The sequence below is a fragment of the Methylobacterium sp. Leaf117 genome, from assembly GCF_001422985.1.
Lineage (GTDB): Bacteria > Pseudomonadota > Alphaproteobacteria > Rhizobiales > Beijerinckiaceae > Methylobacterium.
In genome coordinates this window covers 557411-614276 of record NZ_LMNL01000023.1, presented here as the reverse complement: position 1 = coordinate 614276, position 56866 = coordinate 557411, and the positions used below count along the sequence as shown (strand labels likewise).

General features: G+C 67.7%; 51 protein-coding genes and 1 pseudogene (2 of these 52 cut by a window edge). 21 read left to right on the top strand and 31 right to left on the bottom strand.

Translation table 11 applies throughout. The annotated features are described in order from the left end of the window. From ASF57_RS14290 to tesB, 4 genes and pseudogenes are all read right to left on the bottom strand, one after another. Positions 1–36 (bottom strand): annotated as a pseudogene (locus tag ASF57_RS14290) (FtsK/SpoIIIE domain-containing protein); its annotated part reaches 345 nt to the left of the window's first position; the annotation flags it as partial. Positions 37–2388: 2352 nt separating this feature from the next. Beyond that, positions 2389–3894, bottom strand: coding sequence for an ammonium transporter (locus ASF57_RS14280; RefSeq protein ID WP_056179840.1), 1506 nt, complete (start codon positions 3892–3894; stop codon positions 2389–2391). A gap of 103 nt (positions 3895–3997) precedes the next feature. Next, positions 3998–4336, bottom strand: a complete 339-nt coding sequence (locus ASF57_RS14275) for a P-II family nitrogen regulator (RefSeq protein ID WP_056179837.1) — start codon at positions 4334–4336, stop codon at positions 3998–4000. A 357-nt stretch (positions 4337–4693) separates the two neighbouring features. Beyond that, positions 4694–5572 (bottom strand): acyl-CoA thioesterase II, encoded by an 879-nt coding sequence (gene tesB, locus ASF57_RS14270; protein ID WP_056484391.1) that lies wholly within the window; start codon positions 5570–5572, stop codon positions 4694–4696. A 296-nt stretch (positions 5573–5868) separates the two neighbouring features. Between tesB and ASF57_RS14265 the strand changes: the two genes are divergently transcribed. Next, a complete protein-coding gene (locus ASF57_RS14265; RefSeq protein WP_056484606.1) occupies positions 5869–7140 on the top strand; it encodes an FAD-dependent monooxygenase in 1272 nt (423 codons plus the stop codon). Between the two features lie 94 nt (positions 7141–7234). On the opposite strand, the gene ppa is transcribed toward ASF57_RS14265, so the two are convergent. The 3 genes from ppa to ASF57_RS14250 form a co-directional block, all read right to left on the bottom strand. Further along, positions 7235–7783, bottom strand: a complete 549-nt coding sequence (gene ppa / locus ASF57_RS14260; RefSeq protein ID WP_056179832.1) for an inorganic diphosphatase — start codon at positions 7781–7783, stop codon at positions 7235–7237. Positions 7784–7909: 126 nt separating this feature from the next. Continuing rightward, a complete protein-coding gene (locus ASF57_RS14255; protein WP_056179828.1) occupies positions 7910–8239 on the bottom strand; it encodes a hypothetical protein in 330 nt (109 codons plus the stop codon). A gap of 92 nt (positions 8240–8331) precedes the next feature. Then, positions 8332–8838, bottom strand: coding sequence for a GNAT family N-acetyltransferase (locus ASF57_RS14250; RefSeq protein WP_056179825.1), 507 nt, complete (start codon positions 8836–8838; stop codon positions 8332–8334). A gap of 222 nt (positions 8839–9060) precedes the next feature. On the opposite strand from ASF57_RS14250, the gene ASF57_RS14245 reads away from it, so the two are divergent. Then, on the top strand, positions 9061–9786 hold the full coding sequence (locus ASF57_RS14245) for a tyrosine-protein phosphatase (protein ID WP_056484388.1): 726 nt from the start codon (positions 9061–9063) through the stop codon (positions 9784–9786). A gap of 87 nt (positions 9787–9873) precedes the next feature. On the opposite strand, the gene ASF57_RS26445 is transcribed toward ASF57_RS14245, so the two are convergent. The 5 genes from ASF57_RS26445 to ASF57_RS14225 form a co-directional block, all read right to left on the bottom strand. Continuing rightward, positions 9874–10032, bottom strand: coding sequence for a hypothetical protein (locus ASF57_RS26445; RefSeq protein WP_200935864.1), 159 nt, complete (start codon positions 10030–10032; stop codon positions 9874–9876). A 215-nt stretch (positions 10033–10247) separates the two neighbouring features. Then, entirely contained in the window at positions 10248–10448 is a 201-nt protein-coding gene (locus tag ASF57_RS14240; protein WP_056179819.1) for a hypothetical protein, read from the bottom strand. A 165-nt stretch (positions 10449–10613) separates the two neighbouring features. Next, on the bottom strand, positions 10614–11903 hold the full coding sequence (oxlT, locus tag ASF57_RS14235; protein ID WP_056484603.1) for an oxalate/formate MFS antiporter: 1290 nt from the start codon (positions 11901–11903) through the stop codon (positions 10614–10616). A gap of 283 nt (positions 11904–12186) precedes the next feature. Then, positions 12187–13044, bottom strand: coding sequence for a prephenate dehydratase (locus ASF57_RS14230; RefSeq protein ID WP_056484381.1), 858 nt, complete (start codon positions 13042–13044; stop codon positions 12187–12189). Between the two features lie 24 nt (positions 13045–13068). Further along, entirely contained in the window at positions 13069–13812 is a 744-nt protein-coding gene (locus tag ASF57_RS14225) for a 3-deoxy-manno-octulosonate cytidylyltransferase (protein WP_056484374.1), read from the bottom strand. A 364-nt stretch (positions 13813–14176) separates the two neighbouring features. Here ASF57_RS14225 and ASF57_RS24810 point away from each other — a divergent pair, with 364 nt between their 5' ends. The 6 genes from ASF57_RS24810 to ASF57_RS14195 all read left to right on the top strand — a co-directional run bounded on the left by ASF57_RS24810 (position 14177) and on the right by ASF57_RS14195 (position 21618). Beyond that, entirely contained in the window at positions 14177–15049 is an 873-nt protein-coding gene (locus ASF57_RS24810) for a cytochrome c family protein (protein ID WP_082503949.1), read from the top strand. A gap of 280 nt (positions 15050–15329) precedes the next feature. Beyond that, entirely contained in the window at positions 15330–17213 is a 1884-nt protein-coding gene (locus ASF57_RS14215; RefSeq protein WP_056484371.1) for an extracellular solute-binding protein, read from the top strand. Next, on the top strand, positions 17210–19072 hold the full coding sequence (locus tag ASF57_RS14210) for an extracellular solute-binding protein (RefSeq protein WP_056484369.1): 1863 nt from the start codon (positions 17210–17212) through the stop codon (positions 19070–19072). Before ASF57_RS14215 ends, ASF57_RS14210 begins: the two co-directional genes overlap by 4 nt. Before the next feature lie 10 nt (positions 19073–19082). After that, positions 19083–20186 carry a microcin C ABC transporter permease YejB gene (locus tag ASF57_RS14205; RefSeq protein WP_056484367.1) on the top strand — a complete coding sequence of 368 codons (1104 nt, stop codon included), beginning with the start codon at positions 19083–19085 and terminating at the stop codon, positions 20184–20186. Beyond that, positions 20183–20686, top strand: coding sequence for an N-acetyltransferase (locus ASF57_RS14200; protein WP_056484360.1), 504 nt, complete (start codon positions 20183–20185; stop codon positions 20684–20686). Before ASF57_RS14205 ends, ASF57_RS14200 begins: the two co-directional genes overlap by 4 nt. A gap of 41 nt (positions 20687–20727) precedes the next feature. Continuing rightward, a complete protein-coding gene (locus tag ASF57_RS14195) occupies positions 20728–21618 on the top strand; it encodes an alpha/beta hydrolase (protein WP_056179798.1) in 891 nt (296 codons plus the stop codon). 4 nt (positions 21619–21622) lie between these two features. Here ASF57_RS14195 and ASF57_RS14190 read toward each other — a convergent pair whose 3' ends face one another. From ASF57_RS14190 to ASF57_RS14175, 4 genes are read right to left on the bottom strand one after another with little or no spacing between them, the layout of a single operon-like run. Further along, positions 21623–23707, bottom strand: a complete 2085-nt coding sequence (locus tag ASF57_RS14190; protein ID WP_056179795.1) for a hypothetical protein — start codon at positions 23705–23707, stop codon at positions 21623–21625. Between the two features lie 28 nt (positions 23708–23735). Further along, on the bottom strand, positions 23736–26555 hold the full coding sequence (locus ASF57_RS14185; protein ID WP_056484356.1) for a DUF4159 domain-containing protein: 2820 nt from the start codon (positions 26553–26555) through the stop codon (positions 23736–23738). A gap of 10 nt (positions 26556–26565) precedes the next feature. Beyond that, complete coding sequence (locus ASF57_RS14180) at positions 26566–27501, bottom strand: DUF58 domain-containing protein (protein WP_056484352.1); 936 nt, start codon at positions 27499–27501, stop codon at positions 26566–26568. A gap of 4 nt (positions 27502–27505) precedes the next feature. Further along, positions 27506–28510, bottom strand: coding sequence for a MoxR family ATPase (locus ASF57_RS14175; protein ID WP_056484350.1), 1005 nt, complete (start codon positions 28508–28510; stop codon positions 27506–27508). 230 nt (positions 28511–28740) lie between these two features. On the opposite strand from ASF57_RS14175, the gene ASF57_RS14170 reads away from it, so the two are divergent. The 4 genes from ASF57_RS14170 to ASF57_RS14155 are packed head-to-tail and all read left to right on the top strand — an operon-like array spanning position 28741 to position 31500. Further along, on the top strand, positions 28741–29319 hold the full coding sequence (locus ASF57_RS14170; RefSeq protein WP_056484601.1) for a DUF1285 domain-containing protein: 579 nt from the start codon (positions 28741–28743) through the stop codon (positions 29317–29319). Beyond that, positions 29316–29957 (top strand): CoA pyrophosphatase, encoded by a 642-nt coding sequence (locus ASF57_RS14165; RefSeq protein ID WP_056484347.1) that lies wholly within the window; start codon positions 29316–29318, stop codon positions 29955–29957. Before ASF57_RS14170 ends, ASF57_RS14165 begins: the two co-directional genes overlap by 4 nt. 35 nt (positions 29958–29992) lie before the next feature. Further along, positions 29993–30250 carry a DUF6111 family protein gene (locus ASF57_RS14160; RefSeq protein WP_056179772.1) on the top strand — a complete coding sequence of 86 codons (258 nt, stop codon included), beginning with the start codon at positions 29993–29995 and terminating at the stop codon, positions 30248–30250. Next, complete coding sequence (locus ASF57_RS14155) at positions 30247–31500, top strand: CCA tRNA nucleotidyltransferase (protein WP_056484342.1); 1254 nt, start codon at positions 30247–30249, stop codon at positions 31498–31500. Before ASF57_RS14160 ends, ASF57_RS14155 begins: the two co-directional genes overlap by 4 nt. Before the next feature lie 3 nt (positions 31501–31503). On the opposite strand, the gene atpC is transcribed toward ASF57_RS14155, so the two are convergent. The 8 genes from atpC to ASF57_RS14115 form a co-directional block, all read right to left on the bottom strand. After that, positions 31504–31905 carry an ATP synthase F1 subunit epsilon gene (gene atpC, locus ASF57_RS14150; protein WP_056179765.1) on the bottom strand — a complete coding sequence of 134 codons (402 nt, stop codon included), beginning with the start codon at positions 31903–31905 and terminating at the stop codon, positions 31504–31506. An 82-nt stretch (positions 31906–31987) separates the two neighbouring features. Beyond that, on the bottom strand, positions 31988–32236 hold the full coding sequence (locus tag ASF57_RS14145; RefSeq protein ID WP_056179762.1) for a hypothetical protein: 249 nt from the start codon (positions 32234–32236) through the stop codon (positions 31988–31990). 4 nt (positions 32237–32240) lie between these two features. Beyond that, entirely contained in the window at positions 32241–33701 is a 1461-nt protein-coding gene (gene atpD, locus ASF57_RS14140; RefSeq protein WP_056484339.1) for a F0F1 ATP synthase subunit beta, read from the bottom strand. 45 nt (positions 33702–33746) lie between these two features. Further along, a complete protein-coding gene (locus ASF57_RS14135) occupies positions 33747–34622 on the bottom strand; it encodes a F0F1 ATP synthase subunit gamma (protein WP_056179754.1) in 876 nt (291 codons plus the stop codon). A 119-nt stretch (positions 34623–34741) separates the two neighbouring features. Next, positions 34742–36271 carry a F0F1 ATP synthase subunit alpha gene (gene atpA, locus ASF57_RS14130; protein ID WP_056179751.1) on the bottom strand — a complete coding sequence of 510 codons (1530 nt, stop codon included), beginning with the start codon at positions 36269–36271 and terminating at the stop codon, positions 34742–34744. A 70-nt stretch (positions 36272–36341) separates the two neighbouring features. Beyond that, positions 36342–36914 carry a F0F1 ATP synthase subunit delta gene (locus ASF57_RS14125; protein WP_056484336.1) on the bottom strand — a complete coding sequence of 191 codons (573 nt, stop codon included), beginning with the start codon at positions 36912–36914 and terminating at the stop codon, positions 36342–36344. A 260-nt stretch (positions 36915–37174) separates the two neighbouring features. Next, positions 37175–37885 carry a DsbA family protein gene (locus ASF57_RS14120; RefSeq protein WP_056179745.1) on the bottom strand — a complete coding sequence of 237 codons (711 nt, stop codon included), beginning with the start codon at positions 37883–37885 and terminating at the stop codon, positions 37175–37177. A 79-nt stretch (positions 37886–37964) separates the two neighbouring features. Continuing rightward, positions 37965–38591 (bottom strand): 2-hydroxychromene-2-carboxylate isomerase, encoded by a 627-nt coding sequence (locus tag ASF57_RS14115; RefSeq protein WP_056179743.1) that lies wholly within the window; start codon positions 38589–38591, stop codon positions 37965–37967. Positions 38592–38785: 194 nt separating this feature from the next. Here ASF57_RS14115 and ASF57_RS14110 point away from each other — a divergent pair, with 194 nt between their 5' ends. Next, positions 38786–40027, top strand: coding sequence for an argininosuccinate synthase (locus ASF57_RS14110; protein ID WP_056484333.1), 1242 nt, complete (start codon positions 38786–38788; stop codon positions 40025–40027). Between the two features lie 58 nt (positions 40028–40085). Here ASF57_RS14110 and ASF57_RS14105 read toward each other — a convergent pair whose 3' ends face one another. The 4 genes from ASF57_RS14105 to mtgA all read right to left on the bottom strand — a co-directional run bounded on the left by ASF57_RS14105 (position 40086) and on the right by mtgA (position 43321). Continuing rightward, on the bottom strand, positions 40086–40982 hold the full coding sequence (locus ASF57_RS14105; protein WP_056484330.1) for an NAD(P)H-hydrate dehydratase: 897 nt from the start codon (positions 40980–40982) through the stop codon (positions 40086–40088). Next, entirely contained in the window at positions 40979–41743 is a 765-nt protein-coding gene (locus ASF57_RS14100) for a histidine phosphatase family protein (protein WP_056484327.1), read from the bottom strand. The genes ASF57_RS14105 and ASF57_RS14100 overlap by 4 nt, the downstream gene beginning before the upstream one ends. A 78-nt stretch (positions 41744–41821) precedes the next feature. Then, positions 41822–42388 carry a hypothetical protein gene (locus tag ASF57_RS14095; protein ID WP_056179730.1) on the bottom strand — a complete coding sequence of 189 codons (567 nt, stop codon included), beginning with the start codon at positions 42386–42388 and terminating at the stop codon, positions 41822–41824. Between the two features lie 117 nt (positions 42389–42505). Next, positions 42506–43321 carry a monofunctional biosynthetic peptidoglycan transglycosylase gene (gene mtgA / locus ASF57_RS14090; protein ID WP_056484324.1) on the bottom strand — a complete coding sequence of 272 codons (816 nt, stop codon included), beginning with the start codon at positions 43319–43321 and terminating at the stop codon, positions 42506–42508. On the opposite strand from mtgA, the gene ASF57_RS14085 reads away from it, so the two are divergent. Both ASF57_RS14085 and leuB read left to right on the top strand, forming a co-directional pair. Beyond that, positions 43320–44282: a polyprenyl synthetase family protein gene (locus ASF57_RS14085; RefSeq protein WP_056484321.1), complete on the top strand. Its 963-nt coding sequence runs from the start codon at positions 43320–43322 to the stop codon at positions 44280–44282. The genes mtgA and ASF57_RS14085 overlap by 2 nt on opposite strands. Positions 44283–44387: 105 nt before the next feature. Continuing rightward, positions 44388–45494, top strand: coding sequence for a 3-isopropylmalate dehydrogenase (leuB, locus tag ASF57_RS14080; protein ID WP_056484311.1), 1107 nt, complete (start codon positions 44388–44390; stop codon positions 45492–45494). Positions 45495–45623: 129 nt separating this feature from the next. Here the strand turns inward: leuB and ASF57_RS14075 are convergent, their stop codons facing one another. Together ASF57_RS14075 and ASF57_RS14070 are read right to left on the bottom strand one after the other, a co-directional pair. Then, positions 45624–46031 (bottom strand): hypothetical protein, encoded by a 408-nt coding sequence (locus ASF57_RS14075; RefSeq protein ID WP_056179719.1) that lies wholly within the window; start codon positions 46029–46031, stop codon positions 45624–45626. 141 nt (positions 46032–46172) lie between these two features. Further along, positions 46173–46841, bottom strand: a complete 669-nt coding sequence (locus ASF57_RS14070; RefSeq protein WP_244476937.1) for a hypothetical protein — start codon at positions 46839–46841, stop codon at positions 46173–46175. Between the two features lie 511 nt (positions 46842–47352). Between ASF57_RS14070 and ASF57_RS14065 the strand changes: the two genes are divergently transcribed. Both ASF57_RS14065 and ASF57_RS14060 read left to right on the top strand, forming a co-directional pair. Further along, positions 47353–48366: an LLM class flavin-dependent oxidoreductase gene (locus ASF57_RS14065; protein ID WP_056484599.1), complete on the top strand. Its 1014-nt coding sequence runs from the start codon at positions 47353–47355 to the stop codon at positions 48364–48366. A gap of 265 nt (positions 48367–48631) precedes the next feature. Beyond that, positions 48632–49666, top strand: coding sequence for an aspartate-semialdehyde dehydrogenase (locus ASF57_RS14060; RefSeq protein WP_056179713.1), 1035 nt, complete (start codon positions 48632–48634; stop codon positions 49664–49666). A 247-nt stretch (positions 49667–49913) separates the two neighbouring features. Here the strand turns inward: ASF57_RS14060 and ASF57_RS14055 are convergent, their stop codons facing one another. Then, positions 49914–50561 (bottom strand): CatB-related O-acetyltransferase, encoded by a 648-nt coding sequence (locus ASF57_RS14055; protein WP_056484306.1) that lies wholly within the window; start codon positions 50559–50561, stop codon positions 49914–49916. A gap of 246 nt (positions 50562–50807) precedes the next feature. On the opposite strand from ASF57_RS14055, the gene rimP reads away from it, so the two are divergent. From rimP to infB, 4 genes are all read left to right on the top strand, one after another. Next, positions 50808–51611, top strand: coding sequence for a ribosome maturation factor RimP (gene rimP / locus ASF57_RS14050; protein ID WP_056484303.1), 804 nt, complete (start codon positions 50808–50810; stop codon positions 51609–51611). Between the two features lie 85 nt (positions 51612–51696). Next, positions 51697–53304: a transcription termination factor NusA gene (nusA, locus tag ASF57_RS14045; RefSeq protein ID WP_056484302.1), complete on the top strand. Its 1608-nt coding sequence runs from the start codon at positions 51697–51699 to the stop codon at positions 53302–53304. A gap of 75 nt (positions 53305–53379) precedes the next feature. After that, positions 53380–54126 (top strand): RNA-binding protein, encoded by a 747-nt coding sequence (locus ASF57_RS14040; protein ID WP_056484297.1) that lies wholly within the window; start codon positions 53380–53382, stop codon positions 54124–54126. A gap of 73 nt (positions 54127–54199) precedes the next feature. Next, positions 54200–56866, top strand: the 5' portion of a protein-coding gene (gene infB, locus ASF57_RS14035; protein WP_056484294.1) for a translation initiation factor IF-2. The gene runs 255 nt beyond the window's last position; only the first 2667 of its 2922 coding nucleotides appear in the window; its start codon is at positions 54200–54202; its stop codon lies beyond the right edge, outside the window.

The following is a 56866-nucleotide window of genomic DNA, read 5'->3' as shown; positions in this document are numbered from 1 at the left end:
CAGCGCCGACAGGTCCATCTCCTCCGTCTCGTAGACGAATTGCGTCATTCACGTAACCGACTGGGTGCGGTCCAATGCCTTCTATCGTGACGNCCCTCGATGTCCTTGCCCGCCACCATCATCAGGTCGGCCATCTCGTCGACCACGATGACGATGTAGGGCAGCGCCGACAGGTCCATCTCCTCCGTCTCGTAGACGGCCTCGCCGGTTTCGCGGTCGAAGCCGGTCTGCACCGTCCGGGTCAGGATCTCGCCGCGCCCACGCGCCTCGGCCAGTCGGGCGTTGAATCCGTCGATGTTGCGGACACCGACCTTGGACATCTTCTTGTAGCGCTCCTCCATCTCGCGCACGGCCCACTTGAGGGCGATGACCGCCTTCTTCGGGTCGGTGACCACGGGCGAGAGCAGGTGCGGGATGCCGTCATAGACCGACAATTCGAGCATCTTCGGATCGACCATGATCAGGCGGCACTCCTCCGGCTTCATCCGGTAGAGCAGCGACAGGATCATGGTGTTGATGGCGACCGACTTGCCCGAGCCCGTGGTGCCCGCCACCAGCAGGTGAGGCATCTTGGCGAGATCGGCGATGATCGGCTCGCCGCCGATGTTCTTGCCCAGGCACAGGGCGAGGCTCTGCTTGGTCTCGGCGAAATCGGCAGAGGCCAGCAATTCGCGCAGGTACACCGTCTCGCGCCGGGCATTCGGCAGCTCGATGCCGATGGCGTTGCGACCGGGGACCACGGCGACGCGGGCTGAGACCGCCGACATCGACCGGGCGATGTCGTCGGCCACGCGGCTCGACTTGGTGCCGGGGGCCGGCTCCAGCTCGTAGAGGGTGACGACAGGACCGGGACGCACCGCGAGAATGTCGCCGCGCACGCCGAAATCGCTGAGGGTCGCTTCCAGCAGGGTGGCGTTCTGCTCCAGGGCCTCGGACGAAATCTGGCTCGAGGCCGGCAGGCGCGGCGCCTCACCGAGCAGTTCCAGGGCCGGATGGCGATAGTTCTCGGATGGCTGCTGGGGCGGAGTACGGCGCGCGGCGGCGGGCACCGGCGGGGGAGCGGCGGGCGCGACACGCGAGCGCGCCGGGGCCGGCTCCTCGACAGGGGCCGGACCATCGGCGTCCTCCGCGTCGTCGAAATCCTCGTCGTGATGGACCGGGGCCGGCCGCCGCTGCGAGACCGCCGCCGGCGGGGCGGATGAGACGGTCGGCGATGGGCCGGGCGAGGCCGGATCGAAGGGCTCAAACACGGGTTCCCGCCGTCCGTCGGACGGTCCGAGGCGGGCCTCCGGGGCATGCGTGGCCCAGGGCGCATCCTCCGGTGCCGCGAAGGCGCGCTGCGCCGCGAGGGCCGGCGAGGCCCCCGCATAGGCGAGCGATGTGGCGGCGGCGGCGCGGTCGGCACGCCACTCCCCGATCCGAGCCGCCAGGGCCGCGCGACCGCCCATCAGGGCCTGCGCCATCGCCCCGAGGGAGACGATGCCGAGACTCGGCTCGTCATCCTCGTAGCGCCCGTCCTGGGTGTTATCGACGCGACCGCGCTGGGGCTGGCGCACAGAGGCCGGAGGCGCATCGTAGGCATCCGCATCTTCCTCCTCGACCTCGCCGACGCGGCAGGCACCCGTGAGGCACAGAATCGCCACGCCGGCGAACAGGAAGCCCGCGAAGGCCAGGAGCGGTGAGGCCAGGATGCCCAGCATCGTGCGGGCGGCATGCATCAGCGCGTCGCCGGCAACTCCGCCGAGGCCGGTGGGCAGAGGCCAGCGCGCCGTCGACGGCAAGGCGCTGGCCACCGCGCTCGCGGCGAAGAAGCCAATGATCCAGAGCGTCAGGCGCAGACCGCCGCGCGGCAGCGTCCGCGTGCGCATCAGTTGGATGCCCCACAGGGCCGGCGGCAAGACGAAGGCCAGGGAGCCGAGCCCGAGAAGCTGCATCGCCAGATCGGACACCACGGCACCGCCGGTTCCGAGCACGTTGTGGGCGGGATGATCCGTGGCGTGGTTGAGACTCGGATCGTCGATCGACCACGTCGCCAGGGCAACCGTCAGCGCGGTGGCACCGGCAAACAGCACGAAACCGCCCAACTCCGTCATCCGCTTGGCCAGGAACGGGCGAAAGCTGTCGACGAAAGTATCGTAGGGCGATGCGGAACGGCGAAGCGAGCGCATGCGGTACCAGACACGATGGGGAACTGTCCGGTCACGCTACCGTCTTCGGAGTTAACGGTTGGCTAAGGTTGAGATTTCCCTTCGCCCGGCTCGGACAGCAATTCTGTGTCGGATCGGCCCCGTGGCCTGCCCGTCCGTCCTGCCGCGCCGGCCAAGACAAAAAAGGCCCCGGTCGCGAGGACCGGGGCCTTCCGAACCGTGGGCTGAAGCGCCCGCGATCCTAGTAGTTGTAGGCGCGCTCGCCGTGATCGGCGATGTCGAGGCCTTCACGCTCCTCGTCCTGCGTGACGCGCAGGCCGATGGTGAGATCGACGAGCTTGTACAGGATGGCGGAGCCGATACCGGACCACAGGATGGTGAAGCCGACGGCCTTGACCTGGCTCATCACGGCGGCGCCGGTCTCGTAGGCGCCGACGGCGAGTTCACCGGGCTTGGAGGTGTAGTCCGGCAGACCGACGCCGCCGAACTCGGTGTTCACCAGGATACCGGTCGCGATGGCGCCGAGGATGCCACCGATGCAGTGGACGCCAAAGACGTCGAGCGAGTCGTCGTAGCCGAGCGCGTTCTTCACCGTGGAGCACATGATGAAGCAGACCGCGCCGGCGACGAGGCCGAGGACGATCGAGCCCATCGGGCCGGCGAAACCGGCGGCCGGCGTGACGGCGACGAGACCCGCGATGGCGCCCGAGAGCATGCCGAGGAGCGACGGCTTGCCCTTCAGCATCCACTCGACGAACAGCCAGGACAGGGCGGCGGCGGCCGTGGCCACGAAGGTGTTCAGCATCGCCATGGCGGCGGTGCCGTTGGACTCGAGGTTGGAGCCGGCATTGAAGCCGAACCAGCCGACCCAGAGCAGCGAGGCGCCGATCGAGGTCATGGTCAGGGAGTGCGGGGCGAGCAGGTCACGGCCGTAGCCAATGCGCTTGCCGAGCATGAGGCAGCCGACGAAGCCAGCGATACCGGCGTTGATGTGCACCACGGTGCCGCCGGCGAAGTCGAGGGCGCCCCACTTGAACAGCAGGCCGGCATCGGCGTTCACGGCGTCGAGGGCGGCCTGAGCCGTGGCCTTCGAGGCGTCATCGGTGGCGGCGGCCAGTGCCTTGGCGGCGTTGCCGACCGCATCCGGGCCGCCCCAGTACCAGACCATATGGGCCATCGGGAAGTAGATCAGCGTGGTCCAGAGGATCATGAACACGACCAGCGCGGAGAACTTCATCCGCTCGGCGAAGGCGCCGACGATGAGGGCCGGGGTGATCATCGCGAACGTCATCTGGAAGCAGATGTAGACGTATTCGGGGATCACGACGCCGTTCGAGAAGGTGGCGACGGTGGAGTTCGCGTCGATGCCCTTCAGGAAGGCCTTGGACAGACCGCCGACGAAATCGTTCAGGCCGCCGCCGTTGGTGAAGGCGAGGCTGTAGCCGAAGATCACGAAGAGGAGGCTGGAGATGCAGGCGATGGCGAAGACCTGCGTCAGCACCGAGAGCATGTTCTTGGTGCGCACGAGACCGCCGTAGAACAGGGCCAGACCGGGCACGACCATCAGCAGCACCAGGGCGCTGGAGATGAGCATCCAGGCCGTGTCGCCCTTGTTCGGGACGGGCGCAGCGGTGGCGGCAGCGGTCATCGCCTCCGTCGTCGGGGTCTGCGCGAGGGATGGCTCGATGAACAGGAGGGCCAGCGCGGCGCCTCCCAGCCCGAGCGCCAGGGCATTGCGAAGCTTCATGGAAACGAGACTCCCGATCGCGGTGCGATGCTGATGTGAAGGGTTGTGTCAGGGGCTGGCGGACGGAACCGTCCGGGTATGGCGTCGCCTCGGCGAGCGTCGCTCAGAGAGCGTCGACGTCGGTCTCGCCGGTGCGGATGCGGACCGCCTTCTCCAAGGGGACGACGAAGATCTTGCCGTCGCCGATCTGGCCCGTGCGGGCGGCCGCCGCGATCGCATCGATGACGCTGCCGGTCAGGTCGGAGGCGACCGCGACCTCGATCTTCAGCTTGGGCAGGAAGCTCACCGCATACTCGGCCCCGCGATAGATCTCGGTGTGGCCTTTCTGACGGCCGTAGCCCTTCACCTCGGTCACGGTCAGGCCGTGAACGCCGATGCCGGTCAGAGCGTCGCGCACCTCCTCCAGCTTGAACGGCTTGATGATGGCCATCACGATTTTCATGGGCGACGCCCCTTTGGCTACGAGTGGATTTCGCGGATGGGAACTTGCGCGAGTGCGACCTTGCGCGAGTGCAAACCTGCATGACTGGAGGCCACGAGCCGGCGCACGCACGCGTCGCGACACGATCGACCCCGCCGGTACGCAGGGGCCGTTCCCGACCCATGCGCTCGCCCACCCATATTCAAGGACTATGCCAGAGGAACTTTTTCGCTGAGCCTCGATCTGCCCAAGAAGTGTCCGCCGGCTGATTTAGGACGCGGCGTTTTTACGGCCAAGTTTGCCCGCAAATTAGGCATAGCGTTCACAGAATGGGCATAGCCAGCAGAACAGAGGCAAAGAACCAGGTCTAAAGGTGCCTCAACCCTCGGCGCGGCGCGGCCGGATCATACCTTCCTGGGCCACCGAGGCGATCAGCGTGCCGTCTCGGGTGAAGATCTGACCGCGGGCGAAACCACGGGCCCCCTCGGCGCTGGGGCTGTCCTGGGCGTAGAGAAGCCAGTCGTCAGCCCGGAACGGCCGATGAAACCACAGGGCGTGGTCGAGGCTTGCCGACTGAATCTCAGGATCGAACACCGTCTGCCCGTGCGGGATCAGGGTTGCGTCGAGAAGCGTCATGTCTGACGCATAGGCGAGGACGGTGCGATGGATCGCCGGATCATCGGGCAGGCGGTCGACCGCGCGCATCCAGACATGGAAGCGCGGCTCGCGGGGTGACCGGCGCAGGTAGCGCTCGATCTCGACGGGTCGCAATTCGATCGGCCGCCGGCGTCCGAAATACGAGAGGATGGGGGCCGGGATGGTCAGGCCCTCGCGCGTGGCCTCGGCCGTGACGGCCGGCGCCTCGGGGACATCCTCCGGGGGCGGAACATCGGGCATGGTGGCCTGGTGGGCGGCACCCTCCTCGGCGTCGTGATAGGACACCGACATGGCGAAGATCGCGCACCCGTGCTGGTGCGCCACGACCCGCCGCGTGGCGAAGCTGCGGCCGTCACGGATGCGCTCGACCGCGTAGTCGATGGGCGCCTTCGGGTCACCGCCCAGGAGGAAATAGGCGTGCAGCGAGTGCGGCGGCCGGGTCTCCGGCACCGTGCGCGAGGCCGCGACGAGGGCCTGGGCCACGACCTGCCCACCGAAGACCCGGAACCAGCCGGTCTGCAGGCTCTCGCCCCGATAGAGATCGGGCTCCAGGCGCTTCAGGTCGAGGATGTCGAGGAGTTCGGTGACGATGCCTGCCATGCCGCTTCCCTGGTCGCCCGCGTGATCCTGTTGGGGAGATCGCCCCCGAGGATCATGGCCGACCCTTCACATGTGAACGATCGCGCTGGCAAGGTGCCCCGATGCATCCTGGACGCGACGCGGTGGGCTGAACCGACCACCGGGCGAGGCCCGCCGCAGCGGCGATAAGGTCCGGGCTGAAGGTCGGCCTCGTGCGTTGCCCCCGGCACCGAGGAGTGGCACTCCGGGCAGCGAGGATGTCGGGAGTTGCCATGGGCGGCGCGGGCGAATTCGAGGCGGGCATGATCCAGGCAGGCATGATCCAGGCAGGCACGGTCGAAACGAGGAAGCGTGCGGACCAGCGCAGCGTGGTGATCGCCGGAGCCGGCATTCCCGGCCTGACGCTCGCCCTGGCGCTTGCGCGCGCCAACGGCCCCGCCGTGTCGGTCACCGTATACGATCCCGGCCTCGGCGCCGGCGCCGCCCGACATGCCGGTCGGGCCTATGCGGTCGCCGCTGGCGGGCGGCGCATGTTCGAGCGCCTGGGAATCTGGGACATCGCCAGCCGGTCCGCGCAGCCGATCCACGATATGGTGGTGAGCGACAGCCGCCTGTCCGACCCGGTCCGCCCGGTGTTCCTGACCTTCGCGCAGGATGCTGAGGCCGGCGCGCCCTTCGCCCACATGGTAGAGGCCGAGCCGTTGGTGGCGGCCCTGCTGGAGGCAGCCGCGGCCGCGGGCGTGGTCCTCGAACCCGTCGGCATCGTCGAGGCCGTCCCGGACGGCGCTCGCATCCGCCTGTCGCTCAGCGACGGCCGTTCGCGCGACGCCTCGCTCCTGGTGGCTGCCGACGGTGCGCGCTCGCGCCTGCGCGAGGCAGCCAAGATCGGCTGGGTGGGCTGGTCCTATCCACAGATGGGGCTCGTCGCCACCATCGGCCATGAGCGCGCTCACGAGGGTCGGGCCTACGAGCATTTCCTGCCGAGCGGTCCCTTCGCGATCCTGCCGCTGGTGGATGGCGGCACGCTCGGGCATCGCTCCTCCATCGTCTGGACCGAGCGCGCGGCCGATGTGCCGGCCCTGACCGGAGGCGGCCCGGAAGAGACCCTGGCCGAGATCGAGCGTCGCTTCGGGCTCAATCTGGGGCGGTTGGCGCTGGAGCGGGGACCGAGCGCGCATCCCCTCGCCTTCGGCCTCGCCCGCAGCTTCCGGGGCGAGCGCCTGGCGCTTCTCGGCGATGCCGCCCACGTCATCCACCCCATCGCCGGACAAGGCTTGAACCTCGGCCTCGCCGGCGCGGCTGCGCTGGCCGAGGCGATGACCGACGCCCTCCGCCTCGGCCTCGACCCCGGGAGCCCGGACGTGCTGAAGCGCTATGAGCGGGCGCGCCGCTTCGACACCCTGGCCATGGGGGCGGTGACGGACGGGCTGAACCGCCTGTTCTCGAATGACCTGCTGCCCCTGCGCCTGGCGCGCGACCTCGGCCTCGGCCTGGTCGACCGGCTGCCGGGGTTGAAGCGGCTGTTCATCGGCGAGGCCGCCGCGGCGCGGGGGACGCAGCCGCGCCTGCTGCGCGGCGAGGCCCTCTGACACAGCGAAACGGCGACCCTCCCGGTTTCGGGAAGATCGCCGCGTTGCCGACCCGTCAGCCGGGAAGACCGGCTTGGCCTCTCCGTCCTCGACTTTACTTGCCCTTGGCGGCCTTGCTGGCCTTCTCGCGCTCGATGCCTTCGAGGATCAAACGGTGAGCCTCGTCCTTGCCGCCCCAGCGCTTGATCTTCACCCACTTGCCGGGCTCGAGATCCTTGTAGTGCTCGAAGAAGTGCTGGATCTGGTGGATCGTGATGTCGGGCAGGTCGGTGTAATCTTCGATGCGGTCGTAGCGCATGGTCAGATGGCGCGACGGCACCGCGATGATTTTCTCGTCCTCGCCGGAATTGTCCTCCATCACCAGCACGCCGATCGGGCGGGCGCTGATGATCGCGCCGGGTGCGATGGCACGGGTATTGGCCACCAGCACGTCGCACGGATCGCCGTCGCCCGAGAGGGTGTGCGGGATGAAGCCGTAATTGCCCGGGTAGTGCATCGCCGTATAGAGAAAGCGGTCGACCACGAGGGCGCCGGCTTCCTTGTCCATCTCGTACTTGATCGGGTCGCCACCGATCGGCACTTCGATGATGACGTTCACGTCGTCCGGCGGGTTTTTCCCGATCGAGACCGCATCGATGATCATTTATTAGCTCCCGGAAGCGCGGGCATTCCAGCCCCGTTGCGGCGTCTCATAAAGCCCTTCCGCCGCGAAGGAAATCGCACCTCCCCGAGGCCTCACAACGTTTGCACGAAATTGTCGGGCCCGGCCTCAGGGCCGGTCCGACGATCCGAAGCGCCGCCGCCACCATGCCGCCAGCCGCGCCCAGGTGCGCTCCAGCCAGCGCGCGGCATGCTCCAGGGGCACCTTGAGGGCCGGGACGTCCTGGCTCAGAAGCGCAAGTCCCAGCGGCAACATCCACAGACCCAGGACCGGCAGGATCGAGAAGATCCCGCCGAGGATGAACAGGATGGCGGCGCCGAGACGGATCCAGAACCGAGACGGCTCACGCAGCCAATCCACCGCGCGACGCGCCCGGTCCGGCAGTTTCTCGCTCAGCGCCGTGACGCGCCTGTCCCAATCCGCCGGCGTCACGCTCATCCGCAGCCCCGCTCCCTACCCGACGGTCCGGTCCGGTCCGGTCCGGTCCGGGGAACGGATGCCGACCGGTCGCGACGGGGCATCCCGCCGGTTCAGGTGAAGCGGAAACCGATTTTGGGCAGAACCGTTCCGGCCATTCGGTCGACGGCGCGGGCGATCTCGGCACCGCCGAGCCCGCTGTAGAACGTCCGGGCGCGGTCGTTCTCCTCCAGGGCCCAGACCCCGACCCGGGCGAGGCCATGGTCGGCGAGGTCGTTGGACACGGCCCGGAACAGGCGCCGGCCGAGTCCGAGGCCCTGGTAGGACGGGCGCACGTAGAGTTCGTCGATCTCTCCGGGGGCCTGAAGGGTTCGGCCGCGGGCCGGTCCATAGACCGCGTAGGCCACCAGCGCGTTCTCCCGCTCGACCACGACCAGCGGTCGGCTGCGCTGGGTAGCTCCAAGCCACCATTGCGAGCTGCGTTGCGAGATCATCCGCTCCAGTGCGACACCCGGGATGATGCCGCGATAGGCCTCGCGCCAGGTCTCGTCGAACAGGTCCGCCAGAAGGTCGACGTCGGCCGGGCGGGCGCGGCGGATGCTAATGGTGCTCGTACGCATGACGGGTCTCCGCGCTCGAAGAGACGAAAGACGGTTTGCATCGGTGTCGATCTCGCATCGGAGCCGACGATCCGGGCGAAGACAAGGCGGGCTCGGGCCTCGCAAGGTCGATGCCGATTCGCCCCCGCGATCCACCGCTCGTTTGCCGCGGCGGTCGCGCGCTGGTAGATCAGCCGCCTCGCACCTCCCCACCCTCCCCGCCTCTTCGGTCCCGCCGCCCCCGTGTTGAACCGCTTCCTTTCGTACGAGACCCGCTACGCCCGGCGCATGGCGCGGATCGCGCGCTTCGAGCGCCCGATTGCCGGCCCGGTGTCGCGCGCCAAGGCCTGGGCGAACATGCTGCTGGTGGACCACGGCGTGTTCCGCCTCGCCTATCTGAACCGGCACCGGATCGGACAGGGCAAGCTGTGGCGCTCGGCCCAGCCGAGCCCGCACCAGTTGGCTTGGTTCAAGCGCCAGGGCGTCCGCACGGTGATTTCGCTGCGGGGCGGGCGCGAGCACGGTTCGTGGCCGCTCCAGCGCGAGGCGTGCGAGCGCCAGGGCCTGACCCTGGTCGAATTCGTCCTGCGCTCTCGGGAGGCGCCGTCGCGGGAGACCATTCTGGCCGCGAAAGCCTTCTTCGACACTGTCGAGTACCCGGCGATCATGCACTGCAAGTCCGGTGCGGACCGCGCCGGCCTCGGCGCCGCCCTCTACCTCATCCTGCACGAGAACCTGCCGGTGGCGGAGGCGATGGGCCAGCTCTCCGCACGCTACGGCCATTTCCGCTTCGCCAAGACCGGCATTCTCGATGCCTTCTTCACGCTCTACCGCCGCGAGGGCGAGACGAAGGGCCTCGACTTCCTGACCTGGGTCGAGACGGCCTACGATCCGGAGGCGCTCACGCGTTCGTTCCGGCCGGGCTTCTGGTCCGATCTCGTGGTCGACGGGGTCATCAAGCGCGAATAGCGATACGCAAAAACCCGCCGCGGCCATGCCGGGCGGGTTTCCAATCAAGGGCTTCAGAGAAACAGGGGAACGACGATCCCCCGCACGTCAGGCGGCGAGACGGATCGCAGTTGCGGCATTCTCGTTGCTGGCGATGAATCGGCCGGACTTCGACAGCGGGCCGTTCTTCGGCGTCAGAGCGTCGGCGGCGAAGAACACCAGCGAGACGTTGAGGGCGATAGCGGCAACAACCAGAAGAGCGATCATCGGGGGGCTTCCCAGAGCGAGTGCGATGGACCCTATATGGCACCGCACCATTGTCCGTGGCATACCAAATCCAACACACCAGCCATGCACAGGGCTCAGCCACTGCACCATTTCGTGATCTCAGGGTGACGAGATACGCTGCTTGTGCACGGTTCGCCCGCCACCGGCACAAGTCTCTCTATGAGGAAAGGCACGGTCTTTTCGCACTGCGGTCGTCAGTTGGCAGACAGGCTTTGAATCTCAGCCGCGAAGGACGGGGCGTCGGTCACTCGATCGCCGGTGAGAACCACCAGCGTCAGGATCAGGCCGAACACCGCAAGATAGACGACGGCGAAGAGGTCCCTGTCTTCCCGACCCGACAGCACGATGGCGGCGAATGGGACTGTCTGCAGGGTCAGTAAAGCCGGGATGTTCATGGCGTAGTTCGATTCCTGACGAAACTCGGTTCATGGCGGATCTCGAACCATCCACGGTATTCGTCCGCCTGGACGGACGGGATGACGCGTTCCGCCTACGCGGCTTTGCAGCGTCGGAGCGGGCGCCCGGGTCTCCGGAATTCGGCACCCGGGTGCCCGCGTGTCTCAGGCTGCCTGGATCGGACGGGCCGCGACCACCGGCACGGACGTCGGCTCCTCGCTCAGCAAGCGCAGACGCAGCGGCTTCAAGACGAACAGCGCCAGGATCGCCGCCACCACATTGAGACCGACGATGATCGCGAACACCGCCGACCAGCCGTAGCGGGCGGAGATCACGCTGGCGATCGGCACCAGGAACGAGGCCGTCCCCTTCGCGGTGTAGAGCAGGCCGGCATTGGTGGTGGCGAATTTCGATCCGAAGGTGTGGCCGCAGGTGGCCGGGAACAGCGAGTAGATCTCCCCGAACACCCCGAAATACACCGCCGTGGCGAACACGAAGACGAGCGGCTGGGTACCGTAGGTCAGCAGGGTCACGATCGCCAGAGCGGCGATCGAGAAGGCGATGAACATGGTGTTTTCGCGCCCGAGATGATCCGAGACGAAGCCGAAGAACGGGCGTCCGAAGCCGTCGAAGATGCGGTCGAGGGAGATCGCGAAGGTCAGCGCCGCCATCTGTAGGCCGAACAGGCTGACGGGCACGTCCGCGACCTTGAAGTCGTGGGCGATCGGAGCGATCTGCGCCGCCGCCATCAGGCCGCCCGAAGCCACCATGACGAAGATGGCGTACATCAGCCAGAAGACGGGCGTGCGCACCACCTCGCGCGGGGTCCGGTCGACCCGGGTCTGGGGCAACCGGACGGTCTTGCGCTGCACCGGCGCCGCGAGGGACGGCTTGCGCAGGAGGAACGACAGAGCAACCACGATGGCACCCTGGCCGAGGCCGAAGGTCAGGAAGGCGTCCTGGTAGCCGGAGTCGCGGATCATGTTGGCGATGGGGATCACGGTAACAGCCGCACCGGCGCCGAAACCGGCCGCCGTGGCACCGGCAGCGAGCCCGCGCCGATCGGGAAACCACTTGAGAGCGTTGCCCACGCACGTGCCATAGACAGAGCCCGCCCCGATACCGCCGATGACGGCCGCCGCGTACAGCACGACGAGTGAATCCGCATGGGCATTGAGGAACCAAGACAGCGCGATCATCACGCCGCCGAAGCAGACCACGAGGCGCGGACCATAACGGTCGACGAACCAGGCCTCCACCGGCACGAGCCACGTCTCGGTAGCGACGAAAACCGTGAAAGCGAACTGGATCGCGGTACGACCCCAGTGAAACTTGGCATCGATCGGGTCGACGAAGAGCGTCCAGCCGTACTGGAGGTTGGCGATCATCGCCATGCACAGCACGCCGAAGGCGAGTTGCCACCACTTGGCGGACGCTGGGTCCTGACGTTCCATCCCGGATTCCTTCTTGATCGGTTCTTGAAATTCCGACCGGGACAGCATGCACCAAAATTCGTTGTATGCAATATACCAGGGATTAGATCGTTAGTTTGCTCGTGCAGCGCGTTCCGGCGGGGCGCCTCACGGCTTCGTTGTGCACGATCCTGCACGACGGCAGGACATCCTGTGGTGTTTTAAGGCCTGCCAGCCCGGACGCTGCGGCGCGTCTCATGCGCCGCGGCGGTTTCCGAACGCGATGCAGGGACAGCGCTTCATCATGCTGCCGACGATGCGAACGCTACTCGGCGGCGACCCGGCTCGCCTCGCGGTAGGGATGGGCCGGATAGGTCCCGATGATGCGGACCTCGCGCGAGAAGTAGGCGAGTTCGGCCAGCGCGCGCGACAGGCCCGGCTCCTCCGGATAGCCATCGACCTCGGCATAGAACTGCGTCGCCGAGAACTGGCCCTCGACCATGTAGCTCTCGAGCTTCGACATGTTGACGCCGTTGGTGGCGAAGCCGCCGAGCGCCTTGTAGAGGGCCGCCGGGATGTTGCGGACCCGGAACACGAAGCTCGTGACGATGGGACCGGTTTCCGCCGCGACCGGCTCCGGCTCGGGCGAGAACACCACGAAGCGGGTGGTGTTGTGGCTTTCGTCCTCGACGTCGCGCTCCAGGATGTCGAGGCCGTAGACCTCGGCGGCGAGGGCCGGAGCCAGGGCGCCGCGCGTCCGATCGCCCGCCTCCGCCACCTCGCGCGCCGCCCCGGCGGTGTCGCCGGCGACGATGGCGCGGACCCCGAGGCGCCGGATGATCTTCCGGCACTGTCCGAGGGCGTGGACGTGGCTGTGCACGGTGCGGATGGTCTCGACCGGCGTCCCGGGCAGCACCATCAGCTGAAAATGGATCGGCAGGAAGTGCTCGGCCACGATGTGCAGGCCCGAGGTCGGGATGAGGTGGTGAATGTCGGCGACACGGCCCGCGATCGAATTCTCGATGGGGATCATCGCCCGGTCCGCCCGGCCCTCCTTTACCGCCGCGAAGGCGTCCTCGAAGGTCGGGCACGGCAGCGGCGTCCAGTCCGGATAGGCCTGGGCGCAGATGATATGGGAATTCGCGCCGGGCTCACCCTGGTAGGAGATGGTGCGGTGGGGCATGGCGGGCAGGTCTCTCGCGTGCGGTCAGTTCAGGCGGCGGGCCGACAGGATGGCGCGCGCCCGCTCCAGGTCGGCGGGGGTGTCGACACCGAGCGGCAGGTCGTCGACGATGATGGCATCGATTCGCATGCCGGCCTCGAGGGCGCGGAGCTGCTCCAGCTTTTCGCGGGTCTCGAGCTCGCCGGGCGGCAGCGCCATGAAGCGCGCGAGGGCCTTCCGGCGATACGCGTAGAGACCGATGTGGTGATAGAGCGGCCCCTCCCCCCACGGCGCCGTGGCGCGGCTGAAATAGAGCGCCCGCAAGCGGCGCGTGCCGACGGTGTGGCCGATCAGCTTGACCACGTTGGGGTCGTGCCGCTCGGCCTCGTCGGTAATCACCGCGCAGAGGGTGGCGATGTCTACCGTACGGTCCATCAGCGGCAGGATCGCGGCCCCGATGATCCCGGGATCGATGGTCGGCAGGTCGCCCTGCACGTTCACCACGACATCGTGGTTGCCCTGCGGATCGATGATGTCCAGGGCCTCCGCCAGGCGGTCGGAGCCGGAGGGATGATCGGCCCGAGTCAGCACCGCGAGGCCGCCAACGGCCTCGATGGTCTCGACGATGGTCGGCGCATCGGTGGCGACCACGACCGGGCCGATGCCGGATTCGACGGCCCGGCGCCAGACATGCACGATCATCGGCTCGCCGGCGATGTCGGCCATCGGCTTGTTGGGCAGGCGGGTCGCGGCCATGCGCGCGGGAATGAGGACGATGGGATCGGACATCAGTGCAAGGTCCTGTTCCGGATGAGCCCGGTGCTTAACAGTGGCGGTACGCGATGTCATGCCGTGGCGCGCAGCGATGCCGTGGCGCGAAGCGATGCCGTGGCGCGAAGCGCATCATCTCGCCACGAACCCCGGATGCGGGAAACGGGCTTCGGGAACCCGTTGCGCACGACCGAGTCTCAACAAGTGAGGGATGGAGGCGACACCCAGGTCTCTGCGACTCCGCGAAGCGCGACTCCACCATTGTCAAGGTCGGGCCTCAGCAGTTAAGCACCCTCGAGCGTTTCCAAAGTCCGCCGCATCCACGCGCTGGACTTCGCCCTGAATTCTCCCCCTCAGGCCGGCCGCACCGGAGTTGTCGAGAATGGACTCTTTCGAGCTGAACAAGGTCGCGGGTGCCGCGCTGGGCGCGCTGCTGTTCGCCGTGGGGTCGGGCTTCGTTGCCGAACTGATCTATCACCCGAAGCCTGCCGGCAACGCTGGCTACGCGCTCCCCGAACCGCAGCCGAAGGCCGCCGGCGGTGGGGCACCCGAGGCGAAGGTCGAGCCTCTGCCGATCCGGCTCGCCAGCGCCACCGTCGACAAGGGCCAGGCCGCGGCCAAGAAATGCGCCTCATGCCACAGCTTCGAGAAGGGTGGCCCCAACAAGGTCGGCCCCCATCTCTGGGGCGTGGTCGATCGCCAGCGGGCGCATGAGCCGGGCTTCGAATATTCGGCCGCGCTGAAGGAGAAGGGCGGCACCTGGACCTACGACGAACTCGACCATTTCCTGGCCAACCCGAAGGGTTACGTACCCGGCACCAAGATGGCCTTCGCGGGCATCACCTCGCCGACCGAACGGGCCGACGTGATCGTCTATCTGCGCAGCCTTGCCGACACCCCGGCCCCATTGCCGGCTGCCGAGGCGAAGGCAGAGGGCGACAAGCCGGCAGAAGCCAAGCCAGCGGATAAGCCGGCCGATAAGCCGGCCGAGGCCAAGCCGGCGCCGGATTCGAAGCCCGCCGCCGAGGTTCGTCGCGAGCAGACGCCGAAGCCCGCCGATGGCGCGAAGCCGACCGAAGATCAGAAGCCCGAGGTCAACAACCCGGCGACCGCCGCCCAGCCCACTGTCGCAGGCGAGAAGGCGAACCCGCCCGCCTCCGTGAAGCCGGCCGACGACACGCCGGTCGGGGCTGCCCCAGCCGCGCCGCCGGCACCGGCCGCGACCGTTCCGGCCGAGAAGCCCGCGCAGCAGTAATCCCCGCAGATTGCGAAACGGGAGAAGGCCGGGCATCGCCCGGCCTTTTTTGTTTGCCGCCGTGCTCGCATCGATCCGAGAGGGTCACCGCTCGTCCTGCCGCACGCCCCCGCTGGGTGCTTCGCGCACGCGCCGGCTTCTCCTGCGCGCACGCGCCAACTTCTCCTGCGCGCACGCGCCGGCTTGGCGTTCGCCGCCCGTCCGTCCTAGAACACCCGCCTGCCGTCGCCGGTGAGGCGATGGGACCGCGCCCCCGGAATCCGGAGACCGCCTGCCCGTGATGCGAACAGCCCTGATCGGACGCCTTCTCGCCGCCCTCGCCTTCCTGGCCTTGGGCCTGCCTGCCAGGGCCGAGCCCGATCCGCCGGCCGCCACGCCAAAGGGCGAGTGGCTCCCCGCGATCACCCTGATGGGCGCGCCGAAATACGGCCCCGATTTCAAGCATTTCGAGTATGCCGACCCGAACGCCCCGAAGGGCGGTCTCGTGCGCCTTGGCGCCCAGGGCGGCTTCGACAATTTCAACTACGTCGTCTCGGGCCTGAAGGGCGATCTGGAAGGCGGCGTCCTTCAGATCTACGATACCCTGATGACGGAATCGGCCGACGAGCCGTTCACCTCCTATGGCCTCCTGGCCGACGGTGTGCGCCTCGCCGACGATCTCTCCTCGGTGTCGTATCGCCTTCGCGACGGGGCGAAGTGGCATGACGGCCAGCCGATCACGCCGGATGACGTGGTCTGGTCCTTCGACATCCTGAAGGCCAACAGCCCGTTCTATTCGGCCTATTATCAGACCGTGACCAAGGCGGCTGTCACCGGCCCGCGGGAGGTCACCTTCACCTTCTCGGAGGCGGGCAACCGCGAACTGCCGCAGGTGCTCGGCCAGCTCCGTGTGCTGCCCAAGCATTGGTGGACCGGCACGGATGCGCAGGGGAAACCGCGCGATCCGACTCAGACCACCCTGGAGATCCCCCTCGGCTCCGGCCCCTATCGCTTGGCAAAATTCGAGGCCGGGCGCAGCGCCACCTACGAACGGGTGGCGGATTACTGGGGCAAGGACCTGCCGGTGAACGTCGGCCGCAACAACTTCGGCACGATGCGCAACGAGTATTTTCGCGATGCCACCGTGCTGATCGAGGCTCTGAAGGGCGACCTGTTCGATTTCCGGGCCGAGAACATCGCCCGGAATTGGGCCACCGCCTACGACACCTTCCCGGCCGTGAAGGAGGGCCGCCTGATCAAGGAAGAATTCCCCGATCGCGGCAACGGCACCATGCAGGCCTTCGTGTTGAACACCCGCCGGGCGAAGTTCAGCGATCCGCGGGTGCGCCGGGCCTTCAACCTCGCGATGAACTTCGAGGAAATGAACCGGTCGCTGTTCTTCGGCCTCTACAAGCGCATCGACTCCTATTATTTCGGATCGGAGCTGGCGTCCTCGGGGCTCCCCCAGGGCGATGAGCTGGGGATTCTGGAGAGCGTCAAGGACAAGGTCCCGGCCTCGGTCTTCACCACCCCTTACACCAACCCGGTGAACGGCAGCCCGGAAGCCGTGCGGGCCAACCTGCGCGAGGCCGTCGGTCTGCTGAAGCAGGCGGGATACGAGCTGCGCAACGGCCACATGACCGACGTGAAGAGCGGCGAACCGCTTACCGTCGAGTTTCTGGAATTCCAGAGCGTGTTCGAACGGGTCGTGCTGCCGTTCGCGGCGCAGCTGAAGCTGATCGGCATCAACAGCAGCCTGCGGGTGATCGACCAGGCTCAGTACCAGAACCGCCTGCGCGCCTTCGACTTCGACATCACCACGAGTTCCTGGCCGCAATCGCTGTCGCCGGGCAACGAGCAGCGCGAGTTCTGGGGCTCGGCCGCCGCCGACAAGCCCGGTTCGCGCAACCTCATCGGCATCAAGGACGCGGCCATCGACGCTCTGGTGGAAAAGGTGATCTTCGCGAAGGATCGGCCGGGTGTCCTCGCGGCGACGCATGCCCTCGACCGGGTGCTGCTGGCTCACAATTACGTGGTGCCGCAATGGGGCTCCAACGTCTCGCGCACCCTGCGCTGGAACCGCTTCGGCCATCCGGCGGTGCTGCCGAAATACGGTAGCTCGGGCTTCCCGGCGACGTGGTGGTACGACGAGGCACTGGCGGCGAAGACCGGGGCACCACGGTGAGCGTCGGCTGCCCGACCCGCCGCGCCGTTGTCGCGGGGGCCGGCGCCCTCGGGGTTTCCCTGGTGCTGCCGGCACCGGTCCGCGCAGCGGTCCGCACCAGTCATGGCCTGTCGAGCTTCGGCGATCTGAAATACCCTGCCGACTTCCCGAACTTCGACTACGTCAACCCGGATGCGCCGCGTGGCGGCCGGTTCTCGGCGCAACTCGCCTCCACCCTGGGCAACCAGGCCTCCGATACCTTCAACACCCTGAACATCTACGTCCTGCGCGGTGACGGCGCCGCCGGCATGAACCTGACCTTCGATTCTCTGATGGTGCGGGCGCTGGACGAGCCGGATGCGCTCTATGGCCTCCTCGCCCGCTCGGTGGAGATCTCAGAGGACGGCCTGACCTACCGCTTCGCCTTGCGGCCGCAGGCGCGCTTCCACGACGGCTCGCGCCTCACCGCCCACGACGTGGCGGCGTCGATGCGCCTCCTCAAGGAGAAGGGCCACCCTGAAATCGCGCAGGTGATCCGCGATCTCGACGAGGCCGTCGCCGAGGACGACGCCACGATCGTGCTCCGTTTCGCGAAAGGCCGCAGCCGCGACCTGCCGCTCTTCGTCGCCACCCTGCCGGTGTTCTCGGCGGCCTACTATGCCAAGCGCGATTTCGAGGCCTCCTCCCTGGAGCCGCCTCTCGGCTCGGGTCCCTATCAGGTCGGGCGCCTGGAGGCAGGCCGCTTCATCGAGCTGGAGCGGGTCAAGGACTATTGGGGCGCCGAGCTGCCGGTGAATGTCGGCCAGAACAATTTCGACGCCATCCGGTACGAGTATTTTCGCGACCGTCAGGTGGCCTTCGAGGCCTTCAAGGGCGGTGCCTTCACCTTCCGGGAGGAGTTCACCGCACGGGTCTGGGCCACGGGTTACGACTTCCCCGCCGCGCAGGAGGGCCGCGTCCGCAAGGAGGTGGTGCCGGATGCGCGGCCCTCGGGTACGCAGGGCTGGTGGATCAACACCCGCCGGGAGGCGTTTCGCGATCCCCGCATCCGGGAGGCGATCGGCCTGTGCTTCGACTTCAACTGGTCGAATGCCAACCTGATGTACGGCGCCTACCTGCGCACCGTCTCCTACTTCGAGAACTCTGAGCTGAAGGCCACCGGCCGGCCCGCGCCCGAGGAACTGGCCCTCCTCGATCCCTTGCGCGGCGATCTGCCGGCCGAGGTGTTCGGCGAGGCCTGGAGCCCACCCGCATCCGACGGCTCGGGCCAGGATCGCGCCCTCCTCAGCCGCGCCGTGGCGCTCCTGCGCGAGGCGGGCTGCACCCGAGACGGGGGAGTGGTCCGCCTGCCCTCCGGCAAGCCCCTGGAAATCGAGTTCCTCGACAACGACCCGGTGTTCCAGCCGGTGACGCAGCCATTCATCCGCAATCTCGGTCTGATCGGCATCCGCGCCAGCATCCGGCTGGTGGATCCGTCGCAATATCAGGCCCGCGTCAAGGATTTCGACTTCGATCTCACCGCCCGCCGATTCGGCAGCGGGCTGACGCCCGGTCCCGAACTGCGCGAAGCCTACGGATCGCGCAGCGCCGGCACGCCGGGATCGAACAACCTGGCGGGCATCACCAGCCCGGCCATCGACGCGCTCATCGAGCGGGTGACGGAAGCGACCTCGCGCGCCGACATGGTCCACGCCGCGCGCGCCCTCGACCGGGTGCTGCGCTCCGGCCGCTACTGGGTGCCGATGTGGTACAAGGCCGATCACCGGCTGGCGCTGTGGGACGTCTACGGCCGGCCCGCCAAGGGGCCGACCTACGATCTCGGCGCGCCGGGCGTCTGGTGGTACGATACCGCCAAGGCGCGGCGCATCGGCCGAACCTGAGGATCATCCCTTGCTCGGCTACATCCTGCGCCGCATCGCCCTGATGGTCCCGACCATCTTCGGGATCATGCTCATCACCTTCGTCATCGTGCAGTTCGCCCCAGGCGGGCCGGTGGAACGCGTGCTGGCGCAGTTGCAGGGCCAGAACGAAGGCAGCCTGTCGCGGGTCAGCGGCGGGGCCGGAGATCTCGGAGGCGCGGCGCGAAGTGCCGGAAGCGGCGACGCGAGCGCCCGCTATCGCGGCGCGCAGGGGCTCGACCCGGCCTTCATCAAGAAGCTCGAGCAGCAATTCGGTTTCGATAAGCCGGCGCCCGAGCGCTTCGCCAAGATGATCTGGGACTACGCCCGGTTCGATTTCGGCAACAGCTACTTTCGCGATGTATCGGTGCTGCAGCTCATCCGCGAACGCCTGCCGGTGTCGATCTCGCTCGGCTTGTGGATGACGCTGATCTCCTACGCGATCTCGATTCCACTCGGGATCCGCAAGGCCGTCCACGACGGCTCGCGCTTCGACCTCTGGACTTCGACCATCGTCATCATCGGCTATGCGATTCCGAGCTTCCTGTTCGGCATCGCGCTGATCATTCTGTTCGCCGGCGGCTCGTTCGTACAGATCTTCCCGATCCGGGGCCTGACCAGCGAGAACTTCGAATCCTTGAGCCTGTGGGGCAAAGCGGTCGATTACGCTTGGCACATGACGCTGCCGCTCACCGCCCTGGTGCTCGGCGCCTTCGCGACCTCGACCCTGCTGACCAAGAACTCCTTCCTCGACGAAATCCGCAAGCAATACGTGATCACCGCCCGGATGAAGGGTCTGTCCGAGCGGCGGGTGCTGTACGGGCACGTCTTCCGCAACGCCATGCTGATCGTCATCGCGGGCTTCCCGGCGGCCTTCATCTCGGCCTTCTTCACGGGATCGCTGCTGATCGAGACGATCTTTTCCCTCGACGGGCTCGGGCTGCTGTCCTTCACCTCGATCGTCGGGCGCGACTATCCGGTGGTGTTCGCGACCCTGTACATCTTTTCCCTGCTCGGGCTGGCGGTGAACCTGCTCTCCGACCTGATCTACACCTGGATCGACCCACGCATCGACTTCTCGGCCCGGGCGACGTGACCACCCTTCCTCTCGTCATCCGACACGAGCACCCCGGGGACGCAGACGCGATCGAGCGGCTTCATGCGCGTGCCTTCGGCCCCGGCCGCTTCGCCCGCACCGCCTATCGCCTGCGCGAGGGCACGCGGCCGGTGGCCGATCTGTGCTTCACCGCCCTGGTGGGCACCTACCTCGTCGGCTCGGTCCGGGTCGGCCCGGCCGAAGCCGTCGGTCCGCTCCTGGTGCTGGGGCCCCTCACCGTCGATCCGAGCTTCGAGGGGCGGGGTATCGGCGCCTCGCTGATGACGGCCTGTCTCGACGCGGCGACGGCAGCCGGCCACGGCCTCGTGATCCTCATCGGCGACGCACCGTATTACCGGCGCTTCGGTTTCGCGCCGATCCCGCCCGGGCGCCTCCTTCCGCCCTCCCCCGTCGATCCCGCGCGCTTCCTGTGGCGCGCATTGCGTCCGGGGGCGGCCGAGGCCGTCTCGGGGAACGTCACCGCCCTCCGGACGCGTTGACCCGTCTGACGCGGCCTTCGGCGTCGCAGGGAGTCGACGCGATGGATCACACCGGAATTCGGCACGACACGATCACGGCCAACGGCATCGCGCTCCACGTCGCGCGCCTCGGCCAGGGCCGGCCGCTGGTGCTGTTGCATGGCTGGCCGGAATTCTGGCTGACCTGGGAGCCGGTGATGCGGCGCCTCGCAGACCGCTTCGAACTGATTGTACCGGATCTCCGCGGTTTCGGCGCCAGCGAGAAGCCGGATCCACTGCCATCCGACAAGGTGGGCGCGGAGGTCCATGCCGCCGATGTGGTGGCGCTGCTCGACGCCCTCGGCCTCGACCGCGTCGGCATCGTCGGCCACGATGTCGGGGCCTCCGTGGTTCAGGCGCTGGCCCGGGCGGCCCCGGATCGGTTGACCGGGCTCTTCACCTTCAACTGCCCTTACCCGGGCATCGGTCCGCGCCTTGCGGCTCCCGGGATGCTCGCCGAAATCTGGTATCAGTCCTACCACGTGAAGCCGTTCGCGGCGGCGCAGGTCGGCGCCTCGCGCGAAGGCTGTCGGCTTTATATCGGTCACTTCCTGCGCCACTGGGCCGGCGGCAACCCATCCGCCTTCGACGCTGTGCTGGAGGCCTTCACGGACAACTTTCTCGCCCCCGGCAACCTCCAGGGCGGCTTCAACTGGTACGTCAGTTCACAGGCCGGCCGCCTGGCGATGATCCGGGGCGAGACGCCCGCATTGCCCCCGATCACGGTGCCGACCTGCGTCCGCTGGGGCGAGTCCGACCCGCTCTTTCCCTATGCCTGGACGGACCGCCTCGGCGAGACCTTTTCGGATCTCGACCTCGCACCGTTGCCCGGCGTGGGGCACTTTCCCCATCGCGAGGACCCCGACCGGGCCGCTGCCGAGATCGCCGGGTTTTTCGCGGGGCTGCCAGCGTGAGGTTTCACGCCGCCCGCCCGCGCCGGCCCTCCACCAGCCACATCGCCAGGACGGCGCCGGCCAGGGCGACGAGCGCCCAGAGGCCGAGCGCCAAGGGATAGACTTCGACGCCGCGGATGTTGGCGCTGTCGCTGGGGCGGAAGCCGATCCAGTCGGCGCCGCTGAGGCGGCCGCTGCGGACGGATTGCAGGCGCGGCACCACCGTGCCGCTGGCGGCATCGGCGATGCGGCGGATCGAGCCGCCGGTGCCCTCCGCGAGGGTCTTCAGGCGATCGGTGTCGCTGAACACGTCGGCGAGTTCGCGCGGGTTCGGTGGGCCGACGCTGACGAAAGCGACGAGGCTGCCGGAGCGGAGGGTATGGAGGCCGAGTTCGGTCGCCTCGAAGGTGGTCGAGAACAGCCCGGGCTCGCCCTGCATCAGCGTCAAGGTGCGCTGGCTGCCGGTCGGACCCGTGACGGTGACGGGCTCGGCCGTGTCGGCCATGGTCTGGCGCTCGACGCGGACCTCGCGACCATGGCCCGTGGTCTGCGCCCGAAGGGCTTCTTCCTCCAGGGCCGGCTCCTTCATCAGCCAGTGGCCGAGGCGGCGCAGCAGGTCGAGATAGGGGCCACCCTCCTGATATCCGCGTGCCCAGAGCCAGGCATGGTCCGAAGTGAGCAGGGCGACGCGACCCTTATCCTCACGCGACAAGGCCAGCAGCGGCAGGGCGTTCGGCCCCTGCAGGATCGGCTGAATGCCCGGCCTCACCTGCGTCGAGACGATACGGAGCCAGTCGCCCCAGGCCGGCGGCGACGCCTCCGACCCTGGCAGGGCCCGGGTCACGGGATGGCGGTTTCCGATGTTCGTCAGCGCCGCCTTGTAGGGTTGCTCGATCACCCTCCCGTTCGGCTCGCCGGGCAGGATCGCGGCCAGCCGCGTGCGCGCAAGGCTGGCGGACGAGGCGAATTCGGGACCGGCGGCGATCAGCAGGGCCCCGCCCTCGCGGACGTAGCGGACGATGTTGTCGAAATAGGCCGAAGGCAGCACGCTCTGGTTGGCGTAGCGGTCGAAGATGATGAGATCGAAATCCTTGATCTTCTGAACGAACAGCTCGCGCGTCGGGAAAGCGATCAGGGAGAGTTCGGAGATCGGCGTGCCGTCCTGCTTCTCGGGCGGCCGCAGAATGGTGAAGTGAACGAGATCGACGTTGGCGTCGGATTTCAGCAGGTTGCGCCAGGTGCGCTCGCCCTGGTGCGGCTCTCCCGAGACGAGGAGTACGCGCAGCTTCTCGCGGATGCCCTCGATGGGCAGGACCGCGCGGTTGTTGATGGTGGTCAGTTCGCCCGGCAGGGGCTCGACCTCGATCTCCACGACGTTCGGACCGCCATGCTCGATCCGCATGGTGAGGGAGAAGGGCTGGCCGGTAGGGAAGGTTCGGCGCCCGACCTCCTCGCCGTCGCGACGCACGGTGACGGCGGCGCTGCCGGTTCCACCGCGCTCCATCACCTCGGCCCGGATGGTGAGGTCGCGCCCGACGATGCCGAAGCGGGGCGCCTCGATCAGCTTGATCTGGCGGTCGCGCTCGTCCGGGTGGCCGGTGACGAGGACATGGAGGGGACCCTTGAGGCCCAGCGCCGCCACCGAGGCCGGTATATCGTGCACGACGCCGTCCGTCAGCATCACGACGCCGGCCAGCCGTTCGGCTGGGACATCGGCCAGAGCCTGAGACAGGGCGGTGAACAGCCGGGTGCCTTCGTCGCCATCCTTGGCGTCGGGCACTTCGATGAAGCGCGGCTCGATGTTGGTGAGTGCCCCGAAACGGCGCTGCAATTCGGCCCGCACCGCATCGGTCATGGCCGGGCGATCACCGAGGGCCTGCGAACCCGAGCGGTCGACCACGATGGCGGCGATGTCCTTCACGGGCTCGCGATCCTCGCGCACCAGCGCGGGGTTGGCGATCGCCAGCAGCACCAGCGCGAGCGCCAGCGCCCGCAGGATCGCGACCCGGCCGCGGGCCAGGAACGCAAGACCGGCGAAAACCGCGACCAGGATGCCGAAACCGATCAGGACCGGCCAGGGCACGAGGGGCGTGAAGCTGAGGCTCAGCATGGGCGCGGGGCCTCCAGTTTTTGTTGTGTCACTGGCCCAGGCGCTCCAAGAGCGCCGGGACATGGACCTGATCGGCTTTGTAGTTGCCGGTCAGGGTATAGATCACGAAATTGATGCCACCCCGGAAAGCCATCTCGCGCTGGCGCTGGTCGCCACCGACGATGGGGTAGAGCGGTTCGCCCCGCTTACCCACAGCCCAGGCCGCCGCGAGGTCGTTGCTCGTGATCACGATGGGCGAGACGCCATCGCCCGCACGCGCCGGACGGCGCTCGGCGCCCTCCCCCGCCGGAGGCAGGGTCTCGACCCAGGTCTGGCCGGTCGCGTAGCGGCCGGGGAAATTGTCGACGAGATAGAACGCCTTGGTCAGGACGTGATCCGGTGGGACCGGCTCGAGTTCCGGCACCTCCAAGGTCGACAACATCTTGCGCAGGTAGGCCGCCTCCGGAGTCGGCGGACCACCGGGCCGCGCGGTGAGAGCGTCGCGGGTATCGAAGATCACGGTGCCGCCGTTGCGCATGAAGGCGTCGATACGGCGGATCGCGGCTTCGCTCGGCTGCGGACGTCCAGCCACGATGGGCCAGTAGATCAGCGGATAGAATGCAAGCTCGTCCTTGGCGGGATCGATCCCAATCGGATCGCCCGGCTCCAGGGCGGTGCGGCTCGCCAGCATCTGGGTCAGGCCCGTAAGCCCGGCGCGGCTGGCGGTGTCTGCCGCCTCGTCGCCAGTCACCACATAGGCGAGGCGGGTGGCCAGCGCCGAGTCGAAGGCGCCCGCCCGCGCCGTCTGGCCCTGCTGCGCCTGCACAGGACCGGGCAGGCCCACCAGGGCACCGAGCGCCAGAACGGCCAGAACGATCGCGGCCGGACGCGAGACGAAGCCCCGTGCGCGCCGGAGGAAGCCGCTAAGCCAGAGGCCCGCAAGGGTATCGAGAATCAGGAGCATCAGAGCCAGAGTGAAGAGGGAGGCGCGCAGATCGAGGGTTTCGGCGCCGGCCAGAGACCCGACGCGCGCGCCGGACAGGGCGGCGAAGTCGAGAGGTTTGAGCCGGTCGGCGGGGGCCAGAGCGTTGACCGCGATGCCGCCATCGGCAGGGCCGTAGAAGCCCGGCGGATGCTCCAGGGTGGCCCGCTCGCTGGAATCGGCTGAGACCGCGATCGCTCCGGCCGGCGGAGTGCCGAGCGCTCCGAATCCGTCGAGGGTGAGGCGCGGGGCCAGCACGGCGGTAGCCCGGGCCCCGGCATCGCCGGACGGCAGTGCCTTGGCGCCGGCGAGATTCACCACCCGGCGCAGCATGTCGATGAACAGGCCGGACAGAGGCAGGTTCGACCAGGTCGTGTCGGCGGTGACGTGGAACAGCACGACGAGACCCTGGCCCCGCTTCTGGGCGGTCACGATCGGTGTGCCATCCTGCAGCGAGGCCCATGTCCGGCCCGGCAGCTCGCCGTCGGGCTCGGCCAGGATCTGGCGACGCACGCCGATGTCGGCCGGCGGGGTCAGACCCGCGAAGGGACTCTCGGGAGCGAAAGGCGCCAGGGTCTTCGGGCTGTCCCAGGACAAGGTTCCGCCGAGAGTCCGGCCGCCGCGGCGAAGGCGCACCGGCACCAGGGGATCGTTGCCGGCGGCCAGGCGCGGCCCGGCGAAGCGCAGCAGGAGGCCGCCCTCGTCCACGAACTGCTCGACACGGGCGAGGGTCGGTCCGTCGAGCGCGCCGACATCGGCCAGGACGAGAACAGAAACCTGATTGTCGAGGAGCTGGGTGATCGACTCGGCGACGCTCTTGGCCCCACGCGGCTCCTGCACGTCGGCGTAGGGGCTCAGCGCCCGCGACAGGTAATAGGTCGGCGCCAGGAGTGGCTGGGCCTGATCGCTGGTACCGCCGAAGATGAGGCCGACGCGCCGGCGCTTACCGCGCTCGTCGACCAGCGTCACGGCACCGGCGGAGCGCTCCGCAGCGATCTCGATCCGGCTGATGCTGTTGCGCAGCTCCACCGGCAGGTCGAACCCGATTTCGGTGTCGAACGCCTCCGGTGCAAAGGTGAAGCTCTGCTCGGCCAGCGGCAATCCCTTCTGATCGAGGGCGCGCACCAGCCCGGTATCACGACCGTTCGGACCGGCACGCAGGACATGAGCGGTAAGCCGCCCGCTGGCCTCGGCTGCCGACAGCGCCAAGGCCGGTGGACGGTCGGCCTTCAGGATCGTCAGGGACGCGCCGCGTGCGGCGACAAGATCACCCAGGCGCTTGCCGAAGACGTCCTCGCCGGAACCGGCGACGCCGTCGCTGATCCACAGGATGGCGGCGGCGGGGCTGCGCTCCAGGAACGCGGCCAGGGCCGGCAGATGCGTCTCACGGTCGGCGAGGTGCGGCCGCGGCGCGATGGCGCGCAGGCGTTCGAGCGCAGCCGCCGGGACCTTCGCCTCGACGGGCGCCGTCGGCTCGGCCAGGGCGGTCACCGCCACCGGCCGGCCGTCGCGCGCCGCCCCCTCGACCGCGTCGGTTGCAACGCGGAGACGTTCGCGCCAGTCGTGGGCCGAGGTAAAGCCGTTGTCGAGCATGACGAGGAGCGGTGTGCGCCCCGTCGCGGCCCCCGTACCGGACGGATTCCACACCGGGCCGGACACCGCCAGGATCAGGGCGGCCGCCGCCAGAAGGCGCAGGATCAGGAGCCAGGGCGGGGTCCGGGCCGGCGTCTCACGCCGACCGAGCAGATCGGCCATGATCGCGAGCGGCGGGAAGTCGATGCGGCGCGGGCGCGGCGGCGTCACCCGCAGCAGGAACCACAGTGCCGGAAGGGCAATGAGAGCGGCGAGCGCCAGCGGCGCGGCGAAGGTCAGGGGCAATCCGAGCATGCGGCGATCCTCAGCCGGTCCCGCGCGCCGCCGCCACGAGGGTGAGGAGGCGCAGGGCCGCCTCGCTCGCCGGGCGGTCGGTGCGATGGATCGTCAGGGTCCAGCCCTGGCTGCGGGCGATCTCCGCGAGGCGATCGCGATGGGCGGCGATCCGGACCCGGTAGGCCTCGCCCCAGGCGCCGGCATCGCCGACGTTCAGGCTGAGGCTCGATTCGGGATCGTGCAGGACCGCCTGGCCAGAAAACGGAAAGGTCTCCTCGACCGGATCGACGATCATCACGAGGTGGCCCCGGGTGCCCCTTCCGGCGAGGCGGTCCACGGAGGCCTTCACGGCATCCGGCGGCGACAGGAAGTCGCTGATCAGCACGGCCTCATCGAACCGCCCGGGCGTCGCGCGCGGCGGCGCGTCGTCATCCTGCCCCTTGGCGTCGGCGACCAGTGCCTGCGCCATGGTCTCGACGATGCGGCGGGAAGCCGTTGCGCGGGTGAGCCCAAGCAGGCCGGTGCGTTCCCCGCCCTCCACCAATGCGTCGGCCAGTGCGAAGCCGAGGACCAAAGCGCGCTCGACCTTCGGGGATTGCGCCAAGTGGGAGGCGAACCCCATCGAGGCCGAGCGGTCGATCCAGAACCAGATGTTGTGGGTGGCTTCCCACTCGCGCTCGCGCACATAGAGCCGGTCGTCGCGGGCCGAGCGGCGCCAGTCGATGCGCGCGGCGGCCTCGCCGGCCACGAACGGCCTGAATTGCCAGAAGCTTTCGCCCGATCCGGCCCGACGTCGGCCGTGGATGCCATGGGCCAGTGTCGAGGACACCCGGCGCGATTCGAGGATCAGACGTGGCATCCGCTCGGCCAGCGCGAGAGCGCTTTCGGTCTCGCGGCGTCCCGGATTGCGGGCGCTCCGGTCGAGAACCTGGGTCGCGCCGCCGCCGGGCCGGAAAGTCGCCATGCCGTTAGAGCTTGCCGGCGAGCTGGGCGATGAGGCCCGAAATGGTCTCGCCGTCGGCACGCGCCGCGAAGCTGAGCGCCATGCGGTGCTTCAGGACCGGCTCGGCCAGCGCCTTCACGTCGGCGACGGAGGGCGCAACGCGTCCCTCGATCAGCGCGCGAGCGCGCACCGCCAGAGTCAGAGCCTGACTGGCGCGTGGACCCGGTCCCCACAGCAGCTTGCCCTTGAGGGAGGGATCCCCGTCCTCCGGCCGCGCGGCACGCACGAGGTCGAGGATGGCATCGACCACTGCGTCGCCCACCGGCAGGCGGCGCACCAGGCGCTGGGCCGTTAACAGCGCCTCGGTGGACATCACGGCCACCGGCTTGTGTTCGTCGCTTCCGGTGGTCTCGATCAGGATGCGGCGCTCGGCGGCACGATCGGGATAGCCGACATCGATCTCAAGGAGGAACCGATCGAGTTGGGCCTCGGGCAGCGGGTAGGTCCCTTCCTGCTCGATCGGGTTCTGGGTCGCGAGCACGTGAAAAGGTCGCGGCAGATCGTGGCGTTCGCCCGCCACCGAGACGAAATGCTCCTGCATGGCCTGAAGCAAAGCCGATTGGGTGCGGGGGCTAGCGCGGTTGATCTCGTCCGCCATGAGAAGCTGGGTGAAGACCGGCCCTTTGACGAAACGGAACGAGCGGTGCCGATCGGCATCCTCGTCGAGAATTTCAGTGCCGAGGATGTCGGAGGGCATCAGGTCCGGCGTGAACTGCACCCGCCGGGCATCGAGCCCGAGTACGGTGCCGAGGGTCTCGACGAGCTTCGTCTTCGCCAGACCCGGCAGCCCGACGAGGAGGCCGTGGCCGCCCGCCAGAATTGTGATGAGGGCGAGGTCGACCACCTGCTCCTGGCCGAAAATCACCTTGTGGATCGCCTCGCGCGCCTGCCCCACCGATCCGAGACAGGCTTCCGCCGTGGCGACGATGCCGTCATCGAGGGGAGTGGCCGGCTGGGAGCCCTGGATCATGCGTGTCGGTCCTGGCGTCTCGGCGCCGGCCGTCGAGGGCCGGGTGCCGCGGGAATACGCGAACAATGCGCGGGCCTGTCAGCGACCCTCAACGCGGGAGTGTGGCGCCCTTTCCCGCACGCTGGCAAGGTCGGCGCGACGACGCAGGGTTCAGTCCTGCGCGAGCGGCTCACGGGCGAGGCACGAGGCCGGATCGTGTTCTCACTGTCCAGATGCGCTATCTAGCGTTCATGACCGACCCCGCCGCCGCCGTCGGAGATCCGACGATCGACCGACTCCGTTTCGCCCTCGGGAACGCGACGCGGCGCGGCCCGCCGCCGGTGGAGCGCTGGAACCCACCCTATTGCGGCGCCATCGACATGCGGATTGCTGCCGATGGCACCTGGCACCACGACGGCGCTCCGATTCGCCGGCCTGCCCTGGTCAAACTCTTCGCCTCGATCCTGCGGCGCGAGCCCGACGGCAGCTTCGTGCTGGTCACCCCCGTGGAGAGCGTCGGCATCACGGTCGAAGACGCGCCGTTCGTGGCCGTCGAGATGGCCATCGAGGGCGACGGTCCCGACCGGCGTATCGCTTTCCGCACCAATGTCGACGATCTGGTCCCGGTGGGTGCCGACCACGGCTTGCGGTTCGCGCCGGATGCTGCCGGAGGCCTGCGCCCCTATGTCCATGTCCGCCGGGATCTCTGGGCCCTGCTCACCCGGGCACTGACCTACGACCTGTTGGCGCTCGCCGAGGACCGTGAAGGTTGGCTCGGCGTCGAGGCCGGCGGCCTCTTCCACCGCATCGCGCCCGCCGAGAGCGCATGACGCACGACGTCGCGCTGACGGACCTCCTCGCCCGGGCCGCCGACCACCTGTCCTTCGAACCGCCGGGCGAGGGTGACCCGACGGCGAACCCCCGCGGCGACCACGACCTCGATGGCGCCGATGACGCCGTGGTGCCGGGGCCGCCCCATCGGCGCGCCGCGGTGCTGGTACCGGTGCTGCCCCGCGCCACGGGGCCGAGCGTCCTGTTCACCGTGCGCGCCGCGCACCTGCGCGACCATTCGGGCCAGATCGCGTTTCCGGGCGGCAAGATCGACGCCGACGATCCGACTCCGGCCGATGCCGCCCTGCGCGAGGCGCGGGAAGAAGTCGGCCTGACAGCCGATGCGATCCGGGTGCTGGGTTATCTTGATCCGTATCTGTCGGCCACCGGCTTCCTGGTCGTCCCGGTCCTCGGACTGGTTGACCCGGAGGCGCGCCTGAACCTGAACGCCGACGAGGTCGCCACGACTTTCGAGGTTCCGCTGGCGCACCTCCTCGATCGGACACAGCGCCGCATCGAGAGCGCGGAATGGCGCGGACGCCGGAGGCGTTACTATGTCACCCTGTATGGGCCGTACCGGATCTGGGGGGTGACCGCCGGAATTCTGAACAACCTCCAAGAGCGGCTCTACCCCTGACCCGGCGTTCAGATCGTCCACTTCAAAAGAGTCTCATGATTCGTCGCGTCCTCGAAGAATTCCTGATTTTCCTCTCGCCGTTCCTTGTCTTCGCGTTCTTTCTCGCGATCACCGGGCGCAAGCCCTATGACCGCGCCCATTGGACCGGACAGGCCTTCCGGTTGACTCTGGCCGGCCTCGGCCTCGTCATCCTCTCCTTGGTCGCGATCGGGCTCTTCAGCGAGCGGCATCGCGGGGGCTACGTCCCACCTCACCTGGAGAACGGACAGGTCGTGCCCGGTCGGTTCCAGTGAGCGAGCAGGCGTTCCATTCAGCAGCCCACGACACCCGAGGGCTCGCGCATCTCCTCAAGCGGCCCGGTGTTAGACGGGTGCTCACAGCCCTGACGCGGGACGGAGAGGCGACCCGCCTCGTGGGCGGCTGCGTCCGCGATGCGCTGCTCGGGCGCATCGGCGACGACATCGACCTCGCCACCACGCTGCAGCCGAACGACGTGATCGCGTGCGCCGAGCGCGCTGGACTTCGGGCGATCCCGACCGGCATCGAGCACGGCACCGTGACGCTGCTCGTCGGCGACACCACCTTCGAGGTCACCACCCTGCGTGAGGATGTGGAGACCGATGGGCGCCACGCCGTGGTCCGGTTCGGCCGGGATTTCGCTCTGGATGCCCAGCGCCGGGACTTCACCATCAACGCGCTTTCCCTCGATGCCGAGGGCTGGCTGCATGATACGACAGGCGGGGTGGATGACCTTCGAGCCGGGCGCGTCCGATTCATCGGTGAGGCTCGGACGCGCATCCGCGAAGACGCCCTGCGCATCCTGCGCTTCTTCCGGTTTCATGCCCGCTACGGGGCAGGTCGCCCCGACCCGGAGGGGCTCGCGGCCTGCATCGAAGCGCGGGATGCCCTGGATGGCCTGTCGCGCGAGCGGGTCCGCGCGGAGTTCTTGAATCTGCTGCGGGCGCCGGGAGCAACGGCTGCCATCGAAACCCTGAGCGAGACCGGCTTGTTGATGCGCCTGATCGGGGGCCTCGGCGATCTCGGCCGGTTCAACCGCGTCGTCAAGGACGGGGCCGACAACGCGGAGATCGACAGGCTGGCGGCCCTGGCGGTGTTCTCCGCCGCCGATGCCGAACGCCTCGGACTGGCGCTGCGGCTCTCAAAGGCAGAACAGGCTGCCCTCACGGACTATGCCAGTGCGGTGGCCGCCCTGCATGGTCGTGTCGTCGTCGATTCCCGTGAGATCCGCCGGCTTGCCGCGTGCCACACCACGGCGGCACTGGCCCTGGCCCAACGGGCGACCCACGGCGAAGGCCCTTCGGTGTGGTCGCCGGACGCCACAACGTATCTCGACGATGTGGAGGCTGGGCGAGTGGCGGCGCCGAGGCTTCCGCTCACGGGTGCCGATCTGGTGGCGCGTGGGGTACCGCCGGGGCCGGAGATCGGCCGTCGCCTCGCGAAAGCGCGCGACCTTTGGCTCGAACGCGGATGCCCCGAGGACGAAGCCGCGCGCAACGATCTGCTCGCGCGCGCGACCGTGTAGGCGCTAGAAGTTGAGGGCGACCTTGGCGTCGCGAAGCTGGACGATCTGACCGGTCAACTCGTCCTTGCGGGCGAAGTCCTCGGTGGCATCACGCAGCATTTCGATCGCCTCGATGTCACGGTCGAGGGATTCCTGCGTGATTTCCTCGAATGGGTTCGCCCGCTCCGCGATGACCGTCACCGAGGTCGGGCCGATATCGGCGAAACCGCCGCGGACGAGAACGCGCTTACCGGTGTGACCAACCTCGTTGATCACGATCACGCCGACCTTGAGCGCCGTGAGCACGGGGGCGTGGCCGGGGAGAACGGTCATTTCACCCTCGACACCGGGCAGCTGAACCGCCTCGATCGGGCCGGAATACACGGTCCGCTCAGGGCCGACGAAATCGAACTGGAAGGTGGCCATGTGGTCGAGGATCCCGGTTCGGGGTGTCTGTTTGGAGTGACGGCGCGCCATGCCTCGGTGGCGCGCGCCGTCCGCTTCGTCGTCAGGCGCCGCGACGATCGGCAACGAAGCCGATCCCGAGGCCCAGCACCGCACCGATGACAGCGAAGATGCCGATATGTTGCATCTGGCCCGTGGTCAGGGAGCCGCCGCGCGTACCAGCCGGTGCATCTCCCTGAACTTCGAGGCTGAACGAGCCGATCTTGATCTCGGCAGCCTCGGGCCGGGTGAGATACCCGGCCAGACCGCCGACCACGAGACCGACCAGCAGTAGAACGATCTTGGAGTTCAAGACCTCAGGCCGCCGCAGCGATCTTCTTCGCCTTTTCCTTGGCGTCCTCGATCGTGCCGACCATGTAGAACGCCGCCTCCGGCAGGTCGTCGTAGTCGCCGTTCACGAGGCCCTTGAAGCCCTTGATCGTGTCAGCCAGCGGGACCTGGATGCCCGGCGAGCCGGTGAAGATCTCGGCCACCGAGAAGGGCTGCGAGAAGAAGCGCTCGATCTTGCGGGCGCGGGCGACGGTCAGCTTGTCCTCTTCCGAGAGCTCATCCATGCCCAGGATCGCGATGATGTCCTGAAGGGCCTTGTAACGCTGCAGGGTCTGCTGGACGCGGCGGGCGACGTCGTAATGCTCCTCGCCGAGAACGGCGGGGTTGAGCATGCGCGAGGTGGAGTCCAGCGGATCCACGGCCGGGTAGATGCCCTTCTCGGCGATCGAGCGCGACAGCACGGTGGTGGCGTCGAGGTGGGCGAACGAGGCGGCGGGCGCCGGGTCGGTCAGATCGTCGGCCGGCACGTAGATGGCCTGCACCGAGGTGATCGAGCCCTTGGTGGTGGTGGTGATGCGCTCCTGCAGGGCGCCCATGTCAGTGGCGAGCGTCGGCTGGTAGCCCACGGCCGACGGGATACGACCGAGCAGCGCCGACACTTCCGAGCCGGCCTGCGTGAAGCGGAAGATGTTGTCCACGAAGAACAGCACGTCCTGACCCTGGTCGCGGAAGTCTTCCGCGATGGTCAGGCCGGTGAGCGCGACGCGCGAGCGGGCGCCGGGGGACTCGTTCATCTGGCCATAGACCAGGGCGCACTTGGAGCCTTCCGCCGAGCCGTTGTGCTCCTTCGGGTCCATGTTCACCTTGGACTCGATCATCTCGTGGTAGAGATCGTTGCCCTCGCGGGTGCGCTCACCGACGCCGGCGAAGACCGAGTAGCCGGAGTGAACCTTGGCGATGTTGTTGATCAGCTCCATGATCAGCACGGTCTTGCCGACGCCGGCGCCGCCGAACAGGCCGATCTTTCCGCCCTTGGCGTAGGGAGCGAGCAGGTCGACCACCTTGATGCCGGTGACGAGGATCTGCGACTCGGTGGACTGCTCGGAATAGGCGGGGGCCGGCTGGTGGATGGCGCGGAGCGTGTCAGACTGGATCGGGCCGGCCTCGTCGATGGGCTCGCCGATGACGTTCATGATGCGGCCGAGGGTGTTGAAGCCGACCGGAACCTTGATGGCCTCGCCGGTGTCGGTGACCTCCTGGCCGCGGACCAGACCTTCCGAGGTGTCCATGGCGATGCAGCGCACGGTGCTCTCGCCAAGCTGCATTGCGACCTCGAGAACGAGGCGGCTGCCGTTGTTCTTGGTCTCCAGGGCGTTCAGGATCTCGGGCAGGTGGCCGTCGAAGTGAACGTCGACCACGGGGCCGATGACCTGGGTGATCTTGCCGACCTTGCTTGAGCCGGCGCCGGGGAGAGCGGTGTTCGCCATGTTACGGGTCCTTTGAAAATGGTGTGGTCAGGGCGTCGGGTGCGCTTAGAGCGCTTCGGCGCCCGAGATGATCTCGATGAGTTCCTTGGTGATCATGGCCTGACGCGTCCGGTTGTAGATCTGCGTCTGCTTCTTGATCATCTCGCCGGCGTTGCGCGTGGCGGAATCCATGGCACCCGTTCGGGCGCCCTGCTCGGAGGCGGCGTTCTCGAGGAGTGCCCGGAACACCTGAACGGTCAGGTTGCGCGGAAGCAGCGTATCGAGGATCGCCTCCTCGCTCGGCTCGAACTGGAGCGCAGCGTCGGGTGCGGTGGCACCCGTCTCAGGCAGCTCGGCCGGGATCAGCTTCTGGGCGGTCGGAATCTGCGAGATCACCGAGCGGAAGCGCGAGTAGAACAGGGTCGCAACATCGAATTCACCGGCATCGAAGCGGGCGATGATGCTGTTGGCGATCTCGGCAGCGAACTCGTAATCGACCGCCTTGTTGCCGCGCAGATCGCGGTTCTCGATGATCTCGTCACGGAACTGGCGACGGAGCAGGTCGTAGCCCTTCTTGCCGACGGTGATGATCTTCACCGTCTTGCCTTCGGCCGCCAGCCTACGGGCGTGGTCGCGGGCGAGACGTGCAATCGAGGAGTTGAAACCGCCGCACAGGCCGCGATCGGCCGTGCACACGACGAGCAGGTGCGTCTTCTCAGAACCGGTTCCAGAGAGGAGCCGGGGACCCTGGACGCCGCCCACCAGGTTGGCCGCGAGGTTTCCGAGAACCTGGGACATCTTCTCGGCGTAGGGGCGCGCGCTTTCGGCAGCCATCTGGGCCCGCCGCAGCTTGGCGGCGGCGACCATCTGCATCGCCTTGGTGATCTTCTGCGTGCCCTTCACCGAAGTGATGCGGTTCCGCAGATCCTTCAAACTCGCCATGGGGTGACTTCCAGATCCATCCGCTGCCGCTCAAGGCGAGACGCCCGAACGACCCGGGCGCCTGCTCTCACTGAGATCCGGCCACCCTGGGGCGGCCGGTTTCGCTTTCGTGGCGCGCCTCAGGCGAGCGACTTGGCGACGCTTTCGACGACGCCCTTCAGCGTCTTGGCGCTGTCGTCCGACAGATCCTTCGAGTCGCGGATTTTGGTGAGAAGGTCGGCGTGCTTGGTCCGGAGGGCCGAGAGCAGAGCGTCCTCGAAGGGGCGAACCTTGTTCAGCGGCAGGGTGTCGAGGTACCCGTTCACGCCGGCATAGATCACCGCAACCTGCTCTTCCATCTTCAGCGGCGAGAACTGCGGCTGCTTGAGGAGTTCTGTCAGGCGCGAACCACGGTTCAGGAGCTTCTGGGTCGAGGCGTCGAGATCCGAGCCGAACTGCGCGAACGCGGCCATTTCGCGGTACTGCGCGAGCTCGCCTTTGATCTTGCCGGCGACCTTCTTCATCGCCTTCGTCTGGGCCGACGAGCCGACGCGGGAGACCGAGAGGCCGACGTTCACCGCCGGACGGATGCCCTGGTAGAACAGATCAGTCTCAAGGAAGATCTGACCGTCGGTGATCGAGATCACGTTGGTGGGGATGTAGGCCGAGACGTCGTTGGCCTGGGTTTCGATGACCGGCAGCGCGGTCAGCGAGCCGTTACCGGCAGCGTCGCCCATCTTGGCGGCGCGCTCGAGCAGGCGCGAGTGCAGGTAGAACACGTCGCCCGGGTAAGCCTCGCGGCCCGGCGGGCGGCGCAGGAGCAGAGACATCTGGCGGTAGGCCACGGCCTGCTTGGAGAGATCGTCATACACGATCACGGCATGCATGCCGTTGTCGCGGAAATACTCGCCCATGGCGCACCCGGCGAAGGGCGCGATGAACTGCATCGGCGCGGCGTCGGAGGCGGTGGCGGCGATGACGATCGAGTACTCGAGCGCACCGTTGTCTTCCAGCGACTTCACGAACTGAGCGACGGTGGAGCGCTTCTGGCCGATGGCGACGTAGACGCAATAGAGCTTGGCGTTCTCGTCGGTGCCGGCATGGGCCGGCTTCTGGTTCAGAATGGTGTCGAGGGCGATAGCGGTCTTGCCGGTCTGGCGATCGCCGATGATCAGTTCGCGTTGGCCCCGGCCGACGGGGATCAGGGCATCGATGGCCTTGAGGCCGGTAGCCATCGGCTCATGCACCGACTTGCGCGGGATGATACCCGGGGCCTTCACGTCGACGCGCCGACGCTCGGTGGTGGCGATGGGACCCTTGCCGTCGATGGGGTTGCCGAGCGCGTCGACGACGCGGCCGAGCAGCGCCTTGCCGACCGGTACGTCCACGATGGCGCCGGTGCGCTTGACGGTCTGGCCTTCCTTGATGTCGCGGTCGGACCCGAAGATCACGATGCCGACGTTGTCCTGCTCGAGGTTGAGGGCCATGCCGCGCACGCCCGACTCGAACTCGACCATCTCGCCGGCCTGGACGCTGTCGAGGCCGTAGGCACGGGCGATGCCGTCACCGACGGACAGAACCTGACCGACCTCGGTGACTTCGGCTTCCTGGCCGAAGTTCTTGATCTGATCCTTCAGGATCGCGGAGATCTCGGCGGCGCGGATATCCATCGTCGGGCCTCTTGTCTTTAGATTGATTGATTGGGGTCAGGAACGGGAAGCAGTCGGGCCTGGAAGGCCCTTACCGGGCTTCCCGCATCGCAAGGCGAATTCCATTGAGCTTGGTGCGCAGGGAGGCGTCCACCATGCGGCTGCCGATCTTGACCACGAGGCCACCGATCAGGCTGGGGTCGATGCGCAGGTCCAGGTCGATCTCCGACTTGGCGACGTCGCGAAGAGAGGCCTTGATGTCTTCGATCACAGCGTCCGAAGGACGCTCGGCGACGGTGACCTCGGCTCGCACGATGCCCTTCGATTCCCGCACCAGGGCGCGGAAGCCGCGGATCATGTCCGGCAGCGCGAAGAGACGACGATTGGAGGCCGCGAGACGGATGAAGTTGCCACCCAGACCGCCGATGCCGGACTTCTCCAGGAGGGCGACGATGGCAGTTTCCTGCTCGGCGCCGGAGAAGACCGGGCTGCGCACGAAGCGGCGCAGGTCGGCGCTCTCCTTCAGCATGGCGTCGAACTGATCGAGGCTCGCCGCGACACCATCGATGTCGCGCTCATCACGCGCCAGTTCAAACAAGGCCGACGCGTAACGCGCCGCTACGCCTGCAACCGGGGAACCCGCCTCGGAACCGTTCTGCGCCACGCGCCGCTCTCTCTTCAATCCTGCCTGAGGGCTCCGGCCTTGTCGCACCGTTGTTGGGCGCGGGCTTGCGAAACCGTCAGGATTGGGAACGTGCCGGTCTGCGCGGACCTTGAAAAGCCCGCCCTTCCGGCGCGGCGAGGGCCTAGCATGCGTGTCCGGGGGGCGCAAGACGACGGAACTTGCGCCGATGCGTTGTGCAACGCGACATGCCGAACCCCGTTCCGATGGGGGCAAACGGTGGCGAAGGTGAGGCCGCGCCGTCAGCAGGCGATCCGGTCGCAGCGCCGGGTGGCGGCGATCATCCGGGCCAGGGCCTTCGGGCCCGGATGGCCGAGAAGGCCGGTGTTGCCGAGTACGTAGGAGGGCGTCGCCGCGAGGCCGAGATCTGCTGCCATCCGCATCTGCGCCTTGAGCGCGAGCCGGACGTCTTCGCTGTCGGCGATGCTCTCGATCTCCGTCGCTGCCACGCCGAGTTTGGCCGCCGCCTGCAGGGCGCCCGGACCGTCGATCTTACCCGGCCTGGCGAGCAGCGTTCGGTACAGATTCCAGGTGGCAGCCGACCCGAGCTTGCGCTGGATCGCGAGAGCGACCTTGGCGGCCTGGGCGGACTGGACCGCGAGAATGGGGTTGTTGATCAGGCCGATCCGCAGCGACGGGTCGCTCTCGCTGAGGGAGACCATGTCGGCCGCTGCCTTCCGGCAATAGGGGCAGTTGTAGTCGAAGAACTCATACAGCGTGGTCTCGGCCTCGGCCGGACCGATATACGTGACCCCGCGCAGGGCGGGGATCTCACCGACGATCTCGCCTGGCAGGCGCATGTTGGCGATGGGGCGGCCCTCGTCGTTCTCCACCTTGAACGCCTGACCGTATCCTTGAGCCAGAGCGGCACCGACGGACCCAATTCCGGCGGAGAGGCCCGCGGAGGCGAGGAGGAAACGCCGGCGGTCGAGGCGCGGGAACGCGAAGCTCATGGGGCGGCCCTGGAAGCGGGGGAGACGAAAAACCGCCCGGCTTCTAGACCCGCTGACGCCGGACCGCCAGCGGCACGCCTCAACGCATGGCGCCGGGCCGATCGCCGGCGGCCCAGGCCAGGGCCTGCTCCAGACGGTCGTTGCCCCAGAACAACTCGCCATCGTTGGTCAGGAAAGTCGGTGCGCCGAAGATGCCGCGCGAGCGCGCCTCCTCCCCGTTGACGCGCAGGCGACCCTTGTTGGTCTCGGCGGCCGCCTGCTTCAGGATGATGGTTCCGTCGAGGCCGAGCCCGTTGAGGAGCGACACCACGGCCGGCGGTTCGGCGATGGACTGCCCGCGGGCGAACTGACTCTCGTAGACGGCCTTCGAGAACGGCACGAGCCACTCGTAATCCATGCCATAGGTGGCCGCGCGCGTGGCGCTGAGACTGTTCTGGGGGAAAGGATCAGGTCGCTTGACCGGAGGCAGACCCTGCCGGGCGGCTTCTCGCTCGACGTCGCGCCACATATGGCGGCCCTTGGCGGCGTAGAGGTTGAAGGGCGAGGAGTTCCAACCCTGCGCCGCGAAAATGGGCCCTACCAGGAAGGGCCGCCAGCGGATCTCCACGCCAACGGCCTCTCCCAGGGCTTCGATCCGCATCGCCGACAGATAGGAATAAGTGGACGCGAACTCGTACCAGAATTCGAGGGTCGGCCTGCGCGGCATGCGTCGAATCTCCGGGATCGAGAATGGTCTTGAGTGTCGCCCGACGCTTGGCTCGCCACAAGGCGGTCGCGCGACATGGTCTTCACCGGCCACAATTACCTCGAGCGAACGCGCCCGGCGGCACGGCGGTTGCACGGCCCCGCGCTCCGCTGATAAGCCGCCGCAATCCAAACTCCGAACGCAAAGCGAGCCCCATGACCGACGCGAACCCGAAGCCCGTCAACAAGGTCGTGCTCGCCTATTCGGGGGGCCTCGACACCTCGATCATCCTCAAGTGGCTCCAGACCACCTATGGATGCGAGGTCATCACCTTCACGGCCGACCTGGGTCAGGGCGAGGAGTTGGAACCCGCCCGCAAGAAAGCGGAACTGCTCGGCATCAAGCCCGAAAACATCTTCATCGAGGACCTGCGCGAGGAGTTCGTACGCGACTACGTGTTCCCGATGTTCCGGGCCAACGCCGTCTATGAGGGCGTCTACCTCCTCGGTACCTCCATCGCCCGGCCGTTGATCGCCAAGAAGCAGATCGAGATCGCCGAGCGGCTGGGTGCGGACGCCGTCTGTCACGGCGCCACCGGCAAGGGCAACGACCAGGTCCGGTTCGAGCTGGGCTATTACGCGCTCAAGCCCGACGTGACGGTCATCGCCCCCTGGCGGGAATGGGACCTGAAAAGCCGCGAGCAGCTCATCGCCTTCGCGGAACAGCACCAGATTCCGATCTCGAAGGACAAGCGCGGCGAGAGCCCCTTCTCCGTCGATGCCAATCTCCTGCATGCCTCGTCCGAGGGCAAGGTTCTGGAGGACCCAGCCGACGAGGTTCCCGACTACGTCTACTCACGGACGATCTCGCCGGAGGAGGCTCCCGAGACGCCGACCATCATCACCATCGGCTTCGAGACGGGCGATGCGGTCTCCATCGACGGCGAACGCCTGTCGCCCGCGAGCCTGCTCGCCAAGCTGAATCAGCTCGGCCACGACAACGGTATCGGCCGGCTCGACCTCGTGGAAAACCGCTTCGTCGGCATGAAGAGCCGCGGCATGTACGAGACGCCCGGCGGCACCATCCTGTTGCCGGCCCACCGCGCCATCGAGTCGATCACGCTGGACCGGGGTGCCGCGCACCTGAAGGACCAGCTCATGCCGCAATACGCGGAGCTGATCTACAACGGCTTCTGGTTCAGCCCGGAGCGCGAGATGCTACAGGCCCTGATCGACAAGAGCCAGGAGATGGTCACCGGTGAAGTCCGTCTGAAACTCTACAAGGGCGGCGTCCACGTCATCGGACGCACCAGCCCGAACTCGCTCTACGACCAGGACCTCGTCACGTTCGAGGAGGGCGCCGTCGCCTACGACCATCGCGATGCGGCGGGCTTCATCAAGCTTAACGCCCTGCGCCTGCGTACATTGGCCCAGCGGAAGAAGAAGCTCGGGGGCTGAACGGAACCGGACCGGCCGGGGCCTCCCTGCTGAGAGACTCCGGCCCGAGGGTACTCGGCTACTCGGCCCGGCTCACCGAGAAGCCCTGCAGAATTCGCGGGACTTCTCCTGAGATCTCCCGGGCCAGGAAGCCCATCGGCCCAACCGATCTTGCAAGCCAAGCACCCGCCTCACCGTGGAGGTAGACCCCCCACAGAGCCGCCGTGACGGGATCGGCGCCCCGCGCCAGGATGCCGGCGATGATCCCCGCCAGAACGTCACCGGACCCGGAGGTCGCGAGGCCGACGCCGCCGCCACTGTAGTGCCAGTGCGCTGCGTCAGGGGCGACGATCCAGCTCTCGGCGCCCTTCATGATCACCACGGCCCGCAGCATCTCCGCCGCCTGCCGTGCCGCCTTCAGGGGCTCGGCCTCCACCGCTTCGCGCTCCCAATCGAGGAGTTGCGCCATTTCGCCGGCATGGGGCGTGAGGACCGGCGGGCACGTCAGGCTTCGCACGGTCTCCGCGTGGGCGCCGAGGCCACAGATCGCGCCGGCGTCGAGAACGTAGGTGGTTGCGTTCTGCTCCGCCAGGAGGGTGCGGACCAGCATCGTGGTGAGGTCGCAGGTGTTCATGCCAGGGCCGAGCAGCACCGCGTCGCAGCGTTTGGCCGCCTTGTCGATGCGGGGTGCCGCCGCTTCGGCTTCGATCTCGCCGTCCTCCGTCTCGGGGAGGCCGATCACCATGGCCTCGGGGACGGCCAAAGCCATCGCAACGGCGACGCTCCGTACCGACGCGATCTTCAGCTTGCCGGCTCCGGCGCGCAGGGCCGCCACGCCGGCCAGGAAGACCGCGCCCGGCACCTCGGCGCAGCCGCCGAGGACGAGGACACTGCCGCGATCGTCCTTGCTTCCCGCCTCAGGGGTCGGCAGCGGGCGCTGGCGCAGGCACGCGTCGTCGAGTTCGATCCCGGTCATCGCACGTCCTCCATCGGCGAGGGTTCGGCGGTGACGGGAGCGCCGGCCCGCTGCACCGGGGCGACGAAGTTGTAGCGCTGGAGGTGCATCCGCCCCGTCGAGCCCGGCTCGGCCTGGAAGGCATATTCGGTGACGGAGCAGTTCCGGACGTCAGCCTCCGCGTCGATACCCAGGATCTCCGCTTCGCTGAGATTCTCGATGAGGTAGCGCAGGCAGAGCACCACGACCTGATGGGCGACGATGAGGACACGCTTCTCGCCGTGATGCAGCGAAACCGTATCCATTGCGCCGCGCAGGCGCAGGATGACATCGCACCAACTCTCGCCGCAGGTCGGACGATAGTAGAACTTGCCGAGGCGGGCGCGGAGTTCGGCCTGCTCCGGGTGAAGAGCCTCGATCCCGGTTCGAGTCAGGCGATCGAGTAGGCCCAGCTCCTTTTCACGAAGCCGCTCGTCGACGTAGTCCTCGGGAGCGTCCGACGCGATGCCGCCAGCCTGGCGAATCCCCGCAACGGTCTGCTGGGCGCGACGATAGGGTGACGTCAAAACGACATTCGGACGCTGGGAATCGGGCATCTCAGCGAACCAGCGTCCGAGGGCTTCGGCCTGGCGGTGACCGCGCTCACTCAACGCAACGTCGACATCGCGTTCCGCAATGTCGATCCGAGCCAGACCTGCCTCAGCCGCCGCGTCGCGCGCGACGTTGCCGGCACTCTCGCCATGTCGAACGATCCAGATCCGGCTCGGCCAGCGTTGCAGCATCCGTCACGTTCCTCGGCTTGGTTCACCTCGGCAACGTTCCTGTGCCCGACCCGTTCGCCCCTGCGTCGTTCCCGCCCCTCACGCCGGCTGCCAGCCCGCGTCGCTCCGGACGAAGTCGCCCGGCCCAAGGTCGGCGTAGCGCAGGAAGATCTGGAGCACCGGCTGCATTTCGCGGTGCTCGGCGGGTAGCGCGGTGCCTGGGCCATACGGAGCGTTGGTGTCGACCGCCGGCACGTCGCGAGCGGTATCCCAGCGAATCGCGAGGGCATGGACCCGGGCCACCTGTTCGGCGGTCACGTCGAAGGTGACATGCTCGGGCGTCTCGCCGGTGGCCGCGTCCCGAAATACGTCGCCGACATCGTCTGACGCCAGCTTGGCCAGCGTGTTGTGATAGGCGTAGCGCCCCGGCTTCAGGATCGCGTTGGCGGTGAACACCGCAAGCGCCTCGCCCAAGGCCCGATGCTCCTCGTCGGCCCCATCGTCATCGCCGGTCACGTTGAAGATGTCCTCGTCCCGGTCGGTGCTCCCGTAGGGCGCATCGGGATGGACGATCGGCGCGCCGACACCCTCGGAATTCCACGCGATCACCATCCGACGAATCAGCGCGATGCGCTCCAGGGTCAGTTCGAGCATCGGCTGGGTCATCATCCGTCTTTCGCGCGTGGGGCCGCGAGGGCGCCCGTCATGGCCGTCGACCCGACGGGAGTGTCGCGGGCCGCGGGCAAGGAATGGCCGGCAGGTACCTGATCCCATCGCCGCGGGCTACCGCTTCAGGCATCCCATCAACCCCGAGACGCCATTCATGCGAGCTTGGATGCGGGCCGCCTGGGCCCGCACGCCGCGTGATGGCATCGCCGGATTGCGCAGGATGGGATTGGGCAGCACCGCGGCCAGCAGCGCCGCCTCACCACGCGTGAGAGCGCGGGCGGACTTGCCGAACCAGCGCTGTGCCGCCGCTTCCGCTCCGAACACCCCCTCCCCCCACTCGGCGATGTTGAGGTAGATCTCCAACGTACGGCGCTTGCCCCACAGCGTGTCGGCGATGAGGGCCAGGGGAATTTCCAGCGCTTTGCGAATGACCGATCGGCCCGGCCACAGAAAAACATTCTTCACCGTCTGCATCGGGATCGTCGAGGCTCCGCGGCTCGGGCCCTCCTCGTCATCGACGACATCCCGCAGGGCGCCCCAGTCCACGCCATCGTGCAGGCAGTAGCGCTGATCCTCGGAGGCGATGACGGCCTGGACGAGGTGGGGCGAAATGGCATCAAGGGCGATCGCCTGCCGGTCGACGGGGCGCAGCGTCAACCATCGGCCAAGCATCAGGGTTGAGGGCGGGGTCAGCGCACTATAGACGAGCGCAAGCGACACCAAGAGGGCCAGAGCGATGACGGGGAGGAGCAATAGGCGGTTGACGATCCGCCGTGCCGCGCCGCTCCGTTTCATACCGGATGCAGCGCGCACCGGTAGCGCACGCGCCGAAATCTGCCGAAGCGGCCGCTCCGGGCTCTCATTCTCGTCCAGAATTCGAACCTCCTGCCCACGACACGACTCTGTCTGACCGAAGGCCCGACCGAACATGACCTCAACGCAAGGATCCCACGCTTCGGTCAAGGCGGATGCCCCGGTCGAGGCCTTTTCCCACAGGCTTGCGGCGGCCGCCGACACGGTGGAGTCGTTCCTGGCCGAGCGCCTGAAGCCAGAGACTCAGGCTGGCGAGATCGCCCGGCCGGTGCGCCTGATGGAGGCGATGCGCCACGCGGTGCTCGGCGGCGGCAAGCGCTTGCGCCCATTCCTCGCCATCGAGACGGCGCGGATGCTGGGCGGCTCGGATGCCGGCGCCCTTGCGGCCGGGTCGGGCATCGAACTGGTCCACTGCTACTCGCTGGTTCACGACGACATGCCGGCCATGGACGACGACGACATGCGCCGCGGCAAGCCCACGGTGCACAAAGCCTATGACGAAGCCACCGCCATCCTGGTGGGCGATGCGCTCCAGACCCTGGCCTTCGAGATCCTGGCCGATGCCACCTGGCAGCCCGATCCGACCGTGCGCGCCGACTTGGTGCTCGGCCTCGCCAAGGCCTCGGGCCTTGGCGGAATGGTCGGCGGCCAGCTGCTCGACCTTGGCGCCGAGGGACGTTTCGGTCCTGTCTCCCTGGGGGTCGATGACACGTTGCAGCTCCAGGCGATGAAGACCGGGGCGATCCTGGCCTTCTCGGTGGAGGCTGGTGCCATCGTCGGCGGTGCGACCCCGGACCAGCGCACGGCGCTGCTGCGCTACGGCCACGCCCTTGGTCAGGCTTTCCAGATCGCCGACGACATCCTCGACCGTGAGGCTTCGGCCGAGGCCATGGGCAAGGCCACCGGCAAGGACAAGGACGCCGGTAAGGCGACCCTGGTCGACCGCCTCGGCGTTGAGGGCGCACGCGCCGAGTGCGACCGCCTCGTCGGGGTCTGCGACGCAGCCGTGGCCGCCTGGGGCGACAAGGCGGAGACCCTGCGCCAAGCGGCGCGCTTCACGGTGGCGCGCAAGGTCTGACGCCGGACATCTCCGGGCCTTCCTCGGCGTCACGCACTTTATGCCGCGATCGCGTCCTCCCGGAGGTGGACACGAATTCTTCGACCAACGACTGCGAGTTGATCCATGACCGCCTACAAGCTCCTCCTCCTCCCCGGCGACGGCATCGGCCCCGAGGTGATGGCTGAAGTCGAGAAGGTGATCGGTGCCCTCGGTGAGCTGGGCCTTGCCACGTTCGAGATCGAGCGCGACCTTGTCGGTGGTGCCGCCATCGATGCGCACGGAGTTCCCCTCACGGATGACGCGCTGGCCCGGGCGGATGCCGCCGACGCCATCCTGCTGGGTGCGGTCGGCGGCCCGAAATGGGCGGACGTGCGCTATGAGATTCGCCCGGAAGCCGGCCTGCTGCGACTGCGCAAGGATCTCGGCCTCTTCGCGAACCTGCGGCCGGCGATCTGCTACCCGGCCCTGGCCGACGCCTCCGCCCTCAAGCGCGAGCTGGTCGAGGGCCTCGACATGATGATCGTGCGCGAGCTCACAGGTGGCGTCTATTTCGGCGAGCCGAAGGAGATCACGGTGCTGCCCGATGGCTCGAAGCGCGCCGTCGACACGCAGGTCTACACCACGGCCGAGATCGAGCGGATCGCCCACGTGGCGTTCGACCTCGCCCGCAAGCGCTCCGGCCGGGTCGCTTCGGCCGAGAAGCACAACGTGATGAAGTCGGGTGTCCTGTGGAAAGAGGTCGTCACCCGGGTGCACGCCGAGTATAGCGACGTCAGTCTCGAGCACGTGCTCGCCGACAATTGCGCGATGCAGCTGGTGCGCCGGCCCAAGCAGTACGACGTCCTCGTCACCGACAACCTGTTCGGCGATGTGCTTTCGGACGTCGCCGCAATGCTCACCGGCTCCCTCGGCATGTTGCCCTCCGCCTCACTGGGCGCCGTCGACGCCAAGGGCAGCCGCAAGGCGCTTTACGAGCCGGTGCACGGCTCGGCCCCCGACATCGCCGGCAAGGGCTACGCGAACCCCATCGCGATGATCGGCTCGCTCGCGATGTGCCTGCGCTACTCCTTTGGTCTTGGCGAAGCCGCCGACCTGCTCGAAGCAGCCATCACTCGAACCCTGGCTTCGGGCGCGCGCACCCGAGACATCGCCGCGGAGGGCGCGACGCCGATCAGCACCACCGAGATGGGCGACGCGATCATCCGCGAGCTCAGGCACGCCGTCGCATGAGGGCCTTCGCCTGAGGCAACGGTCGCCGCGCCCTAGCAGGCCGGCACTGGCGCGTCAGGAGAGCCTTCGCCGACAAACGAAAACGGGCCCCGAAAGGGGCCCGTCGAAAATCCAGCAGTGAATTTCGGCTTAGTAGGGGTTGCCGAAACGCGACACGTAGGAGGTCGGATCGATCGCGTCGACGGCCGAAAAATCGACGTTGCGGATCGCGCTGGAGCGGGCTCCGACGAACGGGCCATTGGTGATCGGGTCGGGCAGAATGCCGCCGCCGAAGCGATCGTTGCGGCCGTAGGGCGGAGAATTCAGGTAGCTGGCGGTGATGAACTGGGGGTTCGTCGCCGGGTTGCTGACCGAGCCGTTATTGGCCTCGACCACGTTGCCGGCGTCGAGCCAGCTGCGCGGGCGGATGCGGATCGGGAGCGGCTGGCTCACGCGGTAGCCGGCCGGCGCGTAGCGGCCCTGGGCCTCGGCGGCGGTGTTCGCGCCGACGGCTGCGAGAGTGAGGGCGCCCATCAGGGCAATCGAGACAGAGCGCATGACGCACCTTCGTTGAAGCTGTGAGACTTGTAAGCCGCGCTTTCTTAAGAAACACGGCTCTCTGTATGCGGGGAAGACGTGCCAACGCGGCCGAGGTTCCCAGCTTATGGCCGCGCTTCTCAAGATTGCCGCAGTTTGGCCTCATTTTTTCGTGTCGGGCGCTTTTCGCGGCCGACGGGCGGGGATCGATCCGGTTTCGCCGCCGACATCCCGATCGGCATTCTTCATTGCGACGACGCGCGGGCCACAACCGGGATCGCGCCGCGCCTCGGTGGTCGCAAAGGTACTTTCAAGAGCGGATGAAGGCTGGCCGTTGAGGCTGATCCGATCGAGAGCGCAGGCGACGGCACGGGGCTCGGGAGCCTGACCCAGCGGGGCGCAGAGCCAGCCATCGAGACGGAGTGCACCGGGCTCGAGGGTTGCGAAGCCGGTGCAGTTGCGCCTGCCCTCGCCGCCGAGGGTCAGGTCGAGGGTCTCGACGACGCCGAACTTGGTGGCGATCGTCCCATGCTCACCGGTTCGAATCACGGCGAGCCCCTGCCCGTCCGCAGCGCGACGCGCCAACGTTACGAACAGACGCGGACCTGTCTCCGGCTCCGGCGTGCCCGTGAGGGTGAGGCGGAGGTAGGGTGCCTCGATGATATCGAACCCGCCCTGGACGAGCACGTCCTCGCGCCGCCCGGTCGCAGGGTTGAGCCGTGCCGTCTCGGCGCGAGGCGCCTCCAGCGCATCGGGATCATCCAGGCGAAAACGAGGTTCGGAGAGCGCGACTGGGATCGCCGGCCTAGCAGCCCGTGCCACCGTCGGCACGAAAGGCGATCCGATCTGCGACTCAATTGAGGGATCGACCGGACCCGGCCGGCCCTCACGCGCGAGGAGGCTGAGTGCCGCAATGGTTATGATCGCCGCTGAAAGCTGTCCTGCGCGCTTCAGCAGCGTGACCGGACTCGGGCTCGATCGACCTGCACCGACTGACGTCAGAGGATCGTGGCGGCCTCTCGTCTGACCCACGTCACGTGTTCGCTCGAAGTCGGGCTCGGTTCGCATCGATATCCGGGGTTCTCTGGCGGCGGGATTCTCTGGCGGCGGGGGTTCTCTGGCAGAAAGCCCGCCCTCCGAGAGCGATGGTGAAGCCGGACCGACCAAGGTCGGGTTTCCGGATCGCTCCGGCCCTCGGGATTTCCGCCGCTAAGGTGAATCGCCGGTATCGACCCGGATGCTGACCCATGCCGACAGCACATGCCGGCCCCGGCTTGCGCCGGTGCGGGACCGTCGCGATCTGACAGCAAGGGGCACCGCCGCGATGAGTCAGAAGGAATACATGATCCCCCTCTCCGTTCTCGACCTTGCCCTCGTGCCCGACGGCGCAACGCCGGCCGATGCCCTGCGCAACAGTGTGGCACTGGCCCGTCACGTCGAAGGGCTCGGCTATCGGCGCTTCTGGCTCGCCGAACACCACAACATGGTGGGTGTCGCCAGCGCAGCGACGGCGGTGGTCATTGGCCATGTGGCGGCCGGCACGTCGACGATTCGGGTCGGGGCCGGTGGCATCATGCTGCCGAACCATGCTCCGTTGGTGATTGCCGAACAGTTCGGCACCCTTGAAACGCTGTTTCCCGGCCGTATCGACCTCGGCCTCGGCCGCGCGCCCGGCACCGATCCGCGTACCACGCGGGCCCTGCGGCGCTCGGGCGAAGCGGCCGATACCTTTCCGCAGGACGTGCTCGAAGTGCAGGCTCTGTTCGGCGAGCTGAAGCCCGGCCAAGCTGTGCAGGCCGTGCCGGGCACGGGGCTCCTGGTGCCACTGTGGATCCTCGGCTCGAGCCTCTACGGCGCGCAGCTCGCCGCGATGCTCGGGCTTCCCTATGCCTTCGCCTCGCATTTCGCGCCTGACCAGCTCCTGCCGGCCCTCGCCACCTACCGGGACCGCTTCCAGCCGTCCGAACAGGCGAGCCGGCCGCATGCCATGATCGGCCTCAACGTCGTTGCGGCGGACACCGACGACGAAGCGCGCCGGCTGTTCACATCGGCGCAGCAGCAATTCACCAATCTGGTCCGCGGGACGCGTGGGCTGCTGCGTCCACCCATCGCCGATATCGAGGCGTATTGGGCGCCACACGAAAAGGCCCAGGCCTCGCGGATGCTGGCACGCTCCCTCGTCGGGTCGCCGGAAACGATCCGTCGGGGCCTCGCCGATCTCGTGGCGGAGACCGGTGCCGACGAGATCATGGTCGCCTCGGCGATCCACGATCCGGCGGCGCGGCAACGATCCTATACGATCCTGGCCGAAGCGCGGGACGCGCTGGCGCAACGCCCGGCCAGCCTTGTGGCGTGAAGGCCTCGGCCTACCCTTGACAGCAGCGGGGACGAGGCGTCTTGCTCCCGCGCTTGGCGAATCATGCTGCGATGCGGCGTGTGCCGCATCAGCGGGTCGATTCGGGCTCGCGCACCTCCGAGGCCGGCAGGCCGCCGGCCATCGGCGATGGTCCGGTGCGCGGCAGGGAGGCTGAACATCGGTGCCGAACCCGGCCGCGGCGGCTCGCCAGAGGGGTGAGCGGCGCCTCGGTCCTCGGTGCACGCAAGAGCGGAGTGTTTGAGCAATGGGTTACAAGGTCGCCGTCGTGGGTGCCACGGGCAATGTGGGCCGCGAGATGCTGGACATCCTGTCCGAGCGCGCCTTTCCGGCGGACGAGGTGGTGGCGATCGCGTCGCGCCGCTCGGCCGGCCAGGAGGTGTCCTTCGGCGACAAGATTCTGAAGGTGAAGGCTCTCGATACCTACGATTTCTCCGATACCGATATCTGCCTGATGTCGGCCGGCGGCGAGACCTCCAAGGAGTGGTCGCCGCGCATCGGCCAGACCGGCTGCGTGGTCATCGATAACTCGTCGGCCTTCCGCTACCATCAGGACGTGCCGCTGATCGTGCCCGAGGTGAACCCGGACGCCATCAACGGCTTCTCCAAGCTCAACATCATCGCCAATCCGAACTGCTCCACGGCGCAGCTCGTGGTCGCCCTCAAGCCTTTGCATGACGCGGCGACGATCAAGCGCGTGGTGGTGGCGACCTACCAGTCGGTCTCCGGCGCCGGCAAGGACGCCATGGACGAGCTCTTCCAGCAGACCCGCTCGGTCTTCACCGCCGGCGAGATCAAGGCGGAGAAGTTCCCCAAGCGCATCGCCTTCAACGTCATCCCGCACATCGATGTGTTCATGGAGGACGGCTACACGAAGGAAGAGTGGAAGATGGTCGCCGAGACCAAGAAGATGCTCGATCCCAAGATCAAGCTGACCGCCACCGCCGTGCGGGTGCCGGTGTTCATCGGCCATGCCGAGGCAGTGAACGTCGAATTCGAGCGCCCGATCACGGCCGAGCAGGCCACCGCGATCCTGCGCTCGGCTCCGGGCATCATGGTGGTCGATAAGCGCGAGCCCGGCGGCTACATGACCCCGCACGAGGCCGCCGGCGAGGATGCCACCTACGTCTCCCGCATCCGCGAGGACGCCACGGTTGAGAACGGGCTCGCCTTCTGGTGCGTCTCCGACAATCTGCGCAAGGGCGCGGCGCTCAACACCGTGCAGATCGCCGAGATGCTGGTGAACCGGAAGCTGTTGAAGCGGGCGCAAGCGGCTGCCTGACCCGGACGGCCCCTGAAATCAGCTCGATCGGCTAACTCTGCGATCCGAACACGCCGTCCCCCCGAGGGGCGGCGTTTTTCGTTAGCCGACGCAGGGATTTGCTTTCGAAAGATTCACCGAATACGTTCTGGGAATGTATTCTGGCAGCCAAAATGCTTCAACGCGCAGGAAGCGAGTACCTTGAATTTGAATAGAATTCCGAATTCCAAGCTGGGATTTGTACCGTCATTTGGAGGTGATCTGGAATTCAGGCGCTGGCTTCCAACGCTGCCACATCCCCACCGCTGATGGCCGGCAAGCACCGCGTGATCCGTGCCGCATCCCAATCCCACCACGCCAGAGCTTGCAGACGTTCAGCGACCTCTGGAGGCACACGCATCCGCACGAGGGTGGCCGGATTGCCAGCGACAATGGCATAAGGCGGCACATCGCGGGTGACGACGGATTTTGCCGCTACGACAGCACCGTTCCCGATGGTGACGCCCGGCAAGAGGGTGCAATCGTAGCCGAGCCAAACGTCATGGCCGACCACTGTATCTCCACGACTTGGAAAGGTGGCCTCTTCCTGGAAGCGGCCGGCCCATGTCCCCCCGAAGATCAGAAAGGGATAGGTCGAGGGTGCCACCAGGCGGTGATTTCCGCCATTCATGAGGAAGTGGGTACCTGCCGCGATAGCGCAGAACCGTCCGATGCTCAGCCGATCGCCCAGGAAGGCGAAATGATAGAGGATGTTGTCGAGAAAGGCCTGTGGGCCTTCAGGGTCGTCGTAATAGGTGTAGGCGCCGACTTCGATATTGGGCGGCAGGTCTAGGTTGCGGATGAAGGTGATCCGTGGGTGTCCCGGCACGGGGTGAAGCACGTCTGGGTCGGGGCCGAAGCGTGGATCGTAGGGCATCGAGTGATTCCTGCGCTGCGGCTTTCACCCAGTCCGCCGCAGGATACCAGAGCGACAAACTGCCGAAACCCCTTGATCGAAATCGCTTGAAAAATGCGGTAAACCAGCCTACTTTGACATCATCAGTTCTGGTTGCAGTTGTGAGACTGCGGTTCGGGAGTGGGCCCCACCGGGTCCGCTCTTTTTTATTGCCGCAACGTCGCCCGCGCCGGAACGCCTCGGACAAGGCCGGACTTCAAGCGCAGCATGGCGGACAACTTCAACAGCGACCTCACCGAAAAACGCCTCATCACCGAGACGGGCGTGGCCGCGCGGGTGGTGCAGGTCATCGAGGCCTCGATCCAGGGTCTGGGCTACCGGGTTGTCCGGGTGAAGGTGTCGAGCGCCAATGGCTGCACGGTGCAGATCATGGCAGAGCGGCCGGATGGCACCATGACGGTGGACGATTGCGAGGCGGTGAGCCGGGCGATCTCGCCGCTCCTCGACCTCGACGACCCTGTGGGCAAGGCCTATTACCTGGAGGTCTCCTCGCCGGGGATCGACCGGCCCCTGGTGCGGGCCGTCGATTTCGCCCGATGGGCCGGCTACGAAGCCAAGATCGAACTCGCCGTGCCGATGGACGGTCGCAAGCGCTTCCGGGGCATCATCGGTGCACCGAACCCCGACGGGGTCACCGTGCCGATCGATCTGCCCGACGTGAAAGAGGGCCTTCCCAGCCGCATCGACCTGCCGCTGCGCGACCTCGGCGACGCCTACCTGGTGCTCACCGACGAGCTTGTCCGCGAATCCCTTCGACGGGGCGGCCCGCCGGTCCTTGAGGACGAGGATGACGATGCTGACGCGGACGAAGCTGCTTTCGAAGCTGAGGCCGAACCCGCTCCCGCCCCGCCGAAGAAGAAAGTTTCCCGTCCCCTGAAGCCCAAGGCGTCGCAGAGGCCGAAGCCCGTGAAAGTCGAGACCGAGGAAAGTCTCGCCATCAAGGCCCGGAACAAGGCGAAGCCCGTCCGCACCAAGGCGGTGCGGGTGAAGGACGACGGCAAGCTGCACTAGTTTTGTCATCCGTCCCCGCGCAGCCGCAAGCCGGCCCGGGGCCGCGGACGTGAACGACATCCGACGAAGAGAAGGACGAAAACCGATGGCCGTCGTCAGCGCCAACAGGCTCGAACTCCTGCAGATCGCCGAAGCGGTTGCCCGCGAGAAAGTGATCGACCGTTCCATCGTCATCGATGCGATGGAGGAAGCCATCGCGAAGGCGGCCCGCTCCCGCTATGGCGCCGAAACGGACGTGCATGCCGAGATCGACCCCAAGACCGGCGCTCTGCGCTTGTCGCGCCACCTCGTGGTGGTGGACCAGGTCGAGAACGACGCCCGTGAGGTGACCCTGGACCAGGCCCGCCGCTACAACCCCGGCGCCCTCGTCGGCGACGTCATCTCCGACACCCTGCCGCCGTTCGACTTCGGCCGGGTCGCCGCCCAGTCGGCCAAGCAGGTCATCGTCCAGAAAGTGCGCGACGCCGAGCGCGACCGGCAGTTCGATGAGTACAAGGACCGGATCGGCGAGGTCGTGAACGGGCTCGTGAAGCGGGTCGAGTACGGCAACGTCATCGTCGATCTCGGCCGCGGCGAGGGTATCGTCCGGCGCGACGAGATGATTCCGCGCGAGACCTTCCGCCCAGGCGACCGCATCCGCTCCTACCTGTTCGACGTCCGCCGCGAAGTGCGCGGGCCGCAGATCTTCCTGTCGCGCTCGCACCCGCAGTTCATGGCCAAGCTGTTCGGCCAGGAAGTGCCGGAGATCTACGACGGCATCGTCGAGGTGAAGGCGGTCGCCCGCGATCCGGGCTCGCGCGCCAAGATCGCGGTGATCTCACGCGACGGGTCGATCGATCCGGTCGGCGCCTGTGTCGGTATGCGCGGCTCCCGCGTCCAGGCGGTGGTCGGCGAGCTTCAGGGCGAGAAGATCGACATCATCCCGTGGTCCGAGGATCAGGCGACCTTCATCGTCAACGCTTTGCAGCCGGCGGAAGTCGTGAAGGTCGTGCTCGACGAGGAGGCCGACCGAATCGAGGTGGTGGTACCGGACGACCAGCTCTCGCTGGCCATCGGTCGTCGCGGCCAGAACGTGCGCCTCGCCTCGCAGCTCACCGGCTGGGACATCGACATCCTGACCGAGGCTGAAGAATCCGAGCGCCGGCAGAAGGAATTCGCCGAGCGGACTGCCGTGTTCATGGAAGCTCTCGATGTCGACGAGACCGTGGGCCAGCTCCTGGCTGCGGAGGGATTCCGCAATGTGGAGGAAATCGCCTACGTCGAGCCGGGCGAACTCGCCAACATCCAGGGCCTCGATGAGGAGAGTGGTACCGAGATCCAGGCCCGCGCCCAGGATCATCTCGCCCGGGTCGAATCAGAGTTCGATGCCAAGCGCCAGGAACTCGGAGTCCAGGACGAACTGCGCGAGATCGACGGCATCACTACCCCGATGCTGGTGGCCCTCGGCGAGAACGACGTGAAGACGATCGAGGACCTGGCGGGCTGCGCCACCGACGATCTCGTCGGCTACACCGAAGGGCGCGGCCCCGAGGCCAAGCGGCATGCGGGCTACCTCGACGGCTTCGAGGTTTCACGAGCCGAAGCTGAGGCGATGGTAATGGCCGCGCGTGTCCGTGTGGGCTGGATCGAAGCTCCCACCGAGTCGGACGGCGAGGCGCCCGAGACGGATCGAGAGGCGCAGGCATCGGCCTGACCCTTCGGATTTGGTCATCCCCGCGATCGACGTTCGCGGGGATGTGTTGTGACGATGGGGAGACGTGCGCACCGCATGATGGGCCAACGCGCAGATGGAGATGAGACTGGAACCGAGGCCGATTCGAGCGCGCTGCTCGATGCGGGCGTCGGGCGTGGTCGGGCCAATGCTCTGCGGACATGCCTCGTCACGCGTGTTGCGCAGGCGCCGAGCAGTCTGATCCGCTTTGTCCTCGGGCCGGACGGGAGCGTCGTGCCGGATCTGCGAGCGCGCCTGCCGGGGCGCGGCGCGTGGCTAACACCCACCCGGTCTGTCGTGAATGAGGCCGTGAAGCGCCGCGCCTTTCAACGGGCCTTCAAGACCAAGGATGCCGCAGCGGCGCCCGATCTGGCAGATCGAGTCGCCGAAGCGCTGCGAGCGGATCTGCGCCAATCGCTGTCGTTGGCGAATAAGGCGGGGTGCGTGGTCGCAGGCTTTGCCAAGGTCGAATCGGCCATTGGCGACAAGGCCGGGGTTTCAGCGGTGATCCAGGCCTCCGACGGGAGCGCCGATGGTCGTCGGAAGATCGTCGCGGCATTGCACAGGCGGCATGGCAGTGCCATATCGGGCATTCCCGTCATTGATGACCTGTCCAACGAAGAATTGGACATGGCCTTGGGTCGGGATCATGTGATACACGCGGCTCTCGTCGCAGGAGTCGGAGGTTCCGGCTGCCTTGCGCGTTGGCGTCGGCTCCGCTCTTTCGAGGGTTTGGCGCCGACGGCCGAGGAGGCTGGTCCCGCCCGCGATGGGCAGACCGTTTCCGATCTGCACGACGACTGAGATCACGGATTTACCCGGCGCACATCAGTTTGCCGGTTCACGGGACGATGGAAACCCTCAGGGTTTGGACTGAATGAGCGATACGAACAATCCGGGCGACAAGACGCAGGCGAGACCCCCTTCGAAGCCGCTGTCCTTGAAGCGCCCGATCGAGCAGGGAACGGTGCGTCAGAGCTTCTCCCATGGCCGCACCAAGCAGGTCGTGGTTGAGACGGTGAAGCGCCGTGTCATCGGCGCGGCGCCGGCTGCACCGGCGCGCGAGACGACGCCGGTGGCACCGGCAACTCGCGTGGCACCGCCTCCGCCGCCCGCCGCTCCCCGTCAGGCGCAACGCTCTGCGAACGGCGTGGTGCTGCGGACCTTGAGCGAGCAGGAGAGCAACGCGCGTGCCGCTGCCCTTGCTGACGCCAAGCGTCGGGAGGCCGAGGCCCAGAAGCGTGCCGAGGCCGAAGCTGCGGCGCAGCGCGAACGCGAAGCTGCCGAGCAGCGGGAGCGTGAGGCAGCCGAGGCTCGCCAGCGCGAAGATGAGGCTCGCCGCCGTAAGGAAGACGAGGAGCGCCAGGCTGCGGCCGAGGAAGCGCGCCGCGCCGCCGAGGCTGCTGCTCAGGAGGCTGCCAAGGCCCAAAGCACGCCTGCCGCTGCTCCCACCGTTTCCAAGACGGCGCCGATGCCGGCGGCCCCGACGATCGTTCGTTCGGCGCCTCCTGTGGCGGCGGCTGCACCCGAGCAAGCCGCTCCTGCTGCGGCACCTGCCCGTCCGGCAGCACCCACGCCTGCGGCAGCCCGTCCGGCAGCACGCCCGCCGCTGACGGCGCGCCCGGCCACGTCCGAGCCGCGCAAGACCATCACGGCCGACGTGCGCAAGCCGCGCGATTTGAACTTCATGGCTCGCCCTGCTCCAGCACCGGAGCCCGAGCCGACTACTCCGGCGACGGCGACTGCGGCACGTCCCGCCGGCGGCGCAACGCCAGCCCGTACGGCTGGGCGGCCGCAGGCTGCTGAGGAGGAGAGCGAGCAGAAGCGCGTGATCCGCCGCCCCGGCATGCCGCTCAAGATCATCACGCCGCCCAAGACCCCGAAACAGCCGGGCGGCGACCGGAATCGTGGCCGCCTCACGATCGCCACCGCCACGTCGGGTGAGGACGAGCGCACGCGTTCGGTCGCCTCGTTCCGCCGCCGCCAGCAGCGCATGAGCGGCAACCGGCATGTGGAGCAGAAAGAGAAGCTTTCTCGCGAGGTGACGATCCCGGAGACGATCACGATCCAGGAGCTCGCCAACCGCATGTCGGAGCGGGCGGTGGACGTTATTCGCCTTCTGATGAAGCAGGGTGAAATCCACAAGATCACCGATGTGATCGACTCGGATTCGGCCCAGCTGATTGCCGAAGAGCTCGGGCACACCGTGCGCCGCGTGGCGGAGTCGGACGTCGAGGAAGGCTTGTTCAGCGATGAGCCCGAGCTGGAGGAGGATCTCGATCCGCGTCCTCCGGTCGTGACCATCATGGGCCACGTCGACCACGGCAAGACCTCGCTGCTCGACGCGATCCGCAAGACCACCGTGGTCTCCGGTGAAGCGGGCGGCATCACGCAGCATATCGGCGCCTATCAGGTCGCAGCCCCCAGCGGCGACATGGTGACCTTCATCGACACGCCCGGCCACGCGGCCTTCACCTCCATGCGCGCCCGTGGCGCCAAGGTGACGGACATCGTCGTGCTCGTGGTGGCGGCCGATGATGGCGTCATGCCGCAGACCGTGGAGGCGATCTCTCACGCCAAGGCGGCCGGTGTTCCGCTGATCGTGGCGATCAACAAGATCGACAAGCCCGAGGCGAACCCGCAGCGGGTCCGGACCGAGCTGCTCCAGCACGACATCCAGGTCGAGTCGATGGGCGGCGAGACCCTTGAATTCGAGGTGTCTGCCAAGACCGGCGACGGTCTGCCGGAGCTTCTCGAGGGCCTGCAACTCCAGGCCGAGATCATGAACCTGCGCGCCAACGAGACGCGCGACGGTGAGGGTACGGTCATCGAGGCCAAGCTCGATCGCGGTCGTGGCCCGGTGGCGACGGTCCTGGTCCAGCGCGGCACCCTGTTCACCGGCGACATCGTGGTCGCTGGCGCGGAGTGGGGCCGCGTGCGTGCCCTGATCGACGACAAGGGCGAGAACGTCCCCTATGCCGGTCCCTCGGTTCCGGTGGAAGTGCTCGGCTTCAACGGCACCCCCGATGCGGGTGACCGCGTCGTGGTCGTGCCGAACGAGGCCCGTGCCCGAGAGGTCACCGAGTACCGCGCCCGTCAGAAGCGTGAGCGGATCGCTGCCCGTACCGGCGGTGCAAACCGTTCGCTGGTCGACATGATGCGCGACCTGAAGGAAGGCGCCGGCCGCAAGGAACTGGCGCTGGTCGTCAAGGGCGACGTGCAGGGCTCGGTCGAGGCCATCAACGGCGCCCTGGAAAAGCTCGGCAACGACGAGGTGTCGGCTCGGATCCTGCTCGCTGGCGTCGGTGGAATCACGGAGTCGGACATCACACTGGCGGAAGCCTCGAAGGCCGTCGTCATCGGCTTCAACGTGCGGGCACACAAGGAAGCGCGCGAGTCGGCCGAAAACAAGGGCGTCGAGATCCGTTACTACAACATCATCTACGACCTCGTGGATGACATCAAAGCGACCCTGTCGGGTATGCTGCCGCCGACGCTCCGCGAGGAGCGTCTCGGCGAGGCTCAGATCCTGCAGATCTTCGAC

Excerpts from the sequence above, each read along its gene's own strand:
- ASF57_RS14280 (WP_056179840.1), bottom strand. The coding sequence starts at position 3,894 with ATGAAGCTTCGCAATGCCCTGGCGCTCGGGCTGGGAGGCGCCGCGCTG.
- ASF57_RS14275 (WP_056179837.1), bottom strand. The coding sequence starts at position 4,336 with ATGAAAATCGTGATGGCCATCATCAAGCCGTTCAAGCTGGAGGAGGTG.
- tesB (WP_056484391.1), bottom strand. The coding sequence starts at position 5,572 with ATGGCAGGCATCGTCACCGAACTCCTCGACATCCTCGACCTGAAGCGC.
- ASF57_RS14265 (WP_056484606.1), top strand. The coding sequence starts at position 5,869 with ATGATCCAGGCAGGCACGGTCGAAACGAGGAAGCGTGCGGACCAGCGC.
- ppa (WP_056179832.1), bottom strand. The coding sequence starts at position 7,783 with ATGATCATCGATGCGGTCTCGATCGGGAAAAACCCGCCGGACGACGTG.
- ASF57_RS14255 (WP_056179828.1), bottom strand. The coding sequence starts at position 8,239 with ATGAGCGTGACGCCGGCGGATTGGGACAGGCGCGTCACGGCGCTGAGC.
- ASF57_RS14250 (WP_056179825.1), bottom strand. The coding sequence starts at position 8,838 with ATGCGTACGAGCACCATTAGCATCCGCCGCGCCCGCCCGGCCGACGTC.
- ASF57_RS26445 (WP_200935864.1), bottom strand. The coding sequence starts at position 10,032 with ATGATCGCTCTTCTGGTTGTTGCCGCTATCGCCCTCAACGTCTCGCTG.
- ASF57_RS14240 (WP_056179819.1), bottom strand. The coding sequence starts at position 10,448 with ATGAACATCCCGGCTTTACTGACCCTGCAGACAGTCCCATTCGCCGCC.
- oxlT (WP_056484603.1), bottom strand. The coding sequence starts at position 11,903 with ATGGAACGTCAGGACCCAGCGTCCGCCAAGTGGTGGCAACTCGCCTTC.
- ASF57_RS14230 (WP_056484381.1), bottom strand. The coding sequence starts at position 13,044 with ATGCCCCACCGCACCATCTCCTACCAGGGTGAGCCCGGCGCGAATTCC.
- ASF57_RS14225 (WP_056484374.1), bottom strand. The coding sequence starts at position 13,812 with ATGTCCGATCCCATCGTCCTCATTCCCGCGCGCATGGCCGCGACCCGC.
- ASF57_RS24810 (WP_082503949.1), top strand. The coding sequence starts at position 14,177 with ATGGACTCTTTCGAGCTGAACAAGGTCGCGGGTGCCGCGCTGGGCGCG.
- ASF57_RS14215 (WP_056484371.1), top strand. The coding sequence starts at position 15,330 with ATGCGAACAGCCCTGATCGGACGCCTTCTCGCCGCCCTCGCCTTCCTG.
- ASF57_RS14195 (WP_056179798.1), top strand. The coding sequence starts at position 20,728 with ATGGATCACACCGGAATTCGGCACGACACGATCACGGCCAACGGCATC.
- ASF57_RS14190 (WP_056179795.1), bottom strand. The coding sequence starts at position 23,707 with ATGCTGAGCCTCAGCTTCACGCCCCTCGTGCCCTGGCCGGTCCTGATC.
- ASF57_RS14185 (WP_056484356.1), bottom strand. The coding sequence starts at position 26,555 with ATGCTCGGATTGCCCCTGACCTTCGCCGCGCCGCTGGCGCTCGCCGCT.
- ASF57_RS14180 (WP_056484352.1), bottom strand. The coding sequence starts at position 27,501 with ATGGCGACTTTCCGGCCCGGCGGCGGCGCGACCCAGGTTCTCGACCGG.
- ASF57_RS14175 (WP_056484350.1), bottom strand. The coding sequence starts at position 28,510 with ATGATCCAGGGCTCCCAGCCGGCCACTCCCCTCGATGACGGCATCGTC.
- ASF57_RS14170 (WP_056484601.1), top strand. The coding sequence starts at position 28,741 with ATGACCGACCCCGCCGCCGCCGTCGGAGATCCGACGATCGACCGACTC.
- ASF57_RS14165 (WP_056484347.1), top strand. The coding sequence starts at position 29,316 with ATGACGCACGACGTCGCGCTGACGGACCTCCTCGCCCGGGCCGCCGAC.
- ASF57_RS14160 (WP_056179772.1), top strand. The coding sequence starts at position 29,993 with ATGATTCGTCGCGTCCTCGAAGAATTCCTGATTTTCCTCTCGCCGTTC.
- atpC (WP_056179765.1), bottom strand. The coding sequence starts at position 31,905 with ATGGCCACCTTCCAGTTCGATTTCGTCGGCCCTGAGCGGACCGTGTAT.
- atpD (WP_056484339.1), bottom strand. The coding sequence starts at position 33,701 with ATGGCGAACACCGCTCTCCCCGGCGCCGGCTCAAGCAAGGTCGGCAAG.
- ASF57_RS14135 (WP_056179754.1), bottom strand. The coding sequence starts at position 34,622 with ATGGCGAGTTTGAAGGATCTGCGGAACCGCATCACTTCGGTGAAGGGC.
- atpA (WP_056179751.1), bottom strand. The coding sequence starts at position 36,271 with ATGGATATCCGCGCCGCCGAGATCTCCGCGATCCTGAAGGATCAGATC.
- ASF57_RS14120 (WP_056179745.1), bottom strand. The coding sequence starts at position 37,885 with ATGAGCTTCGCGTTCCCGCGCCTCGACCGCCGGCGTTTCCTCCTCGCC.
- ASF57_RS14115 (WP_056179743.1), bottom strand. The coding sequence starts at position 38,591 with ATGCCGCGCAGGCCGACCCTCGAATTCTGGTACGAGTTCGCGTCCACT.
- ASF57_RS14110 (WP_056484333.1), top strand. The coding sequence starts at position 38,786 with ATGACCGACGCGAACCCGAAGCCCGTCAACAAGGTCGTGCTCGCCTAT.
- ASF57_RS14105 (WP_056484330.1), bottom strand. The coding sequence starts at position 40,982 with ATGACCGGGATCGAACTCGACGACGCGTGCCTGCGCCAGCGCCCGCTG.
- ASF57_RS14100 (WP_056484327.1), bottom strand. The coding sequence starts at position 41,743 with ATGCTGCAACGCTGGCCGAGCCGGATCTGGATCGTTCGACATGGCGAG.
- ASF57_RS14095 (WP_056179730.1), bottom strand. The coding sequence starts at position 42,388 with ATGACCCAGCCGATGCTCGAACTGACCCTGGAGCGCATCGCGCTGATT.
- ASF57_RS14085 (WP_056484321.1), top strand. The coding sequence starts at position 43,320 with ATGACCTCAACGCAAGGATCCCACGCTTCGGTCAAGGCGGATGCCCCG.
- mtgA (WP_056484324.1), bottom strand. The coding sequence starts at position 43,321 with ATGTTCGGTCGGGCCTTCGGTCAGACAGAGTCGTGTCGTGGGCAGGAG.
- leuB (WP_056484311.1), top strand. The coding sequence starts at position 44,388 with ATGACCGCCTACAAGCTCCTCCTCCTCCCCGGCGACGGCATCGGCCCC.
- ASF57_RS14075 (WP_056179719.1), bottom strand. The coding sequence starts at position 46,031 with ATGCGCTCTGTCTCGATTGCCCTGATGGGCGCCCTCACTCTCGCAGCC.
- ASF57_RS14065 (WP_056484599.1), top strand. The coding sequence starts at position 47,353 with ATGATCCCCCTCTCCGTTCTCGACCTTGCCCTCGTGCCCGACGGCGCA.
- ASF57_RS14060 (WP_056179713.1), top strand. The coding sequence starts at position 48,632 with ATGGGTTACAAGGTCGCCGTCGTGGGTGCCACGGGCAATGTGGGCCGC.
- ASF57_RS14055 (WP_056484306.1), bottom strand. The coding sequence starts at position 50,561 with ATGCCCTACGATCCACGCTTCGGCCCCGACCCAGACGTGCTTCACCCC.
- rimP (WP_056484303.1), top strand. The coding sequence starts at position 50,808 with ATGGCGGACAACTTCAACAGCGACCTCACCGAAAAACGCCTCATCACC.
- nusA (WP_056484302.1), top strand. The coding sequence starts at position 51,697 with ATGGCCGTCGTCAGCGCCAACAGGCTCGAACTCCTGCAGATCGCCGAA.
- ASF57_RS14040 (WP_056484297.1), top strand. The coding sequence starts at position 53,380 with ATGATGGGCCAACGCGCAGATGGAGATGAGACTGGAACCGAGGCCGAT.